At 72.4% G+C, this 55,797-nt stretch carries 53 protein-coding genes (1 of these 53 only partly in view); 23 read left to right on the top strand and 30 right to left on the bottom strand.

Annotated features, from left to right (window positions below; translation table 11 throughout):
- Positions 1-194: the end of a cytidine deaminase gene (locus BIV25_RS00275; RefSeq protein WP_071370008.1), read on the top strand. The gene continues 211 nt to the left of window position 1, outside the view; only the last 194 of its 405 coding nucleotides appear in the window; its start codon lies beyond the left edge, outside the window; the stop codon is at positions 192-194.
- 76 nt (positions 195-270) lie between these two features.
- On the top strand, positions 271-1,554 hold the full coding sequence (locus BIV25_RS00270; RefSeq protein ID WP_071370007.1) for a thymidine phosphorylase: 1,284 nt from the start codon (positions 271-273) through the stop codon (positions 1,552-1,554).
- 73 nt (positions 1,555-1,627) lie between these two features.
- Here the strand turns inward: BIV25_RS00270 and BIV25_RS00265 are convergent, their stop codons facing one another.
- Positions 1,628-2,548: an AEC family transporter gene (locus BIV25_RS00265; protein ID WP_071370006.1), complete on the bottom strand. Its 921-nt coding sequence runs from the start codon at positions 2,546-2,548 to the stop codon at positions 1,628-1,630.
- A gap of 68 nt (positions 2,549-2,616) precedes the next feature.
- On the opposite strand from BIV25_RS00265, the gene BIV25_RS46170 reads away from it, so the two are divergent.
- Positions 2,617-3,003 (top strand): STAS domain-containing protein, encoded by a 387-nt coding sequence (locus tag BIV25_RS46170; RefSeq protein ID WP_143076559.1) that lies wholly within the window; start codon positions 2,617-2,619, stop codon positions 3,001-3,003.
- On the opposite strand, the gene BIV25_RS00260 is transcribed toward BIV25_RS46170, so the two are convergent.
- The 3 genes from BIV25_RS00260 to BIV25_RS00250 all read right to left on the bottom strand — a co-directional run bounded on the left by BIV25_RS00260 (position 2,887) and on the right by BIV25_RS00250 (position 6,573).
- The gene (locus tag BIV25_RS00260; protein ID WP_071370005.1) at positions 2,887-3,900 is read right to left on the bottom strand and encodes a sigma-70 family RNA polymerase sigma factor; all 1,014 of its coding nucleotides are present in this window, start codon (positions 3,898-3,900) and stop codon (positions 2,887-2,889) included. The genes BIV25_RS46170 and BIV25_RS00260 overlap by 117 nt on opposite strands.
- A gap of 109 nt (positions 3,901-4,009) precedes the next feature.
- The gene (dnaN, locus tag BIV25_RS00255; RefSeq protein ID WP_071370004.1) at positions 4,010-5,137 is read right to left on the bottom strand and encodes a DNA polymerase III subunit beta; all 1,128 of its coding nucleotides are present in this window, start codon (positions 5,135-5,137) and stop codon (positions 4,010-4,012) included.
- Positions 5,138-5,265: 128 nt separating this feature from the next.
- Complete coding sequence (locus BIV25_RS00250; RefSeq protein WP_071370003.1) at positions 5,266-6,573, bottom strand: MFS transporter; 1,308 nt, start codon at positions 6,571-6,573, stop codon at positions 5,266-5,268.
- Positions 6,574-6,636: 63 nt separating this feature from the next.
- Between BIV25_RS00250 and BIV25_RS00245 the strand changes: the two genes are divergently transcribed.
- Positions 6,637-7,596 (top strand): LysR family transcriptional regulator, encoded by a 960-nt coding sequence (locus BIV25_RS00245; RefSeq protein WP_071370002.1) that lies wholly within the window; start codon positions 6,637-6,639, stop codon positions 7,594-7,596.
- Between the two features lie 5 nt (positions 7,597-7,601).
- On the opposite strand, the gene BIV25_RS00240 is transcribed toward BIV25_RS00245, so the two are convergent.
- Positions 7,602-8,363, bottom strand: coding sequence for an alpha/beta hydrolase (locus BIV25_RS00240; RefSeq protein WP_107485804.1), 762 nt, complete (start codon positions 8,361-8,363; stop codon positions 7,602-7,604).
- A gap of 145 nt (positions 8,364-8,508) precedes the next feature.
- Here BIV25_RS00240 and BIV25_RS00235 point away from each other — a divergent pair, with 145 nt between their 5' ends.
- Positions 8,509-9,672, top strand: a complete 1,164-nt coding sequence (locus BIV25_RS00235; RefSeq protein ID WP_071370000.1) for an adenosine deaminase — start codon at positions 8,509-8,511, stop codon at positions 9,670-9,672.
- 150 nt (positions 9,673-9,822) lie between these two features.
- Positions 9,823-10,167 carry an ATP-binding protein gene (locus tag BIV25_RS00230; RefSeq protein WP_071369999.1) on the top strand — a complete coding sequence of 115 codons (345 nt, stop codon included), beginning with the start codon at positions 9,823-9,825 and terminating at the stop codon, positions 10,165-10,167.
- A gap of 87 nt (positions 10,168-10,254) precedes the next feature.
- Here the strand turns inward: BIV25_RS00230 and BIV25_RS00225 are convergent, their stop codons facing one another.
- The 5 genes from BIV25_RS00225 to afsQ1 form a co-directional block, all read right to left on the bottom strand.
- Entirely contained in the window at positions 10,255-10,455 is a 201-nt protein-coding gene (locus BIV25_RS00225) for a PspC domain-containing protein (protein WP_071369998.1), read from the bottom strand.
- 111 nt (positions 10,456-10,566) lie between these two features.
- Positions 10,567-11,154, bottom strand: a complete 588-nt coding sequence (locus BIV25_RS00220) for a VanZ family protein (RefSeq protein WP_071369997.1) — start codon at positions 11,152-11,154, stop codon at positions 10,567-10,569.
- 87 nt (positions 11,155-11,241) lie between these two features.
- Positions 11,242-11,874: a hypothetical protein gene (locus BIV25_RS00215; protein ID WP_071369996.1), complete on the bottom strand. Its 633-nt coding sequence runs from the start codon at positions 11,872-11,874 to the stop codon at positions 11,242-11,244.
- Positions 11,871-13,496 (bottom strand): ATP-binding protein, encoded by a 1,626-nt coding sequence (locus tag BIV25_RS00210; RefSeq protein WP_371272967.1) that lies wholly within the window; start codon positions 13,494-13,496, stop codon positions 11,871-11,873. The genes BIV25_RS00215 and BIV25_RS00210 overlap by 4 nt, the downstream gene beginning before the upstream one ends.
- Positions 13,493-14,170 carry a two-component system response regulator AfsQ1 gene (afsQ1, locus tag BIV25_RS00205; protein WP_177235107.1) on the bottom strand — a complete coding sequence of 226 codons (678 nt, stop codon included), beginning with the start codon at positions 14,168-14,170 and terminating at the stop codon, positions 13,493-13,495. The genes BIV25_RS00210 and afsQ1 overlap by 4 nt, the downstream gene beginning before the upstream one ends.
- A gap of 250 nt (positions 14,171-14,420) precedes the next feature.
- On the opposite strand from afsQ1, the gene BIV25_RS00200 reads away from it, so the two are divergent.
- Positions 14,421-15,143, top strand: a complete 723-nt coding sequence (locus tag BIV25_RS00200) for a SigE family RNA polymerase sigma factor (protein WP_071369994.1) — start codon at positions 14,421-14,423, stop codon at positions 15,141-15,143.
- Between the two features lie 185 nt (positions 15,144-15,328).
- Here the strand turns inward: BIV25_RS00200 and BIV25_RS00195 are convergent, their stop codons facing one another.
- On the bottom strand, positions 15,329-15,964 hold the full coding sequence (locus BIV25_RS00195; protein WP_371272966.1) for a uridine kinase: 636 nt from the start codon (positions 15,962-15,964) through the stop codon (positions 15,329-15,331).
- 127 nt (positions 15,965-16,091) lie between these two features.
- On the opposite strand from BIV25_RS00195, the gene BIV25_RS00190 reads away from it, so the two are divergent.
- Complete coding sequence (locus BIV25_RS00190; RefSeq protein ID WP_071369992.1) at positions 16,092-16,496, top strand: hypothetical protein; 405 nt, start codon at positions 16,092-16,094, stop codon at positions 16,494-16,496.
- 74 nt (positions 16,497-16,570) lie between these two features.
- Here BIV25_RS00190 and BIV25_RS00185 read toward each other — a convergent pair whose 3' ends face one another.
- Genes BIV25_RS00185 through deoC form a run of 3 tightly spaced genes read right to left on the bottom strand, consistent with a single transcriptional unit; the run spans position 16,571 to position 19,888 of the window.
- Entirely contained in the window at positions 16,571-17,467 is an 897-nt protein-coding gene (locus BIV25_RS00185) for an aldehyde dehydrogenase family protein (protein ID WP_071369991.1), read from the bottom strand.
- Complete coding sequence (locus tag BIV25_RS00180; RefSeq protein ID WP_071369990.1) at positions 17,460-18,923, bottom strand: aldehyde dehydrogenase family protein; 1,464 nt, start codon at positions 18,921-18,923, stop codon at positions 17,460-17,462. Before BIV25_RS00180 ends, BIV25_RS00185 begins: the two co-directional genes overlap by 8 nt.
- A 5-nt stretch (positions 18,924-18,928) precedes the next feature.
- Positions 18,929-19,888, bottom strand: coding sequence for a deoxyribose-phosphate aldolase (deoC, locus tag BIV25_RS00175; RefSeq protein WP_071369989.1), 960 nt, complete (start codon positions 19,886-19,888; stop codon positions 18,929-18,931).
- A 147-nt stretch (positions 19,889-20,035) separates the two neighbouring features.
- Here deoC and BIV25_RS00170 point away from each other — a divergent pair, with 147 nt between their 5' ends.
- Positions 20,036-20,725 carry a PH domain-containing protein gene (locus tag BIV25_RS00170; RefSeq protein WP_071369988.1) on the top strand — a complete coding sequence of 230 codons (690 nt, stop codon included), beginning with the start codon at positions 20,036-20,038 and terminating at the stop codon, positions 20,723-20,725.
- Between the two features lie 140 nt (positions 20,726-20,865).
- Here the strand turns inward: BIV25_RS00170 and BIV25_RS00165 are convergent, their stop codons facing one another.
- The 3 genes from BIV25_RS00165 to BIV25_RS00155 all read right to left on the bottom strand — a co-directional run bounded on the left by BIV25_RS00165 (position 20,866) and on the right by BIV25_RS00155 (position 23,992).
- Positions 20,866-22,497, bottom strand: coding sequence for a phospho-sugar mutase (locus tag BIV25_RS00165; protein WP_071369987.1), 1,632 nt, complete (start codon positions 22,495-22,497; stop codon positions 20,866-20,868).
- 121 nt (positions 22,498-22,618) lie between these two features.
- The gene (locus BIV25_RS00160; protein WP_071369986.1) at positions 22,619-23,443 is read right to left on the bottom strand and encodes a purine-nucleoside phosphorylase; all 825 of its coding nucleotides are present in this window, start codon (positions 23,441-23,443) and stop codon (positions 22,619-22,621) included.
- 111 nt (positions 23,444-23,554) lie between these two features.
- Positions 23,555-23,992, bottom strand: a complete 438-nt coding sequence (locus tag BIV25_RS00155) for a gamma-glutamylcyclotransferase (RefSeq protein WP_071369985.1) — start codon at positions 23,990-23,992, stop codon at positions 23,555-23,557.
- Positions 23,993-24,108: 116 nt separating this feature from the next.
- On the opposite strand from BIV25_RS00155, the gene BIV25_RS00150 reads away from it, so the two are divergent.
- The gene (locus tag BIV25_RS00150) at positions 24,109-25,557 is read left to right on the top strand and encodes an NAD(P)H-quinone dehydrogenase (RefSeq protein WP_071369984.1); all 1,449 of its coding nucleotides are present in this window, start codon (positions 24,109-24,111) and stop codon (positions 25,555-25,557) included.
- Between the two features lie 166 nt (positions 25,558-25,723).
- The gene (locus tag BIV25_RS00145; protein ID WP_079176340.1) at positions 25,724-26,656 is read left to right on the top strand and encodes a DeoR/GlpR family DNA-binding transcription regulator; all 933 of its coding nucleotides are present in this window, start codon (positions 25,724-25,726) and stop codon (positions 26,654-26,656) included.
- A 262-nt stretch (positions 26,657-26,918) separates the two neighbouring features.
- Here the strand turns inward: BIV25_RS00145 and BIV25_RS00140 are convergent, their stop codons facing one another.
- Positions 26,919-28,691 (bottom strand): biotin carboxylase N-terminal domain-containing protein, encoded by a 1,773-nt coding sequence (locus BIV25_RS00140; RefSeq protein WP_071369982.1) that lies wholly within the window; start codon positions 28,689-28,691, stop codon positions 26,919-26,921.
- A gap of 365 nt (positions 28,692-29,056) precedes the next feature.
- Between BIV25_RS00140 and BIV25_RS50700 the strand changes: the two genes are divergently transcribed.
- On the top strand, positions 29,057-29,656 hold the full coding sequence (locus BIV25_RS50700) for a hypothetical protein (protein ID WP_256255486.1): 600 nt from the start codon (positions 29,057-29,059) through the stop codon (positions 29,654-29,656).
- On the opposite strand, the gene BIV25_RS00130 is transcribed toward BIV25_RS50700, so the two are convergent.
- From BIV25_RS00130 to BIV25_RS00120, 4 genes are all read right to left on the bottom strand, one after another.
- Complete coding sequence (locus BIV25_RS00130) at positions 29,628-30,245, bottom strand: nucleoside triphosphate pyrophosphatase (RefSeq protein ID WP_071369981.1); 618 nt, start codon at positions 30,243-30,245, stop codon at positions 29,628-29,630. The two genes, BIV25_RS50700 and BIV25_RS00130, sit on opposite strands and share 29 nt — an antisense overlap.
- Positions 30,246-30,258: 13 nt before the next feature.
- Positions 30,259-30,387 carry a morphogenic membrane protein MmpB gene (gene mmpB, locus BIV25_RS52265; protein ID WP_256255485.1) on the bottom strand — a complete coding sequence of 43 codons (129 nt, stop codon included), beginning with the start codon at positions 30,385-30,387 and terminating at the stop codon, positions 30,259-30,261.
- Between the two features lie 81 nt (positions 30,388-30,468).
- Positions 30,469-30,678 carry an acyl-CoA carboxylase epsilon subunit gene (locus BIV25_RS00125; RefSeq protein ID WP_071369980.1) on the bottom strand — a complete coding sequence of 70 codons (210 nt, stop codon included), beginning with the start codon at positions 30,676-30,678 and terminating at the stop codon, positions 30,469-30,471.
- Between the two features lie 60 nt (positions 30,679-30,738).
- The gene (locus BIV25_RS00120) at positions 30,739-32,343 is read right to left on the bottom strand and encodes an acyl-CoA carboxylase subunit beta (protein WP_071369979.1); all 1,605 of its coding nucleotides are present in this window, start codon (positions 32,341-32,343) and stop codon (positions 30,739-30,741) included.
- 111 nt (positions 32,344-32,454) lie between these two features.
- Here BIV25_RS00120 and BIV25_RS00115 point away from each other — a divergent pair, with 111 nt between their 5' ends.
- Together BIV25_RS00115 and BIV25_RS00110 are read left to right on the top strand one after the other, a co-directional pair.
- The gene (locus tag BIV25_RS00115; protein WP_071369978.1) at positions 32,455-33,321 is read left to right on the top strand and encodes a biotin--[acetyl-CoA-carboxylase] ligase; all 867 of its coding nucleotides are present in this window, start codon (positions 32,455-32,457) and stop codon (positions 33,319-33,321) included.
- Positions 33,322-33,451: 130 nt separating this feature from the next.
- Positions 33,452-34,555, top strand: a complete 1,104-nt coding sequence (locus BIV25_RS00110) for an adenylate/guanylate cyclase domain-containing protein (protein WP_071369977.1) — start codon at positions 33,452-33,454, stop codon at positions 34,553-34,555.
- On the opposite strand, the gene BIV25_RS00105 is transcribed toward BIV25_RS00110, so the two are convergent.
- The gene (locus BIV25_RS00105) at positions 34,552-35,157 is read right to left on the bottom strand and encodes a hypothetical protein (protein ID WP_256255483.1); all 606 of its coding nucleotides are present in this window, start codon (positions 35,155-35,157) and stop codon (positions 34,552-34,554) included. The two genes, BIV25_RS00110 and BIV25_RS00105, sit on opposite strands and share 4 nt — an antisense overlap.
- A gap of 197 nt (positions 35,158-35,354) precedes the next feature.
- Between BIV25_RS00105 and BIV25_RS00100 the strand changes: the two genes are divergently transcribed.
- From BIV25_RS00100 to hutH, 3 genes are all read left to right on the top strand, one after another.
- Positions 35,355-36,149, top strand: coding sequence for an enoyl-CoA hydratase/isomerase family protein (locus tag BIV25_RS00100; RefSeq protein ID WP_071369976.1), 795 nt, complete (start codon positions 35,355-35,357; stop codon positions 36,147-36,149).
- A gap of 62 nt (positions 36,150-36,211) precedes the next feature.
- Entirely contained in the window at positions 36,212-37,357 is a 1,146-nt protein-coding gene (locus BIV25_RS00095) for a GGDEF domain-containing protein (protein WP_071369975.1), read from the top strand.
- A 131-nt stretch (positions 37,358-37,488) separates the two neighbouring features.
- Entirely contained in the window at positions 37,489-39,027 is a 1,539-nt protein-coding gene (hutH, locus tag BIV25_RS00090; protein WP_071369974.1) for a histidine ammonia-lyase, read from the top strand.
- A gap of 64 nt (positions 39,028-39,091) precedes the next feature.
- On the opposite strand, the gene BIV25_RS00085 is transcribed toward hutH, so the two are convergent.
- Positions 39,092-39,439 (bottom strand): LAETG motif-containing sortase-dependent surface protein, encoded by a 348-nt coding sequence (locus tag BIV25_RS00085; protein ID WP_071369973.1) that lies wholly within the window; start codon positions 39,437-39,439, stop codon positions 39,092-39,094.
- A gap of 110 nt (positions 39,440-39,549) precedes the next feature.
- Here BIV25_RS00085 and BIV25_RS00080 point away from each other — a divergent pair, with 110 nt between their 5' ends.
- From BIV25_RS00080 to BIV25_RS00060, 5 genes are all read left to right on the top strand, one after another.
- Positions 39,550-39,897, top strand: coding sequence for a hypothetical protein (locus BIV25_RS00080; RefSeq protein ID WP_177235106.1), 348 nt, complete (start codon positions 39,550-39,552; stop codon positions 39,895-39,897).
- Between the two features lie 226 nt (positions 39,898-40,123).
- Complete coding sequence (locus BIV25_RS00075; protein WP_177235105.1) at positions 40,124-41,368, top strand: Ig-like domain-containing protein; 1,245 nt, start codon at positions 40,124-40,126, stop codon at positions 41,366-41,368.
- A gap of 138 nt (positions 41,369-41,506) precedes the next feature.
- Positions 41,507-42,991 (top strand): ABC transporter permease, encoded by a 1,485-nt coding sequence (locus BIV25_RS00070; protein ID WP_071369971.1) that lies wholly within the window; start codon positions 41,507-41,509, stop codon positions 42,989-42,991.
- Positions 42,992-43,041: 50 nt separating this feature from the next.
- Positions 43,042-43,725: an ABC transporter ATP-binding protein gene (locus BIV25_RS00065; protein WP_071369970.1), complete on the top strand. Its 684-nt coding sequence runs from the start codon at positions 43,042-43,044 to the stop codon at positions 43,723-43,725.
- 241 nt (positions 43,726-43,966) lie between these two features.
- Positions 43,967-47,299, top strand: coding sequence for a S8 family peptidase (locus BIV25_RS00060; RefSeq protein ID WP_256255482.1), 3,333 nt, complete (start codon positions 43,967-43,969; stop codon positions 47,297-47,299).
- Between the two features lie 476 nt (positions 47,300-47,775).
- Here BIV25_RS00060 and BIV25_RS00055 read toward each other — a convergent pair whose 3' ends face one another.
- Positions 47,776-48,684 carry a helix-turn-helix transcriptional regulator gene (locus BIV25_RS00055; RefSeq protein ID WP_071369969.1) on the bottom strand — a complete coding sequence of 303 codons (909 nt, stop codon included), beginning with the start codon at positions 48,682-48,684 and terminating at the stop codon, positions 47,776-47,778.
- A 168-nt stretch (positions 48,685-48,852) separates the two neighbouring features.
- On the opposite strand from BIV25_RS00055, the gene BIV25_RS00050 reads away from it, so the two are divergent.
- A complete protein-coding gene (locus BIV25_RS00050; RefSeq protein ID WP_071369968.1) occupies positions 48,853-49,896 on the top strand; it encodes an NAD(P)-dependent alcohol dehydrogenase in 1,044 nt (347 codons plus the stop codon).
- A gap of 39 nt (positions 49,897-49,935) precedes the next feature.
- On the opposite strand, the gene BIV25_RS54145 is transcribed toward BIV25_RS00050, so the two are convergent.
- Genes BIV25_RS54145 through BIV25_RS00025 form a run of 5 tightly spaced genes read right to left on the bottom strand, consistent with a single transcriptional unit; the run spans position 49,936 to position 55,712 of the window.
- The gene (locus tag BIV25_RS54145; RefSeq protein WP_071369967.1) at positions 49,936-50,151 is read right to left on the bottom strand and encodes an iron chelate uptake ABC transporter family permease subunit; all 216 of its coding nucleotides are present in this window, start codon (positions 50,149-50,151) and stop codon (positions 49,936-49,938) included.
- On the bottom strand, positions 50,109-51,167 hold the full coding sequence (locus BIV25_RS00040) for an iron chelate uptake ABC transporter family permease subunit (protein ID WP_071369966.1): 1,059 nt from the start codon (positions 51,165-51,167) through the stop codon (positions 50,109-50,111). The genes BIV25_RS54145 and BIV25_RS00040 overlap by 43 nt, the downstream gene beginning before the upstream one ends.
- Positions 51,164-52,180: an iron ABC transporter permease gene (locus tag BIV25_RS00035; protein ID WP_071369965.1), complete on the bottom strand. Its 1,017-nt coding sequence runs from the start codon at positions 52,178-52,180 to the stop codon at positions 51,164-51,166. Before BIV25_RS00035 ends, BIV25_RS00040 begins: the two co-directional genes overlap by 4 nt.
- Positions 52,181-53,236, bottom strand: a complete 1,056-nt coding sequence (locus tag BIV25_RS00030; RefSeq protein WP_071369964.1) for an iron-siderophore ABC transporter substrate-binding protein — start codon at positions 53,234-53,236, stop codon at positions 52,181-52,183.
- A gap of 34 nt (positions 53,237-53,270) precedes the next feature.
- Positions 53,271-55,712 carry a SpoIIE family protein phosphatase gene (locus tag BIV25_RS00025; protein ID WP_071369963.1) on the bottom strand — a complete coding sequence of 814 codons (2,442 nt, stop codon included), beginning with the start codon at positions 55,710-55,712 and terminating at the stop codon, positions 53,271-53,273.
- Positions 55,713-55,797 lie beyond the last annotated feature (85 nt).

Below are 55,797 nucleotides of genomic sequence, written 5' to 3'. Positions count from 1 at the left end.
GCTCGGGCGGCGGCCGGCTGACGCACTTCACCTGCGTGGACGGCGAGGGCGCCCTGCTGGTCCCCTGCGGCCGCTGCCGCCAGCTCCTCTACGAGTTCGGCGGGCCGGGCCTCCTCCTGGACACCCCGGAGGGCGTCCTGTCCCTCTCCGAGATGCTGCCCCAGGCCTTCGGCCCGGCCCATCTCACCAAGTAACTCCCGTGTACGGCCCCCCTGATCCGCATCCGCGCAGGGGGGCCGCACACTTCGCACTTCTTTTGAAGGGAACGCCATGGCCATGGACGCCATCTCCGTTATCCGCACCAAGCGGGACCGGGGCGAGCTGACCGACGAGCAGATCGACTGGGTCATCGACGCGTACACGCGGGGCGAGGTCGCCGACGAGCAGATGTCCTCGCTGGCGATGGCGATCCTGCTCAACGGCATGGACCGCCGCGAGATCGCCCGCTGGACGGCGGCGATGATCGCGTCGGGCGAGCGCATGGACTTCTCGTCGCTGTCCCGCCCGACGGCGGACAAGCACTCCACGGGCGGTGTCGGCGACAAGATCACGCTGCCGCTGGCCCCGCTGGTCGCGGCCTGCGGCGCGGCGGTCCCGCAGCTCTCCGGCCGCGGTCTCGGCCACACGGGCGGCACCCTGGACAAACTGGAGTCGATCCCCGGCTGGCGCGCGCTGCTCTCGAACGAGGAGATGCTGTCCGTGCTGAACGGCGTGGGCGCGGTGATCTGCGCGGCGGGCGACGGCCTGGCCCCGGCGGACAAGAAGCTCTACGCACTGCGCGACGTCACCGGCACGGTGGAGGCGATCCCCCTGATCGCGTCCTCCATCATGTCGAAGAAGATCGCCGAGGGCACGGGCTCGCTGGTCCTGGACGTGAAGGTGGGCTCGGGTGCCTTCATGAAGACGCTCGCGGACGCCCGCGAGCTGGCCTCGACGATGGTCGGCCTCGGCACCGACCACGGCGTGCGGACGGTCGCGCTCCTGACGGACATGTCGACCCCGCTGGGCCTGACGGCGGGCAACGCCCTGGAGGTCCGCGAGTCGGTCGAGGTCCTGGCGGGCGGCGGCCCGGCGGACGTCGTGGAGCTGACGCTGGCCCTGGCCCGCGAGATGCTCGACGCGGCCGGCATCAAGGACGCCGACCCGGCGAAGGCCCTGGCCGACGGCTCGGCGATGGACGTCTGGCGCCGCATGATCGCGGCCCAGGGCGGCGACCCGGACGCCACGCTGCCCACGTCGAAGGAACAGCACGTCGTCAAGGCGCCGTCCTCGGGTGTCCTGACCCGCCTCGACGCCTACGACATCGGCGTCGCGGCCTGGCGCCTCGGTGCCGGCCGCGCCCGCAAGGAGGACCCGGTGCAGGCGGGCGCGGGCGTCGAGATGCACGCCAAGCCCGGCGACAAGATCCAGGAGGGCCAGCCCCTGCTGACCCTCCACACGGACACCCCCGAGCGCTTCGAGTACGCACTCCAGGCGGTGGCGGGCTCGTACGACATCGCCCCGGCCGGCACGGACTTCACGGCGTCGCCGGTGGTGCTGGAGCGTATCGCCTGACCTGGGGAATTCCCGTTCGGGGGAAGGGGATCGGCGGACCTGTGCCGGTCCCCTTCGGCGTGTGGCGCGCTCGTCACCCCAACACCGCTGCCACCCCCACCAGCACCGGCACCGACACGACCGTCGAGAGCAGGATCGACTCCCGGGCCAGGGATTCGGCCACCCGGTAGCGGCTGGCGTAGGTGAAGAGGTTCTGGGCGGCGGGGAGGGCCGACGTCACCACCACGTCCAGCAGCGGCGCCCCGTGCAGACCGAAGACGCCCCTCGCCAGTGCCCACGCCACGGCCGGTTGGCCCAGGGACTTCAACGCGACCGACAGCAGGACCAGTTGGCGGTCCCGGCCCCGGCCGGGGGCCGCGCCGCCGTGCAGTGACATGCCGAAGGTCAGCAGTGCGGCCGGGACGGACATGTTGCCGATCAGGGTGAGGGGGTCCAGGACCGGGCCGGGGACGCGCAGGCCTGCCGCCGACACCACCACGCCTGACAGGGAGCCGAGCGCTATCGGGTTGCGCAGCGGGGTCAGCAGGCGCTGCCACGGACTTCCCTTCTCGCCCGTGCCCGACAGGTCCAGGATCGTCAGGGCGATCGGGGTCACCAGGACCACCTGGAAGAGCAGCACCGGCGCCACCAGCGACGCGTCGCCCAGGACGTACGCCGCGATCGGGATGCCGAGGTTGCCCGAGTTGACGTAGCCGGAGCACAGGGCGCCGATCGTCGTGCGGCCCGCGCCCCACCGGCGCAGCACGCCGATCGCAGTGAACGTCCCGGCCACCGCCGCCGTGCTCAGCGCCGTCACCAGCAGACGGGAGGAGAAGAGGACCGACAGGTCGGCCTTCGCCAGCGTCGTGAAGAGGAGCGCGGGGCCCGCCACCGTGAAGGCCAGTCTCGTCAGGACGTCGATGCCCTGCTCACCGAGGGTGCCGCGGCGGCCGAGGCCGTAGCCCACCGCGATGACGATCGCGATCACCGCGAACCCGCTCAGTACCCCCTCCACAGGGCTAACCCTCAGGGGAAGAAGGTGCCCCGGTCAATGTGATCCACATCGACCTCCCGCCGTGCGCGATGATTTGCGACCACCCCGGCGGTCTACCGGTCGTGAATGCCAAGACACCCGCTGTGCTCGTGCTGTCCGGTGCCGTCAGCCGTGATCAGGTGCCGGGGTTGTGCGACGACCTGCGGGCGCTGCTGGCGGCGGCCGGTGTGCGGGTGGTCGTGTGTGATGTGGGCGGGCTCGGGGCCTCGGGGCTGGGTGCCGTCGATCTCCTGGCGCGGCTGGAGCTGACCGCCCGCCGGGCCGGCGGGCGGATACGGCTGCGGGATCCCGCCCCGGCGCTACTCGCCCTCCTCGATGTCGTCGGACTCCGCTTCCAGGTGGAGGGGCAGGCCGAAGAGGGGGAACCACCGCTGGGTGTCGAGGAAGCAGTGGAAACCGGTGATCCGGCCCTCTGAGATCTCCAGGATCTGCACCGCCCAGGGGCTGAACCCGCCCTTCTCCTCGTCCGGCTTGTAGTGCGCGAAGCCCGGCAGGCCGTTGGCCATGACCGGTCGCAGACGCGAGCCCGCGCAGGAGGCGCCGAGGGTGGTCATGAAGCCGGTGATGTCCGCCGTACCGCGCAGCCACAGGTCGAACGGCGGCATCGTCATGACGGCGTCCTCATGGAGCAGCGCGGTGAGCGCCGCCATGTCGTAGCCCTCGAAGGCCTTGACGTACCGTTCCAGGAGCTTTTGCTGCTCCTCGTCCAGCGGGTCGGACACCGCGCCCTCGGGGCCGGCGTCGGCGCGCTCCGCGAGCGTCGCCCGGGCCCGCTGGAGCGCGCTGTTGACCGAGGCGACCGAGGTGCCCAGCAGCTCGGCGACCTCGCTCGCCTTCCAGGCCAGCACCTCGCGCAGGATGAGCACCGCCCGCTGCTTGGGCGGCAGTTGCTGGAGCGCCGCCATGAACGCGAGCCGGATGGACTCCTTGGCGAGGGCCGCCTCCGCCGGATCCTGCACCTGCGGCAGCACCCGTGCGTCCGGCATCGGCTCCAGCCAGGTGTTCTCCGGGCGGGGGGAGAGCGCCGCCTGCGCCAGTGGGGTCGACTCCGTCAGGTCCATCGGCCTCGCCCGCTTGTTGCCCGCCGTCAGCATGTCCAGGCACACGTTCGTCGCGATCCGGTACAGCCACGAGCGCAGGGAGGAGCGGCCCTCGAACTTCTCGTAGCTACGCCAGGCCCGCACCAGGGTGTCCTGCACGGCGTCCTCGGCCTCGAAGGAGGAGCCGAGCATGCGGTAGCAGTATCCGGTCAGCTCGGTCCGGTGTTTCTCCAGTGCGACGTCCAGGTCCACCGTCGCCGTGCTGTCACCCATCGTCCACCCACCCCTGTGGCCGTCCCTGTTCGCGCGCCATCGCGCCCCAGCACTTCGGAAGCTACCGCAGCCCACTGACAATGGCCCCCGGAGTCCGAAAAAGCCCAGCTCAGACCAGTTGCTTCACGGACATGAGCAGATGGCGGTGCGCGGACCCGGTCCCGCCCGCGCCGAGCAGCACCCGCTGGCCCGCCCCCAGCATCTCCAGCCGCAGCCCGGGGCCCTCGAAGGAGTTGAGCGCGTCGAGCAGGTACGACGGGTTGAAGGCCACCGCGACCTCCTCGGCGCCGTTCAGGGCGACCGGCAGCCGCTGCGCCGCCACGTCGTCCCCGTATCCCGCCCGCACCAGCAGCGAGCCCTCGGCCGCCGAGAACTCCAGCCGCACCGGGCTGGTGCCGTCCGCCACCACGGCCACCCGGCGCACCGCCTCCGCGAGCGCCGCGCACTCCGCCTCGGCCACGGCCGCCCCCGCCACGTCGAACAGTGCCCCGTACCCCGGCAGCCGCCCCTCCAGCCGCCGCAGCACCGCGCGCGTGTCCCCGCCCTCGAAACCGACGGCCGCCGTGCCCTGCGCCGTGGCCGGGTCCAGCAGGATCCGCAGCGTGCCGCACTTCCCCAGCGCCCGCGCCACCTCCAGCAGTCGCCGCGCGGGCAGCAGCACCTCCACGGCCGCCGCGTCCGCGTCGGCCGGCCGCCAGGGCAGCGCGCGCACCGCGTACCGGTACCGGTCGGACGCCGACAGTGTCATCTCCCCGCCGTCGAGCCGCAGTTGGACCCCGGTGAGCACCGGCAGCGTGTCGTCGCGGCCCGCCGCCACCGCGACCTGGCCGGCGGCCGTCGCGAACGCGGCCGCGTCCACCTCGCCGTACGGCGCGGGCGCCGCCGACGGCGCCGGGTACTCCTCGTACGGCAGTGTCGACAGCCCGAAGCGGGTGCCGCCCGCCTCCACCGTGAACCGGTCGCCCTCCAGCGCGCAGCTCACCGGGCCGTCCGGCAGCACCCGGCAGATGTCCAGCAGCCGCCGCCCGAGGACCAGCACCCGGCCCGGCACCGCCACCTCGGCGTCGGCCCCGGCCCGTGCCGCCGTCTCGAAGTCGGACCCCGACACGGTGAGCCGCCCCGGCTCCGCGCTCAGCACCAGCCCGCCCAGCACCGGCACCGTCGTCCGCGCGGGCAGCGCCCGCCCCGCCCAGGCGACCGCCTCGGCCAGCTCCCCGCGCGCGATCCGGAATTCCATACGACAAACCCCCTGCTCAGTAGGCCGGTTGACCGAGGGCGGACGATATCCGCGCCCACTGACAACCGCCCCTGAGCAGGGGGTTCGGCGCATGCGACGTACGCGTCGCAGGAGGCGTACGAGGGGGCTCAGTGTGCGGCGGGCGCCGTCCGGGCCGCGACCCGGGCCGCCCGCGAGCCGGCGACGGTGATCGCGACGACACCGACGACCGCGAGGAGGCCCACCGTGACCGTGCCGCCCCAGCCGTCCGCGTGGAAGGCCGTCGCACCGACCGTGCTGCCGACGCTGGAGCCGATGTAGTACATCGACTGGTACAGGGCCGAGGCCTGCGCACGGCCCTGGGCGGCCGTCTTGCTGACCGCCGAGGACGCCACCGCGTGCCCCGCGAAGAAGCCCGCCGTGATCAGCACCAGACCCAGCAGCACCAGCGGCAGCGAGGGCGCGAGCGACAGCAGCAGACCGGCCGTCGTCGTACCGCCCGCCAGGTACAGCGCGCCCCGGCGGCCGAGGCGGCCCACCAGCCGGCCCGCCGTCGACGCGGACACCGTGCCCACCAGGTAGACCAGGAAGATCGAGCCGATGATGCCCTGCGGCAGCCCGAACGGCGCCTCCGTCAGGCGGTAGCCGATCACCGTGTAGACGCCGCCGAACACCGTCATGAACAGCGCGCCGATCGCGTACAGCCGGCGCAGCAGCGGGTTGGCGAGGTGGTCGCGGACCGTGCCGAGCAGGATCCGGGGCCGCAGCGAGCCCGCCGTGAAGTGCTTCGGGGCCGGCAGCAGCAGCCGGAAGGCGATCGCGCAGCCGACCGCGATCACGCCGATCACCGCGACGGCGACCCGCCAGCCCCACGCCTGGGCCACCCAGCCGGTGATGATCCGGCCGCTCATCCCGCCGACGCTGTTGCCCGCGACGAACAGGCCGATCGCCGTGACCAGCGCCTTCGGCCGGACCTCCTCGGCCAGATAGGCCTGCGCCGAGGCGGGCAGACCGGCCAGCGCCGCGCCCTGCACCGCCCGCAGCACGACCAGCACGCCGAGCGACGGCGCGAACGGCACCAGCAGACCGACGGCGACCGCGACGGCCAGCGAGCCCGTCATCACCGCGCGGCGCCCGAAGCGCTCCGACAGGGCGCTCATCGGCAGCACGAACAGCGCCAGTCCGCCGGTCGCGGCCGCCACCGTCCAGCTCGCGTCGCTCGCCGCGACCCCGAACTCGCCGGAGATCAGGGGCAGCAGGGCCTGTGTGGAGTACAGGAGCGCGAAGGTCGCGACACCGGCGAGGAAGAGGGCGAAGCTCATCCGGCGGTATCCGGGGCCGCCCGGGGTCAGCCGGGTGTCGACGGCGTAGTCGGAGGTGTCGAGGCGGGTGTCGGCGACGGGGACGGGCGAGGTGGCGACCACGGTGGTGGACGCCCCGGTACTGGCGGGAGACATACCCAGACCGTAGGGACGGCCCGCCTCATGCGTCCAATGCATGGAATCGTCATAATCGTTCCCATGGTGCATCAGCAGAGCTCACAGGGCCGCCTGTCACCGAACAGTGACACAGAAGACATGTCCGAGATGTCGAAGGTGCTCGCCCCCCGCCTCGCCTACTTCGCCGGCGTGGCCCGCACCGAGCACGTGACCCGGGCGGCGCACGAGATGAACGTCCCCCAGTCCACCCTCTCCCGCGCGATGGTCCGCCTGGAGCAGGACCTGGGCGTCGACCTCTTCGCCCGCCACGGCCGTACGGTCTCCCTCACCCCCGCCGGCCGCACCTTCCTGGCCTCGGTCGAACGCGCCCTCGCCGAGGTCGAGCGGGCCGCCGAGGAGGTCCGCGCCGACGCCGACCCGGCCACCGGCAAGGTCGCCTTCGGCTTTCTGCACACCATGGGCGCCGAGACCGTACCGGGCCTCCTGCACGCCTTCCGCGCCGACCACCCGCGCATCCGCTTCAGCCTGGTCCAGAACTACGGCGAGGCCATGCTGGAGCGGCTGCGCGCGGGTGAGCTGGACCTGTGCCTGACCTCCCCGGTCCCCGACGCCCCCGACCTGGTCGCCCGCCGCCTCGACGAGCAGAAACTCCGCCTGGTCGTCCCCGCCGACCACGCCCTGGCCACGCGCAGGCGCATCCGGCTGGCCGAGGCCGCCGAGGAGACCTTCGTCACCCTGGAACCCGGCTACGGCCTGCGCCGCATCACCGACGCCCTGTGCCGCGAGGCGGGTTTCCGGCCGAGGGTCGCCTTCGAGGGCGAGGAGGCGGAGACCCTGCGGGGCCTGGTGGCGGCCGGGCTGGGCGTCGCCCTCCTGCCCCCGCCGACCGTCCCGAGGCCGGGCGTCGTGGAACTGACGGTCACGGCCCCGAGGGCGGCGCGGGAGATCGGCGTGGCCTGGCTGGCGGACCGCCCGGACACCCCGCCGGTGGCCGCCTTCAAGAAGTTCCTGCTGTCGAGGAGGGGCAACCTGCTCCCCTGACGGGCCTACCGCTTCAACGACCTGCCGAACCCCGCCGCCAGCGGCATCCGCAACCCGATCGGCGGCGGCGCGGCCAGCGCGTCCTCGACGGGCCGGGACAGATGGTGTCCGTACAGCGCGCCCAGCATGAAGTCGACGGCGAGCCATCCGACCTCGTCCCGGTGCCCGGTCAACCCGTGGCCGTCGGAGTGCACTTCGAACCGGCACACCTGACGGTTCACCTTCTTCGCGCGCGCCGCGTACCGGAACGACAGCTCGGGATCGGTGCGTTGGTCGTTCGTGCCGTGCACGATCAGCACCCGCCGCCCCACGAGCTGCTTCACCGGCTCGGCGGGCGCCGCCACGTCGTCCTCCGGGAGCCAAGGTGCCATCGCCACCACGGAGTTGACCGCCTCGTGGCCGCCCGCCCGCAGTGCCGCACGGCCGCCCATGTCGACCCCGACCAGGCACACGGGAACGTCCCCGTAGCGCCGTACGACCTCGTCGACGGCCCACCGCGCGTCCGCCGCCAGATGTGCCTCGCTGCCGTTCCAGCCCCGGTAGCGGTACCGCACGCTGTGCACGGCCAGCCCCTCGGTCCGCCCCGCGCGCACGAACCGGCGGCCCAGCGAGCGCAGCGCGAGCGCCGCCCGCACGGGGGACGGCCGGCGGGCGGACACCTCCTCCCCGCCGGGGAGCAGCAGCACCGCTCCGCTCACCGCCGTCGGCTCCGGGCCGACTGCCTTTCCCAGCCCGGCCGTTCGGACCGGAGTCGCTTGCTGTCCCATGACAGAACAGTGTCAGAAGGGGTGGTGTACCAAACCCGTACGTGCGGTCACTGTTGCGTATCGGCGGGAAAGCGCCGGAAAAGTGCGGGGAAGGAGCCGTCGCGTTCACCCGGCCCTCTACGCGCGTAGGCGTTAGAGTGCGGAAATGACGAGCCAGACTGCACCGATCGGGGCCGTTCCGACGCCGGACCAGATCCGCCGGGCGCCCAAGGTTCTGCTGCACGATCATCTCGACGGCGGGCTCCGCCCCGGCACCGTCGTCGCCCTCGCCCAGGAGACCGGGTACGCGGAGCTCCCCGAGACCGACCCGGACAAGCTGGGCATCTGGTTCCACGAGGCCGCCGACTCCGGCTCGCTGGAACGGTATCTGGAGACGTTCCGGCACACCGTCGGCGTGATGCAGACCCGGGACGCGCTGGTCCGGGTCGCGCGGGAGTGCGCCGAGGACCTCGCCGAGGACGGGGTCGTCTACGCCGAGGTGCGGTACGCCCCCGAGCAGCACCTGGAGGCCGGTCTGACCCTCGAAGAGGTCGTCGAGGCGGTCAACGAGGGCTTCCGGCAGGGCGAACGGCTCGCCCGCCGGGGCGGCCGGCGGATCCGGGTCGGCGCGCTGCTGACCGCCATGCGGCACGCGGCCCGCTCCCTGGAGATCGCCGAACTCGCCAACCGCCACCGGGACTCCGGCGTCGTCGGCTTCGACATCGCCGGCGCGGAGGCGGGCCATCCGCCCACCCGGCACCTGGACGCCTTCGAGTACCTCAAGCGCGAGAACAACCACTTCACCATCCACGCCGGCGAGGCCTTCGGGCTGCCGTCCATCTGGCAGGCGCTCCAGTGGTGCGGCGCCGACCGGCTCGGGCACGGGGTGCGGATCATCGACGACATCGAGGTACGCGAGGACGGCTCGGTGCGGCTCGGCCGGCTGGCGTCGTACGTCCGGGACAAGCGGATCCCGCTGGAGCTGTGCCCGAGTTCCAACCTCCAGACCGGGGCCGCGTCGTCGTACGCCGAGCATCCGATCGGGCTGCTGCGCCGGCTGCACTTCCGGGCCACGGTGAACACGGACAACCGGCTGATGTCGCACACCAGCATGAGCCGGGAATTCGAGCATCTCGTCGAGGCATTCGGTTACACGCTCGACGATCTCCAGTGGTTCTCCGTCAATGCGATGAAATCCGCGTTCATTCCTTTCGATGAACGACTTGCGATGATCAATGACGTCGTCAAGCCCGGATATGCAGAACTGAAGTCCGAATGGCTGTTCCAGCAGACGGCTTCCACCAGGGGCTCTGCTCACTCGGAGGAGTGAGTGCGCCCGGCTTCCGGCATGAAATGCGGACGCGCTTTCACATAGTGTCCGCATTTCGGTGTTTGCGGCGTGCGGTTCGGCGTGTTTACGGTCGAGGACCGCTGGGATCTATTCCGATCTCCCGTCTCCGCATTCAAGGATGCATTCACGATGAAGCAGTCTGCTGCCAAGACTCTCGGTGTCGCCGCCCTCGGTGCCGCCTTCGCCGCCGTCGGTGCGGGCGCGGCCAACGCGGCCCCGGCCCTCCCGGAAACCGGCCAGGCCCAGCAGGCCGTCGGCTCCGTCACCCAGTCGCTGCCGGGTGCCGCCGCCGCGGCGCTGAGCCGGGGGCAGGGTGCCGTGGGCAACGCGGCGGCCGCCGCGCAGCCGGCCGCCCAGAACGCGCTCGCCAAGAGCCCGACCGCCCCGGCCGCCGGGCTGCTCGGCGGACTGCCGACGGCCCACACGGGCCTGCCCACGCGCGGGCTGCCGGTGAACGGCCTCCCGGTCACCTGACCCGACCCGATCCGGCCGACGGCCGGCACCACGCCGCTGGGGCGCCCCGGAGGACAACTCCGGGGCGCCCCAGCGGCGTTCGCGCGTCTACCAGGCGGTGCGGGACTTCTCCTCGGAGGGCAGCAGGATCCACAGGGCTATGTAGAGCAGGAACTGCGGGCCCGGGAGCAGACAGGAGAGCAGGAAGATCACCCGCATCGTCGTCGCGGAGGTGCCGAAGCGCCGGGCCAGTCCGGCGCACACGCCGCCGATCACGCGGCCGTGGGTGGGGCGGGCAAGGGCGGTCATCGCGGCTCCTCCGGGTCGTCGGCCCGCTGCCGGGCCGGTGGCCGGGGCCGCCCCGGTGGCGTCCCTCGACCTTCTTCCACGGTAGGGAGACGAAGGGGGCGAAGCGTCGCTCTACGGGGCGATCCCGACCCTGGGAATCGTCGGGGTGCGCCCCTGAGACAGCTCCTCCTGGAGCGTGCGGGGCCGCCGGGCCCCGGACTCGGCGCCCTCGCGCGCGTCCCGTGCGTCCCGCGCCGCACGGCGGCGCAGCCAGGCGCGGCCCGCCGGTACGACGGCCAGGTGGGCGAGGACGACGCCCGCGGTGTTCAGCAGCAGCGCGTCGACGTCCGCGACCCGGCCGGGCACCCCGGTCTGCAGCAGCGTGATGCCCAGGGAGATCAGGGCGCCCGCCGCCACCGTACGGACCAGGGAGGCGAGCGGGGAGACGGTCAGCCGGCCGTGCACCGCCGGCAGCAGCACGCCCAATGGGGCGAGCAGGGCGAGGCCCTCGCCGAGCCGCCGGGCCGCCTCCCGGCCGCCGAGCGCCAGGTCGGCGCGGATGCCGGCCAGCGGATGCACATTGGGGGGTGTCACCCAGGGGACGTCCAGCGGGCGCAGCGTCAGCCAGGCGACGAGAGCGAGGTGGGCGACGAGGAGGACACCTCCTGTCACCCTGATGCGGAACGCGGCGCTGCCGCCGAACGAGCCTTGACGCTGCACGACCCCCTAGACGCAGCCCCGGGCACGATCGGTTCCGCATCGGTTTCCCCGACGTGTCACCCGGAGCCGCTCCGCACCCCGGCGGCCCTAGTTCTCGGGCACCGCGCTCGACGGCGGCTGCGCGTTTCCCGGGCGGTTGCGGACGTCGTCCGTGCAGGCGTAGCGGCGGGGGGCGTCGGGGACCGGGCCGGCCAGGATGACCGAGCCGTCGCCCTCCGTCGCCGCCGAGTCGGACAGGGTGCAGACGACCTGGGCCAGGGCGTACGACGTCAGGTGCGCCGGAGGCGTGCTCAGCCGGAGCATGTCCTCGGGGTCTTTCGGGCCGGGGCCCGACACGCTCAGGCCGCCCGGGACGTACGTCGTGTAGCCCGCGGAGCGTTCGGCGGTGGAGGGTGACGCCGCCAGCTGGTCCAGCAGCCCCTGGGCCACGATCACCCGGCGCCGGGCGTCCGGGGTGCCGTCGGGCACGTCGACCGTCCGGTCGACCGTCACCAGGGACGCCCCGCAGAGCAGGAAGACCTGCACGGGCACACCCTGCGAGGACTGCGCGGACAGGTCCGGCCCGGCCAGCGAGCACGGCACCCGGGACGGCGCCGCCCCGAAGTCGGTCGGCACCTCCGTGGCCCGGATGCCGCAGCCGGAGAGCGCCAGACCCAGGAGGGGCAGCGCCAGCAGGCGGCGTGCGGCCCGGCTCTGTGCGGTCGCGCGTCGTACGGTCATGACCCCTCCCTTCCTGATCCCGGACTGTTCTTGTCGTTCTTGTCGTTCTCGTCGTTCCTGCCGGTCCCGGTGTCCTTCCCGCCCTCGTCGTCCGGCTCCTCCGTCAGCCGTGAGACGTCCCGTGGCAGCCGCAGGGTGAACACCGCCCCGCCGTCGGGCGAGTTGGCGGCCGTGATCCCGCCGCCGTGGATGTGGGCGTTCTCCATGGCGATGGACAGACCCAGCCCGCTGCCCTCGGACCGCGGACGCGAGGCGCTCGCCTTGTAGAAGCGGTCGAAGACGTGGGGCAGGACGTCCTCCGGGATGCCCGGACCGTGGTCACGCACCGCGATGACCACCTCGTCGTCCGCCGCCCGCACCGACACCCGCACCGGCGACCCGCCGTGCTTGAGCGCGTTGCCGATCAGGTTGGCGAGGATGACGTCCAGCCGGCGCGGGTCCAGCAGGGCGTGGATGCCGCGCTCCGCGTCCAGTTCGACGGCGTCCAGCCAGGCGCGGGCGTCGATGCAGGCGGTGATCTGGTCGGCGACGTCGACGTCGTCGAGGACCAGCCGGGCGGTGCCCGCGTCGAAGCGGGTGACCTCCATCAGGTTCTCGACCAGGTCGTTCAGGCGCCGCGTCTCGCTGACCACCAGCCGCACCGCCGGCTCGATCATCGGATCGATGCTCCCGGACTCGAACTCCAGCTCCTCCTCCAGCACCTCCGTGACGGCGGTGATGGCGGTCAGCGGTGTCCGCAGCTCATGGCTCATGTCGGCGACGAACCGGCGCGAGGACTCGTCCCGGGCGGCCATCTCCGCGACCCGCTGCTCCAGCGCCTCGGCCGCGTTGTTGAACGTCCGGGAGAGATCGGCGAGTTCGTCGGTGCCGGAGACCCGCAGCCGGGTGTCCAGCCTGCCCTCGCCCAGGCGCCGGGCGGCGACCCCGAGCCGGTGCACCGGCTTCAGCACGGTCGTCGCGGCGGCCTGCGCGAGCAGCGCGGCGCCGATCAGCGCGAGGCCCGTGGCGATGCCGAGCGACCAGGCCAGCGAGTTGAGGTCCTTGGCCTCCGGCTCCAGGGACTTCGCCATGTAGCCGGTCGGACCGCCGCCGATCACCCGCGTGCCGGCCACCAGGAACGGCGTGCCGTGCTGCACGACCCGCTGCCAGTACAGGTGGTACGGCTCCTTGTTGGCGTCCGACACCTTCTGCTGCTTGTTCACGGCGGCGCGCAGCGGCTTCGGCACGTCCTCCAGCGAGAAGCCGTTGATCCCGCCCGAGTTGCCGTACACCGTCCTGCCGCTCGCGTCCTGGCCGACCAGCAGCACGCTGAAGCTCTGGCTGCTGGTCGCCATCTGCCCGGCGGTGCGCTGGAGTTGGTCCTGCGAGGGGTGCGCCGGCAGCGCGCCCGCGCGGTTCTGCATCTCCTGGCGGAAGTCGCGCAGCACCGCGTCCTGGGCGCGGGTGAGCACCGCCTCCCGGTTCAGCCAGTACGCGATGCCGGACGCCGAGACGGCGGCCGTCAGGGCCACCAGCGCGAACACGACGACCAGCCGCAGCCGCAGACTGGTGAACCTGAGCCGCGCCAGACTCCTCGCCCGCCCCGCGGTCCAGCCGCGCAGCCCTCCTTGCCTGTCGGTCACTGAGGCGTGTCCAGGCGGTAGCCGACACCACGGACGGTACGGATCAGCGTCGGGGACGAGGGCACGTCCTCGACCTTGGCGCGCAGCCGCTGCACACAGGCGTCCACCAGGCGCGAGTCACCGAGGTAGTCGTGCTCCCACACCAGCCGCAGCAGCTGCTGGCGGGACAGCGCCTGACCGGGCCGCCGGCTCAGCTCCAGCAGCAGCCGCAGCTCGGTCGGGGTCAGCTGGAGGTCCTCGCCGTTCTTCGTCACGGTCATCGCCGAGCGGTCGATGATCAGGTTGCCGAAGGTCGCCGAGTCGCTGGACTCGCGCTCCCCGCGCCGCAGCACGGCCCGGATGCGGGCGTCCAGCACCCGGCCCTGTACGGGCTTGACGACATAGTCGTCGGCGCCGGACTCCAGCCCGACCACCACGTCGATGTCGTCGCTGCGCGCGGTCAGCAGGATGATCGGCAACTGGTCGGTGCGCCGGATCCGACGGCACACCTCGAAGCCGTCGATCCCGGGCAGCATCACATCCAGCACGATCAGGTCGGGCCGCTGCTCGCGCAACAGCTTCAGACCGTCCTCACCGCTGGCAGCGGTCGCCACCCGGTGGCCCTGGCGCGTCAGGGAGAGCTCCAGGGCCGTACGGATGGCGTCGTCGTCCTCGATCAGCAACAGGGAAGCCACGGGCTCATTCTGGCCCATGGACCCGCCGTCCTCCCACCTGCCCGCACCAGCCCTTCCCTACCGCCACGACATGTGCACTTCCTGTGACATCCCTGAGCAGGACCCCTGTGACAGGTCTGTGACAGTCGGCGGACACGGCCATGAAGTGCCCCCGGCAGAGTTTTCGTCACGGGCCAGGCGGCCGACCGGATCGGTCGCGAGCCGGCCCCGCAAGACCGAACCACCGGACGTCCACGACGGGGAGCGCGAGATGAACACGCTGCACAGCATGAGCACCAGCGCAGTGGTCACGCGTCTGCACGACGTGCATACGCACCGGTCCGGTTCCGAGAAGTCCGGTGCCGTGAGCGGGCGGGGGTGCGCTCGCGGCACCGGACGTCAGCACCCGGCGTACATGTCGGTGGTGGACACGCACACGGGGGACGGCTCGGGGGAGCGGCGTCGCTCGCTGACGGAGGCGGAGTTCACGGCCTACGTCCAGGAGCGCCGCGCCTCCCTGTACGCCACCGCCTACCACCTGACCGGCGACCGCTTCGAGGCCGAGGACCTGCTCCAGAGCGCGCTGTTCTCGACGTACAGGGCGTGGGACCGGATCAGCGACAAGGCGGCCGTCGGCGGCTATCTGCGCCGCACCATGACCAACCTGCACATCAGTGCCTGGCGGCGCCGCAAGCTCAACGAGTACCCGACCGAGGAACTGCCGGAGACGCCCTCTGACACGGACGCGATGCGCGGCACCGAACTGCGCGCGGTCCTGTGGCAGGCGCTCGCCCGGCTGCCCGAACTCCAGCGCACCATGCTGGTCCTGCGCTACTACGAGGGCCGCACGGACCCGGAGATCGCGGACATCCTCAACATCAGTGTCGGCACGGTGAAGTCCAGCATCTGGCGCTCGCTGCGCCGGCTGCGCGAGGACGAGGTCCTCAGCTTCGGCCGTGACGAGGAGAACGCCTTCGGCGAACTGGTCGCCTGAAGGCCGGGGTCACCGGGGGGTGGCCCGAGGGGGGGCAACGGGGGCCCCGTGGGACCACTGGGGGGTGGGCCCACGGGGGAGACAGGGAGGGGAAACGGGGGACACGGGGGAGTACGAGAAGCGGGACTGGAGGGCCGGGGGGCCTGTCCAGTCCCGCTTTCTTCGTCTCTGCTTCCGTACGGCGGTCAGGCCGCCGTCTGCTGCCGTACCTGCCGCCCCGCCGCGGCAGCGGTCAGCCGCCCCAGCGCCTCGTCACGGTCGCAGGCGTGTGCGCCCAGGGACACCTGGCGGGCGACGATCGAGCGCTCCGCGCGCATCAGCCGCCAGCCCCGGCGCAGCAGGAACGGCACCGACTTGCGGCCCTCCTTCAGATCGCGCAGGAAGCGTCGCCGGAAGGTGGTGAACGGGCCGCGGCTCAGGCACAGCGCGTCCGCGAGCACCCCCAGCTCCCGGCAGCGCTCGACGACCTCCGCCGCGAAGATGCCCTCGGCGATGAAGAGCGGGGTGCGGCCGATGCGCAGGGTTTCCTCGCCGGTACGGGCGCTGCGCGCGATGTCGTACACCGGCACCGGTGTCGAGCCCGTGGCGCACAGCCGGGTGATGGCCTCGACGGCGACGTCCGCGTCCCAGGACTGCGGGTGGTCCCAGTCGATGTCCGAACTCCCCTGCACCAGGGGCAGAGTCGGGTCGTCACCCTCCTTGTAGAAGTCGTCCAGGCGCAGCACGGGGAGCCCGGAACGGGCGGCGACGAGTGACTTGCCCGAGCCCGAGGGGCCGCACAGCAGCACGACACGGGCGGGGACCGGAGGATGAATGCTCACGGAACACCAGTTTGACGCATGGTGGGCCGCCTGCCGACCCCGCGGGTCGGCTTTTGAGCGTGACTCCCGCCTCAACTACCCTTCGTGTCGACACCATTACCCTGCGCACCGGAAGGTGGCACCAGCGATGGCCCGACAGAACTCCCCCCGACCGCCCGCCGCACCGCGTGCCCTGATCGCCCTCGCGGCCGCAGGGGCGGCCCTGGGCGCCGGCGCCGTCACGGCGCACGCGGAGTCGGCCGCGCCACTCGTGCAGGTGCCGTCGCACCCGACCTCCTTCGGCGACGCCGACCCCCAGGCGGGCCTCGCGGCGCTCGCGGCCACCGTCCCCTACGTCACGGGCCCGGTGGCCGGCCTCAAGCCCAACCCCCTGGCGGGCACGGGCGTCGATCCCCTGGACAACGCCGTGAGCACGCAGTTCGCCGACTTCCAGCCGGTCGGTACGCAGATGCTGACGGGGCCGGTGGCCGAGGCCCCGTCCCTCGGCAGCCTGCCGGGGGCGGGCCGGGTCCTGGCCGCGCCGGGTTTCTGAAAGCGCCGCGAAGAAGGGCGCGGTGCTGTGGCGATGTGTGACTCCGCCGCAGACCCGCGCCCCTCTTGGGTGACTCAGTAGGACGACCCCGACGCGCCGAGCGAGCCCGTCGGATGCCACACCGTCTTCGTCTCCAGGAACGCCGTCATCCGCTCGGTCCCCGGCATCTCGGCGTAATCCACAGCCTGTGGACGCAGGACCCGCTTCAGGTTGTCGGCCGCGGAGATCTCCAGCTCCTTGGCCAGTTCCCCGTCCGCACCGGCCAGGTCGATCGCGTTGACGTCCTGGTGCGCGGCCAGCGGGGCCGCGATCTCCGCCGTACGGCCGGACAGGACGTTGACCACGCCGCCCGGGACGTCGGAGGTGGCCAGGACCTCGCCCAGGGAGAGGGCGGGGAGCGGGGACTTCTCGCTCGCGATCACGACCGCGGTGTTGCCGGTGGCGATCACGGGGGCGAGGACCGACACCAGGCCCAGGAACGACGACTCCTGCGGGGCCAGGACGGCGACCACGCCGGTCGGCTCCGGGGAGGAGAGGTTGAAGAACGGGCCCGCGACCGGGTTGCTGCCGCCGATCACCTGGGCGATCTTGTCGGTCCAGCCCGCGTACCAGACCCAGCGGTCGATCGTGGCGTCCACGACCGCCGCCGCCTTCGACTTCGACAGGCCCTCGGCGTCGGCGACCTCGCGCACGAACTGCTCGCGGCGGCCCTCCAGCATCTCCGCGACGCGGTAGAGGACCTGGCCGCGGTTGTACGCCGTCGCGCCGGACCAGCCGCCGAACGCCTTGCGGGCGGCGACGACCGCGTCCCGGGCGTCCTTGCGGCTGGACTGCGGAGCGTTGGCCAGCCAGTTGCCCTTCGAGTCCGTCACCTCGTACACCCGGCCGCTCTCGGAACGCGGGAACTTCCCGCCGACGTACAGCTTGTAGGTCTTGAAGACGCTCAGACGCTCATTGGTGCGGTCAGACATCGAGGTAAGCCTCCAGGCCGTGGCGACCGCCCTCGCGGCCGAAGCCCGATTCCTTGTAACCGCCGAACGGCGAGGTCGGGTCGAACTTGTTGAACGTGTTGGACCAGATCACGCCCGCGCGGAGCTTGCCCGCCACCGCCAGGATCCGCGAGCCCTTCTCCGTCCAGATGCCCGCGGACAGGCCGTACTGGGTGTTGTTGGCCTTGGCGACGGCCTCGTCCGGGGTGCGGAAGGTGAGGACGGACAGCACCGGGCCGAAGATCTCGTCGCGGGCGATGGTGTGTGCCTGGGTGACGTTCGTGAAGAGCGTCGGGGCGAACCAGTAGCCGGAGGCGGGCAGTTCGCAGGCCGGGGACCAGCGCTCGGCGCCCTCCGCCTCGCCCTGCTCGGCCAGCGCGGTGATCCGGGCCAGCTGCTCGGCGGAGTTGATCGCGCCGATGTCGGTGTTCTTGTCCAGCGGGTCGCCGAGGCGGAGGGTCGACAGGCGGCGCTTCAGGGACTCCAGCAGCTCGTCCTGGACCGACTCCTGGACGAGGAGGCGGCTGCCCGCGCAGCAGACCTGGCCCTGGTTGAAGAAGATGCCGGTGACGATGCCCTCGACGGCCTGGTCGACCGGGGCGTCGTCGAAGACGATGTTGGCGCCCTTGCCGCCCAGTTCGAGGGTGAGCTTCTTCGACGTACCGGCGACGGTCCGCGCGATCTCCTTGCCGACGGCCGTCGAGCCGGTGAAGGCGACCTTGTCCACGCCCGGGTGCGCGACGAGGGCGGCCCCCGCGTCGCCGTAGCCGGGAAGGATGTTGACGACACCCTTCGGCAGGCCCGCCTGGCGGCAGATGTCCGCGAAGAACAGGGCCGAGAGGGGAGTGGTCTCCGCCGGCTTCAGGACGACCGTGTTGCCGGTCGCGAGGGCCGGGGCGATCTTCCACGCCAGCATCAGGAGGGGGAAGTTCCACGGGATGACCTGGCCCGCGACGCCGAGCGGCCGCGGGCTCGCGCCGCTGGGCCCATTTGTCGTCCTCCGGCCGAACCCGGCGTGGTCGAGCTTGTCGGCCCAGCCCGCGTAGTAGAAGAAGTGCGCGGCGACCAGCGGGAGGTCCGCGTCACGGGTCTCCTTGATCGGCTTGCCGTTGTCCAGCGTCTCCAGGACGGCCAGCTCGCGGCTGCGCTCCTGGATGATCCGGGCGATGCGGAACAGGTACTTGGCGCGCTCGGAGCCGGGCAGCGCCGACCACTTCTCGAACGCCTTGCGGGCGGCCTGCACGGCGCGGTCGACGTCCGCCTCGCCCGCCTGGGCGACCTCGGAGAGGACCTCTTCCGTCGACGGGCTGACCGTCTTGAAGACCTTGCCGTCGGCCGCCTCGGTGAACTCGCCGTCGATGAAGAGCCCGTAGGAAGGGGCGATGTCGACGACGGAGCGGGACTCGGGCGCCGGTGCGTACTCGAATACGGAAGCCATGTCGATCAGTCCACCGTCACGTAGTCGGGGCCGGAGTAGCGGCCGGTGGCCAGCTTCTGGCGCTGCATCAGCAGGTCGTTCAGGAGCGAGGAGGCGCCGAAGCGGAACCAGTGGTTGTCCAGCCAGTCCTCGCCCGCGGTCTCGTTGACCAGGACCAGGAACTTGACGGCGTCCTTGGTGGTGCGGATGCCGCCGGCCGGCTTCACGCCGACCTGGACGCCGGTCTGCGCACGGAAGTCCCGTACGGCCTCCAGCATCAGCAGGGTGTTGGCGGGGGTCGCGTTGACCGCCACCTTGCCCGTCGAGGTCTTGATGAAGTCGGCGCCGGCGAGCATGCCGAGCCAGGAGGCGCGGCGGATGTTGTCGTACGTCGACAGCTCGCCGGTCTCGAAGATGACCTTCAGCCGGGCGCTCGTGCCGCAGGCCTGCTTCACGGCGACGATCTCGTCGTACACCTTCAGGTACTTGCCGGCGAGGAACGCGCCCCGGTCGATGACCATGTCGATCTCGTCCGCGCCCGCGGCGACGGCGTCGCGCACGTCGGCCAGCTTCACGTCGAGCGCGGCGCGGCCGGCCGGGAAGGCGGTGGCGACCGAGGCGACCTTCACGGCGGAGCCGGCGACGGCCTCCTTGGCGACGGCCACCATGTCGGGGTAGACGCAGACGGCCGCCGTGGTCGGGGTCGTCCGGTCCGTCGGGTCGGGATGGACCGCCTTGGCGCCGAGCGCCCGGACCTTGCCCGGGGTGTCCGCGCCTTCCAGCGTCGTCAGGTCGACCATCGAGATGGCGAGGTCGATGGCGTACGCCTTCGCGGTGGTCTTGATGGAACGGGTGCCGAGAGACGCGGCCCGCGCCTCCAGGCCGACCGCGTCGACGCCGGGCAGCCCGTGCAGGAAGCGGCGCAGCGTGCTGTCGGACGCGGTGACGTCGGCGAGCGCGTGTGCTGGGGGAGCAGTAGTGGGCATGGTCACCAGACGAGCATATCTACGCGCGTAGCGGATGTATACCCCCGGGAGGCCCTGTGCTGCTCATCTCTCGTTCGGAGGTCACGGATGAGCGCCGGTGCCGGGGTGCGTGGGCCCCTGCCGGGGATGTCGTGCAGAATCGGGGCCATGACGACCCCGGACCACCAGCCACCCGCGTCCCTCGCCGTGAAGGACCGGGTCTACCGCTCGCCGATGGCGCTCGTGGGCGGCGTGCTGCTGCTCGCCGTCATCCTCTGGCTGGGCTTCGACGCCCTGTTCCAGGGACACGGCCGCGCGCCGTGGCTGGCGCTCGCCGGGATGATCCTGGTCGTGCCGCTGGTGGTCGCGTTCACGCTGCGCCCGGCCGTCTACGCCGGCGAGGACCGGATGCGGATCCGCAACCCCTTCCGCGTGATCAGCCTGCCCTGGGGCGAGATCGCCTCCCTGCGCTCCGGCTACTCCAACGAGGTCGTCGTGAAGGCGGGCGGCAAGTACCAGCTGTGGGCGCTGCCCGTCTCGCTGCGGGGCCGCAAGAAGGCGGAGATGCGCAAGGCGCGGGCGGCGGCGGACGCGGCCCGCGGCGACGAGCCCGGGCGGCGCGGCCTCGGCGGACTGGGCGGCTTCGGCGGCTTCGGTGCCGTCGGCGGCGGCGCCACCCCGGCCGGCCCGGCCCGCGCGGAGTCCGACCAGGCCATGGACGAGCTGCGCGAACTGCTGGACCGGCGCGGCGCGGCGGAGTCGGCGCAGGGCGAGATCACCGTGCGCTGGGCCTACGAGGTGGCCGCGCCTGCGGTGGCGGGCGCGATCCTGCTGGCGATCCTGCTGGCGACGGGCTGAGGCGGCGTCTTGCGGGGCGGCGCGCTGCGGTGCGGCGCGACGAGGTGACGAGGTGACGTGACGAGGTGGGGTGCCCGGCCTGGCGCACCCCACCTCGTCACGTCGGCACACCGGTGCCGTACCGGCGTCTGCCGTACGGCTCAGATACCCGCCGCCGCCGACAGGTCCCGCTTGATCGCCGCGAGGAGGTCCGTCGCGCGGGTGTGGGCGGCCGGGAGGGCGGCGTGGTCCGGGGCCGGGACCACGACCTCCAGGTAGCACTTCAGCTTCGGTTCGGTGCCGCTCGGGCGGACGATCACGCGGGCGCCGTCGAGCGTGTAGCGCAGGCCGTCGGTGGGGGGCAGCTCGGCCGTGCCGCGGGTCAGGTCCTCGGCCTCGGTGATGGCCAGGCCCGCCAGCTCGGTAGGCGGCTGTTCGCGCAGCCGGCGCATGGCGTCGGCGATCAGGGAGAGGTCCTGGACGCGGACCGAGAGCTGGTCGGTGGCGTGCAGGCCGTGCTCGACGGCGAGGTCGTCGAGGAGGTCGAGGAGGGTGCGGCCGTCCTCCTTGAGGACCGAGGCCAGCTCCGTGATCAGGAGGGCCGCCGTGATGCCGTCCTTGTCGCGCACGCCCTCGGGGTCCACGCAGTAGCCGAGGGCCTCCTCGTAGCCGTAGCGCAGGCCGTCGACGCGGGCGATCCACTTGAAGCCGGTCAGGGTCTCCACGTAGGGCAGGCCCGCCTTCTCGGCGATGCGGCCGAGCAGGGAGGAGGAGACGATCGACTCGGCGAACACGCCGGTCGCGCCCCGGCGGACCAGGTGCGCGGCGAGCAGCGCGCCGACCTCGTCGCCGCGCAGCATCCGCCAGTCGGCGCCGTCCCGCACGGCGACGGCACAGCGGTCGGCGTCGGGGTCGTTGGCGATGATCAGGTCCGGGCGGGTGGCGCGGGCCTGCGCGAACGACAGGTCCATCGCGCCCGGCTCCTCCGGGTTGGGGAACGCGACCGTCGGGAAGTCGGGGTCGGGCTCGGCCTGCTCGGCGACCAGCACCGGCTCGGGGAAGCCGGCGCGGGCGAACGCGGCCAGCAGGACGTCCTTGCCGACGCCGTGCATCGCCGTGTAGACGGTGCGGGCGGTGCGGGGGGAGCCGGGGGCCAGCACGGCGTCCGTACGGGCCAGGTACGCCTCCAGGACCGACTCGTCCAGGGTCTGCCATCCGGACTCCGGGCGCGGTACGTCGTCGAGGCGCGCGATCGCGTCGATCTCGGCGGCGATCTCCGCGTCGGCGGGCGGCACGATCTGGGAGCCGTCGCCGAGGTACACCTTGTAGCCGTTGTCCCGGGGCGGGTTGTGGCTGGCGGTGACCTCCACGCCCGCGACCGCGCCGAGGTGCCGTATCGCGAAGGCGAGCACGGGGGTGGGCAGCGGGCGGGGGAGCACGGCGGCGCGCAGGCCGGCGCCGGTCATCACGGCGGCGGTGTCGCGCGCGAAGTCGGCGGACTTGTGGCGGGCGTCGTAGCCGACGACGACCAGACCCCCGGTCCCGCCGTTCTTCGTCAGGTACGCGGCGAGGCCGGCGGCGGCCCGGATGACGACGCTGCGGTTCATGCGCATCGGACCGGCGCCGAGTTCGCCGCGCAGACCTGCGGTGCCGAACTGGAGGGTGCCGGAGAACCGGGCCGACAGTTCCGTGACATCACCGGCGTCGATCAGCTTGGCGAGTTCGTCGCGGGTCTCCTGGTCCGGGTCCTCGGCGAGCCATGCGCTGGCCTTGGCGATGAGATCGTCGTGCACCTTGGGATCAACCTCTCCTGTGTTTACCTGGGCCACTGGGGGCTCCGCCCCCAGACCCCCGTTTCCCACCGGCCCACCCGACTCGGTCGGCTGGAAAGCGAGCGGACGGGCTCGGCGGCGCTTACAGCTTGCCCAGTACCTGGCCCAGCAGCTGGCCCATCCGCGCGGCGGAGTCGCGGCCCGCCTGGAGGACCTCCTCGTGGTTGAGGGGCTCGCCGGTCATGCCCGCGGCCAGGTTGGTGACCAGGGAGATACCCAGCACCTCGGCGCCGGCCTCGCGGGCGGCGATGGCCTCCAGGACCGTGGACATGCCGACCAGGTCCGCGCCGATGACGCGGGCCATGCGGATCTCGGCCGGGGTCTCGTAGTGCGGGCCGGGGAACTGCGCGTAGACGCCCTCCTCCAGAGAGGGGTCGATCTCCTTGCACAGGGCGCGCAGCCGCGGGGAGTAGAGGTCCGTCAGGTCGACGAAGTTGGCGCCGACGATCGGGGAGGTGGCCGTGAGGTTGATGTGGTCGCTGATCAGGACCGGCTGGCCGGGGCGCATGCCCTCGCGCAGGCCGCCGCAGCCGTTGGTGAGGACGATGGTCTTGCAGCCGGCGGCCACCGCGGTGCGGACGCCGTGGGCGACGGCGGCGACGCCACGGCCCTCGTAGTAGTGCGTGCGGCCCAGGAAGACCAGCGCGCGCTTGTCACCGAAGGAGTACGAGCGGATCTTGCCGCCGTGCCCCTGGACGGCCGGCGGCGGGAAGCCGGGCAGCTCGGTGACCTGGAACTCGGCGTCGGGTGCGCCCAGGGCGTCGACGGCCGGAGCCCAGCCGGAGCCCATCACGAGGGCGACGTCGTGGGTCTCGGCGCCGGTGAGTTCGCGCAGGCGCGCGGCGGCGGCGTCGGCGGCGGCGTACGGGTCGCCCTGGATGTCGTCCGGAAGGAGAGATGCGTTCACGTCGTCGAGGGTAGCCGCTCTTCGCCTACGCGCGTAGATGACAGACCTCACGGGATCGCGATCGTTGCCTTGTCGTTTCCGACGAAGCGGGACCCGAGGCGCTCCCGGTGCTCAGCAGGGGCGCTTGCGCAGCTCCATCACATAGTCATGCGGGGCGCCCGCCGACTCCGCCGCGTCGGCGATCTCGCCCAGGTAGCGCGCCGAGGGGAGTCCGCCCTCGTAGCCGTCGAGGACGTACGTCCAGGCCGGTTCCTCGCCGTCCAGGGTGTGCACGCGCACGCGCGCGCGGCGGTAGATGCCGAGACCCACGCCCACCCAGCGGTCGAGGGACTCCTCGTCCAGGGGGGCGATGTCGTAGAGGCCGACGAAGACCTGCGCCAGCGGGTCCTCGACGATCGTCGCCAGTGCGCCCTCCCAGCCCAGCTGCTCGCCGCCGAACGTCAGCCGCCAGCCGTTCAGCCAGCCGGTGGCGCGCAGCGGGGAGTGCGGTGCGCGGCGCGACATCAGCCGAGCGTCGAGGTTGCCGGCGTACGCGGCATAGAGCGACATGGAGAGAGGGTACGGCAGCCCCCGGCGCGCGGACCTCCCTTCGCTCCTGTCCCGGAAGGCCTGCCGCGGCACTCACGTCCGCCCCCGGGCAATAGCACCTTGAAGCGTGCGGGACAATGGGGTACGTGACTCGGATCGTGATCATCGGTGGCGGACCCGGCGGATACGAAGCGGCGCTGGTGGCCGCTCAGCTCGGCGCGGAGGTGACCGTCGTCGACTGCGACGGTCTGGGCGGAGCGTCGGTGCTGACCGACTGCGTGCCGTCGAAGACTCTCATCGCGACGGCGGAGGTCATGACGACCTTCGACTCGTCGTACGAAGAGCTCGGCATCATCGTCGCCGACGACACCCCGCCGCTGGAGCAGGCCGCCCGGGTGGTCGGCGTGGACCTCGGGAAGGTCAACCGCCGGGTGAAGCGGCTGGCCCTCGCCCAGTCGCACGACATCACCGCCTCCGTCACGCGGGCCGGCGCCCGGGTGCTGCGCGGGCGCGGCCGGCTGGAGGGCATGCAGAACCTCGACGGGTCCCGCAAGGTCGTCGTCACCGCCGCCGACGGCACCGAGGAGACCCTGACCGCCGACGCCGTCCTCATCGCGACCGGCGGTCATCCGCGCGAGCTGCCCGACGCCCAGCCCGACGGCGAGCGCATCCTCAACTGGACCCAGGTGTACGACCTGACCGAGCTGCCCGAGGAGCTCATCGTGGTCGGCTCCGGTGTGACCGGCGCCGAGTTCGCCGGCGCGTACCAGGCGCTGGGGTCCAAGGTCACGCTCGTGTCGTCCCGCGACCGCGTGCTGCCGGGTGAGGACCCGGACGCCGCCGCCGTGCTGGAGGACGTCTTCCGGCGCCGTGGCATGAACGTCATGGCCCGTTCCCGCGCGCAGTCCGCCAAGCGCGTCGGCGACCGGGTCGAGGTGACGCTCGCCGACGGGCGCGTCATCAGCGGCACGCACTGCCTGATGGCGGTCGGCGCCATTCCGAACAGCGCCGGGCTGGGGCTGGAGGAGGCGGGCGTCAAGCTGCGCGAGTCCGGTCACATCTGGACCGACAAGGTCTCGCGTACGACCGCTCCGGGCGTCTACGCGGCCGGTGACGTGACGGGCATCTTCGCGCTCGCGTCCGTCGCCGCCATGCAGGGACGTATCGCCATGTACCACTTCCTCGGCGACGCGGTGACCCCGCTGAACCTGAAGACGGTCTCCTCCAACGTCTTCACCGACCCCGAGATCGCGACCGTCGGCTACTCGCAGGCGGACGTGGACGCGGGCAAGATCGACGCCCGGGTGGTGAAGCTGCCGCTGCTGCGCAACCCGCGCGCGAAGATGCAGGGCATCCGGGACGGCTTCGTCAAGATCTTCTGCCGGCCGGGCACGGGCATCGTCGTGGGCGGTGTGGTCGTGGCGCCCCGCGCCTCGGAACTGATCCACCCCATCTCGATCGCCGTCGACAACAATCTGACGGTCGAACAGATCGCGAACGCGTTCACCGTGTACCCCTCCCTTTCGGGGTCGATCGCGGAGGTGGCGCGGCAGCTCCACGGCCGCAAGGCGAGCGCCGAGGCCTGACGGCGGACCCGGACTCCCCGCTGGTCACGGGGAGTTGCCGCGAGTGCGCACGGCATAGTCGGGGCGGATAGGTGCTATACCACTTCCCGCCCCACCATGCGAACAACTTCTGTTATTCGGCGCAAACTGCTGAAAGCAGACGGTCGCTGGGGTTACTGTCAGTTTCGTGTTCGCTGCTGAACGTCGCCAATTGATTCTCGAAATGGTGCGAGCGAACGGTGCCGTGTCGCTCCGTGAGCTCGCCCGCGTCGTCCAGACCTCCGAAGTGACCGTACGGCGGGACGTGCGGGCACTGGAGGCAGAAGGACTCCTCGACCGCCGGCACGGCGGTGCGGTACTGCCGGGTGGGTTCACACGCGAGTCGGGCTTCCCCCAGAAGTCCCATCTCGCGACCGCCGAGAAGACGGCCATCGCCGATCTCGCCGCGGGCCTCGTCGAAGAAGGCGAGGCCATCGTCGTCGGGGCCGGTACGACCACACAGGAGCTGGCCCGCCGGCTCGCCCGGGTACCGGGGCTGACCGTGGTCACCAACTCCCTGTTGGTCGCCCAGGCGTTGGCCCATGCCAACCGGGTGGAGGTCGTGATGACCGGCGGAACCCTGCGCGGCTCCAACTACGCCCTCGTCGGCTCCGGCGCCGAACAGTCCCTCCAGGGGCTGCGGGTGTCCAAGGCCTTCCTCTCCGGAAGCGGTCTGACCGCCGAACGCGGCCTGTCCACCTCCAACATGCTCTCGGCGTCCGTCGACCGGGCGCTCGTCCAGGCCGCCGCCGAGGTCGTGGTCCTCGCCGACCACACCAAGCTCGGCACGGACACCATGTTCCAGACCGTGCCGACGGACCTCATCACCCGCCTGGTCACCGACGAGCCCCCACCCCACGACGACCGCGCATCGACCGAGTTGCAGGCCCTTGCCGACCAAGGGGTGCAGATCGCCGTGGCCGGGGCGAGTGGAAACCCGGGGGGTGAACAGGTCCCGGCGACCCGCCGCGCTCCCCTGCCGGGGCCGCGCAGGGGGCACATGCCGCTCCGCTCGGGCGCGGGAATGGGGGAACCGACGGGCGCCGAGCGGGGGCGCGTCGCGGACATGAGGCGGCGTTAGGGGGTGTCGTTCGGATCATGCCAGCGTCGCGGGGTCTGGCACGCACTCCCCCAGAGGGGGCACCCCCAGCGGCGTTGTCGTCACTCGCCGACTCCCCCACGACCCCGCTCGGGTCGGCCAGGAAGCGCCGTTCCTCACGGCCGGCCTGATCCAAACGACACCCCCTAGCCTCTCGGCTAGGCCGGGTTCTCCGCCCAGCTGAAACGAAACGCCCGGCGGACCCGCCGAAGCGGGGCCGCCGGGCGTCTCGTCGACGGTGCGGTCAGTCCTTGATCTCGCAGATCGCCGCGCCCGAGGTGACCGAGGCGCCGACCTCGGCGGCGAGGCCCTTGACGGTGCCCGCCTTGTGGGCGTTCAGGGGCTGCTCCATCTTCATGGCTTCCAGGACGACGATCAGGTCGCCCTCCTGGACCTCCTGGCCCTCCTCGACCGCGATCTTGACGATCGTGCCCTGCATCGGGGACGCGAGGGTGTCGCCGGAGGCCACCGGGCCGGACTTCTTGGCCGCGCGGCGCTTGGGCTTGGCGCCCGCCGCGAGGCCGGTACGGGCCAGGGACATGCCGAGCGACGAGGGGAGGGAGACCTCCAGGCGCTTGCCGCCCACCTCGACGACGACCGTCTCACGGCCGGACTCCTCCTCCGCCTCGGCGTCGGCCGGGGCGGCGAAGGGCTTGATCTCGTTGACGAACTCGGTCTCGATCCAGCGGGTGTGGACCCTGAACGGGTCTGCGGAGCCGGTGAGTTCGGGGGCGAAGGCAGGGTCCTTGACCACCGCGCGGTGGAAGGGGATCGCCGTCGCCATGCCCTCGATCTGGAACTCGGCCAGGGCGCGGGCGGCCCGCTCAAGGGCCTCCTCGCGGGTACGGCCCGTCACGATCAGCTTGGCCAGCAGGGAGTCCCACGCCGGGCCGATGACCGAGCCGGCCTCGACGCCCGCGTCCAGGCGGACACCGGGGCCGGACGGCGCGTCGAACCTCGTCACCGTGCCGGGGGCCGGGAGGAAGCCCCGGCCCGGGTCCTCGCCGTTGATGCGGAACTCGAAGGAGTGGCCGCGCAGGGCCGGGTCGTCGTACCCCAGCTCCTCGCCGTCGGCGATGCGGAACATCTCGCGGACCAGGTCGATGCCGGCGACCTCCTCGGTCACCGGGTGCTCCACCTGGAGCCGGGTGTTGACCTCCAGGAAGGAGATCGTGCCGTCCTGGCCGACCAGGAACTCGCAGGTGCCCGCGCCCTCGTAGCTGGCCTCCTTCAGGATGGCCTTCGAGGCGCGGTACAGCTCGGCGACCTGCTCGTCGCTCAGGAACGGCGCCGGGGCCTCCTCGACCAGCTTCTGGTGCCGGCGCTGGAGCGAGCAGTCACGCGTCGAGACGACGACCACGTTGCCGTGCTTGTCCGCCAGGCACTGGGTCTCCACGTGGCGGGGGCGGTCCAGGTAACGCTCGACGAAGCACTCGCCGCGGCCGAAGGCGGCGACCGCCTCGCGCACCGCCGACTCGTACAGCTCCGGGACCTCTTCCAGGGTCCGGGCGACCTTCAGACCGCGGCCGCCGCCACCGAAGGCCGCCTTGATCGCGATCGGCAGGCCGTGCTCCTCGGCGAAGGCCACGACCTCCTCGGCGCCCGAGACGGGGTCCGGGGTGCCGGCCACCAAGGGCGCGCCGGCGCGCTGGGCGATGTGGCGGGCCGCCACCTTGTCGCCCAGGTCGCGGATGGCCTGCGGCGGCGGGCCGATCCAGGTCAGGCCCGCGTCCAGCACCGCCTGGGCGAACTCGGCGTTCTCCGAGAGAAAGCCGTAGCCGGGGTGGATGGCGTCGGCGCCGGACTCGCGCGCCGCGTTCAGGACCTTCTGGATGTCCAGGTAGCTGGTGGCCGGGGTGTCACCGCCCAGGGCGAACGCCTCATCCGCGGCGCGGACATGCAGAGCGTCCCGGTCCGGGTCGGCGTAGACGGCCACGCTCGCGATTCCGGCGTCCTGGCAGGCCCGGGCCACGCGGACAGCGATTTCGCCACGGTTGGCGATGAGCACCTTGCGCACGATTGAGGCTCCCTCCTTGAAACAAGCCGAGTTTAGGGACTGCCGACACGGCACTTCGACCCGTCCCCAATGGTGAGCTTGCCCACACGGAGCGTGATTCGAGGCCCGCTCGACCGCGAAACCCCTTGTCGCGCCACAGCACGCAGGGCTCCTCCCGGAAACCCTAGCCCTGTCATGTGGTCAAGGTCTCTGTGAGAGCGTGCTGCGCCCCACTCCGTTTCTTTGTCGAGTCCCTACGAATGGCCCAATGATTCTTTGCTGGCGCGCGAACCCTTGTCCCCCGGTTTACCCGTTAGTAGCGTTCGCGATGTACCGAACGTACCTGGGGTAACTGGAACGCTGGCACGAGAGTGGGTGGATCCGCGGTGGTGCGCAGGCCTGTGGCGTGGGTCGTGGCGGTCGTCCTTCTGGCGGAGGCGGTCTTCATCGCGGCGCTGAACTGGTTCCTGGGAATCGTCGTCGACCGGCAGGACATGTCCCTGGCCGGTCTCGACCCGTCGACGATGGCGACGTCCTCGAAGGTCGGCGGCGTCGTCTTCGGCCTCTACTTCGCGTTGTGCGCCCTGGTGGCCGTCCTGGTGGCGATACGCGACCGCGCGCCCGCGGGATTCGGCCGGGTCGTGCTCGTCAGCGCCGCGGTCGTGCACGGCCTGCTGGGGGCGTTCGCCTGGGGCCTGGTCGGCTGGACGGCGTTCCTGTTCATGGTGGTCGTGCTCGGACTCATCGTCCTGCTGCTGATGACGTACGACCGTGACGGCGGGGTGCAGCCGGGCGCCTCCGGCGGCGGGGCGGGTGCGGGCGGGGAGCCCGCGGCCGCCGGTGCGCCGGGCGCGGCCGCGGCCCCGGGAGCGGCGGCCGTCCCGGCTCCGCGCACGCCCCCCGGCGAACCCCAGGACGGGGACGGGGACCCGCAGGACTCCGTGCCCGCTCAGCTCGTCATCCGGCCGGTGCCCACAACTCCGTGATGCCGACGCCCAGTTCGGCCAGCAGCTTGCGCACCAGGGGCAGGCTGATGCCGATCACGTTGCCGTGGTCGCCGTCGATGCCCTCGATGAACGGCGCCGAACGGCCGTCCAGGGTGAAGGCCCCGGCGACGTGGAGGGGCTCGCCGGAGGCGACGTACGCGGCGATCTCGTCGTCCGAGGGCTCGCCGAAGCGCACGACGGTGGAGGCGACCGCGGCGGCGTACCGGTTGGCCTCCGTGTCCCAGACGCAGTGTCCGGTCTGCAGGGTGCCGGCCCGGCCGCGCATCGCCTTCCAGCGGGCGGTGGCCTCCTCGGCGTCGGCGGGCTTGCCGAGGGCCTGGCCGTCCAGCTCCAGCACCGAGTCGCAGCCGATCACCAGGGCGCCGTGCACCTCCGGCTTCGCCGCCACGACCGAGGCCTTCGCCTCGGCGAGGGCGAGGGCCAGCTCGGCCGGGGTGGGGGCGGTGACGGCGTCCTCGTCGACCCCGCTGACGATCACCTCGGGTTCGAGGCCGGCCTGACGCAGGAGGCCCAGGCGGGCGGGGGACTTCGACGCGAGGATGAGTCGCCTGCGGCGCGTTGCGGTCATGGGGCCAGATTACTCACCTCAGGCCGATCACCAGCATCGCGAGGATCATCGCCACGGCCATGAAGAGACCGAGCCGCCGGAGCATGTCCTGCGCTTCGCGCAGCTCCTCCGGCGGCTCGTCTTCAGGGTCTGACCAGAGCACTCGTCCAGCGTGCGGTGCGGTACGGGCCGGGCGCCTGAGTACGGCTACTCAAGTTGGCGCCCGGTGTCGTCCGCCGGCAGGTCAGGCCGGCCAGTACGTGCGCGTCCAGCTCGCCGGGCCCGGGTCCGGGACGCGCCGGACCGCGATCCGGCCCGGGTCGGACCACGCGTCCCTCGGGCCGCTCGCGCCGGGCGGCGTTGTCGCTGCCACCGCGGCGCGGGCGCGGACCACCGCCAGGGCGGCGGCCAGCTCCTCCGGGGTCGGGTTGCCTCGTACGACCTTGATGTTCATGACCGCTCCCAGGGGCAGCACGGCTTGGCGGGGACCAAGGGGACTTGGGGGGACCAGGGACTAGAGGGGGATGTTGCCGTGCTTCTTCGGAGGCAGGGATTCCCGCTTCGTACGCAGCTGACGCAGGCCGCGGACGATGTGGGCGCGGGTGTCGGACGGCCTGATCACCGCGTCGATGTAGCCGCGCTCGGCCGCCACGTAGGGGTTGAGGAGGGTGTCCTCGTACTCCTGGATCAGACGGGCGCGGACGGCTTCGAGGTCCTCGCCGTTCGCCTCCGCCTCGGCGATGGTCCTGCGGTGCAGGATGTTGACCGCGCCCTGGGCGCCCATGACGGCGATCTGGGCGGTCGGCCAGGCCAGGTTGAGGTCGGCGCCGAGGTGCTTGGAGCCCATGACGTCGTAGGCGCCGCCGAAGGCCTTGCGGGTGATGACCGTGATGAGGGGGACGGTGGCCTCCGCGTAGGCGTAGATCAGCTTCGCGCCGCGGCGGATGATGCCCTCGTGCTCCTGGCCGACGCCCGGCAGGAAGCCGGGGACGTCCACGAAGGTCAGCACCGGGATGTTGAAGGCGTCGCAGGTGCGCACGAAGCGGGCGGCCTTCTCGGACGCGTCGATGTCCAGGCAGCCGGCGAACTGCATCGGCTGGTTGGCGACGACTCCGACCGGGTGGCCCTCGACCCGGCCGAAGCCGGTGACCATGTTCGGCGCGAACAGGGCCTGGGTCTCGAAGAACTCGGCGTCGTCCAGGACGTGTTCGACCACCGTGCGGATGTCGTACGGCTGGTTCGCGCTGTCCGGGACGAGCGTGTCGAGTTCCCGGTCCTCGTCGTTGACGGCGAGGTCCGCCTCCTCCGGGAAGACCGGGGCCTCGGAGAGGTTGTTGGACGGCAGGTACGACAGCAGCTGCTTGACGTACTCGATCGCGTCCTTCTCGTCGCCCGCCATGTGATGGGCCACGCCGGAGGTGGCGTTGTGCGTGCGGGCGCCGCCCAGTTCCTCGAAGCCGACGTCCTCGCCGGTGACCGTCTTGATGACGTCCGGGCCGGTGATGAACATGTGGGACGTCCGGTCGACCATGACCGTGAAGTCCGTGATCGCCGGGGAGTAGACCGCGCCGCCGGCGCACGGGCCCACGACCAGGCTGATCTGCGGGATCACGCCGGAGGCATGGGTGTTGCGGCGGAAGATCTCGCCGTACGCGCCGAGGGAGGCGACGCCTTCCTGGATGCGGGCGCCGCCGGAGTCGTTGATGCCGATGACCGGGCAGCCGGTCTTCAGCGCGAAGTCCATGACCTTGACGATCTTCTGGCCGTAGACCTCGCCGAGGGCGCCGCCGAAGACCGTGAAGTCCTGGGAGAAGACGGCGACCGGGCGGCCGTCGACGGTGCCGTAGCCGGTGACGACGCCGTCGCCGTACGGACGGTTCTGCTCCAGGCCGAAGTTGGTGGAGCGGTGGCGGGCGAACTCGTCCAGTTCGACGAAGGAGTCCTCGTCGAGGAGGAGGGTGATCCGCTCACGGGCCGTCAGCTTGCCCTTGGAATGCTGCTTTTCGACCGCACGTGCCGAGCCGGCGTGCGTCGCCTCGTGAATACGGCGCTCGAGATCCGCGAGCTTGCCCGCGGTCGTATGGATGTCGATCTCTGTGCGCTCTGCCGGCTCGGACATCGGGATCGCGGCTCCCTGCCTGCTCAAAAGGGGGGACGATTACTCATCCGTAGCGTAGTGGCGTGCCTACGGATCAGCAGTGCGGCGTTTCCCACACCTAGGGTGGCTTGCATGACGCCCCGAGATGCAGCAGACGACAACGGCAGCCGCTGGTCCGACCTGGACCGTCCCCCTCTCAACGCCGGTGCGCTGCGGCGCGCCCTGGTGCGGGACGGGGGCCTGTGGTCCGAGGTGGAGGTGGTGCAGCGCACCGGGTCCACCAACAACGACCTCGTGGCGCGGGCCGCCGCGGGGGACGTGGCGGAGGGGGTGGTGCTGGTGGCGGAGGAGCAGACCGCCGCGCGGGGGCGGCTGGACCGGCGGTGGACGGCGCCGCCGCGGTCGGGGCTGTTCTTCTCCGTCCTGCTGCGGCCCGCCGAGGTGCCGGTGGCCCGGTGGGGGTGGCTGCCGCTGCTCACCGGCGTCGCCGTGGCGACCGGGCTGTCCCGGACGGCGGGTGTCGACACGGCGCTGAAGTGGCCGAACGACCTGCTGGTCACGGTCGGCGGTGAGGAGCGCAAGGCCGGCGGCATCCTCGCGGAACGGGCGGGCGAGGACGGTGTGGTCATCGGCGTCGGCATCAACGTCTCGCTGCGGGCGGAGGAACTGCCCGTGCCGCAGGCGGGATCGCTGGCGCTGGCCGGGGCGGTGGGGACGGACCGGGATCCGCTGCTGCGAGCCGTGCTGCGGGCGTTGGAGGAGTGGTACGGGCGGTGGCGGGGGGCCGGCGGCGATCCGGCCGCCTGCGGGCTCCAGGAGGTGTACGCCGCGGGGTGCGCGACGCTGGGGCGCGGCGTGCGGGCGCTGCTGCCGGGGGACCGGGCGGTGGTGGGGGAGGCCGTCGCGGTGGACGGGGACGGGCGGTTGGTCATCGCCACGGCGGAGGGGGTGCAGGAGCCCGTGGGCGCGGGGGACATCGTGCATCTGCGGCCTGCGTGACGCGGCCGGCGGCGGAACGCAGGGTGCGACGGTCCTCCCCGCCGAACCCGACGGAGTGAGCTGGCGCACACCTGCCGTAGAGTTGAGGCCGGTCGATATCTGACCGTGACAGATCGGAAGGGCAGCAGGCGTGACCGTCGACGACACGGGCTCCGGAGCGGATCCGCAGGCCGCCGACTCCGGCGAGGACCCGCTCGCGCTGCGTCTCGAACACCTCATCCTGGGTGCGGAGCGCCGTTACACCCCCTTCCAGGCTGCCCGTAGCGCCGGTGTCTCCATGGAGCTGGCGTCGCGGTTCTGGCGGGCCATGGGGTTCGCGGACATCGGGCAGGCCAAGGCGCTCACCGAGGCCGATGTGCTGGCCCTGCGGCGCCTTGCCGGTCTCGTGGAGGCGGGGCTGCTCAGCGAGGCCATGGCCGTCCAGGTGGCGCGGTCCACGGGACAGACCACCGCCCGATTGGCCGAATGGCAGATGGATTCCTTCCTGGAGGGGCTGACCGAGCCTCCGGAGCCGGGGATGACCCGCACCGAGGTGACGTACCCGATCGTCGAGCTGCTCCTGCCCGAGCTGGAGGAGTTCCTGGTCTACGTGTGGCGGCGGCAGCTCGCCGCGTCCGCCGGGCGGGTGGTGCAGACCGCCGACGACGAGGAGATGGTCGACCGGCGCCTCGCCGTGGGGTTCGCCGACCTCGTGGGCTTCACGCGGCTGACCCGGCGGATGGAGGAGGAGGAGCTGGGGGAGCTGGTCGAGGCGTTCGAGACCACCGCCGCCGACCTGGTGGCCGCGCGGGGCGGGCGGCTGATCAAGACCCTCGGTGACGAAGTGCTGTACGCGGCCGACGACGCCGGTACGGCCGCGGACATCGCGCTGCGGCTGGTCGAGACGATGGCCCACGACGAGACGATGCCGGAGCTGCGCGTCGGGATGGCGTTCGGCACGGTCACCACCCGGATGGGTGATGTGTTCGGTACGACCGTGAACCTGGCCTCCCGGCTGACCTCGATAGCGCCGCGCGACGCCGTGCTGGTGGACAGCGCCTTCGCCGAGGAGCTGATCCGCACCGGTGAGGCGCCCGCCTCGGAGACGGAGGCGGCCGAGGCCGCGGCGGCCGCCGAGAAGGAGGGCGAGGAGCCGCCGGCGTACCGCTTCGGGCTCCAGCCGATGTGGCAGCGGCCGGTGCGCGGGCTCGGTGTGGTCGAGCCCTGGCTGCTGGCCCGGCGCGACACCCCCTAGGGACCGTCCGGCCCGCCCAGGCTGTCGACGCAGAGGCCTATCACCGGTACGCACAGTCCGCCCGGGCCCGGGTCCTTGCCGCTCCGGCTGGGAGCGGGAGCAGGAGCGGGAGTGGTGGGGGCGGGGTGCGCGGCGGTGGGGGCCGCGGGCGAAGGTGCCGTGTGTGTCGTGTGTGCCGTGGGCGGTGGGGTGGCCGACGGGGTGGGGTGCGGCGCGGCGACCGTCGGTGGGGCCGGCCGGGCCGCGGTCGGGTGAGTGTGTGCCGGGGCCGCGCTTCTGCCGCCCATGACGGCCGTTGCCGAGGGCAGTGCGGTGGGGGAGCCGGTGACCGTGGCGGCTGTGTTCGCCGCGTGGTCGGTCGTGCCGGCGGCGCGGGGGTCGGCCTCCGCCGTGGCCGGTGCGTCCACCCCCGCGTCGGAGGCCACGCGGACCAGGCTCAGCGCGCCGGCGGCCAGGGCCAGGCCGCCGGCCGCGAGGAGCATCTTCCGGGGGCGGGGCTTGCGGTGCCGGCCGCGTCGTACGCCGCTGGGCGCAGTGGCCTCGTCCGGTTCCGCTTCCGTGGTGGAGACGGCCGTACGGAACTGGGCACGTATCGGTGTCATGGCTTCCCTCCCCGCCGTGCGCCCCGGGTGTGCCGTGGCGGACGCACGCTATGCGGTCCTGTGGGTGATGTGCGGGGAGTCGGGCGGGATGTCACTCGAACGGGCGTAGCCCCCTGGGGTTTTCCGGGGCCGGTACGGCTGCGATGATCGGGCCGACAGGGAGTTAACCCGCGTTAACACGTGAGCCGGAGGGTGTCATGAGCGAGGAGCGGTTCGGGGAGTTCGTGCTGGTGCGACGGCACGGGCGGGTCGCGGAGCTGGTGCTCGACCGACCCAAGGCCATGAACGCCGTCTCCACGGAGATGGCCCGGTCGCTCGTGAACGCGTGTACGGCGCTGGCGGCCGACCGTGACGCGCGCGTGGTGGTGCTGACCTCCTCGCACGAGCGGGCGTTCTGCGTCGGGGCGGATCTGAAGGAGCGGAACTCGTTCAGTGACGCGGACCTGCTGCGCCAGCGGCCGGTGACGCGCGGGGCGTACACCGGGGTGCTGGAGCTGCCCATGCCGACGGTGGCGGCGGTGCACGGGTTCGCGCTGGGCGGCGGTTTCGAACTGGCCCTGTCCTGCGACCTGATCGTGGCCGACCGTACGGCGGTGGTGGGGTTGCCCGAGGTGTCCGTGGGCGTCATTCCGGGCGGGGGCGGTACGCAGTTGCTGCCGCGGCGGGTCGGGGCGGCGCGCGCGGCCGAGCTGATCTTCTCGGCCCGGCGGGTGGCGGCGGCGGAGGCGGCCGAGCTGGGGCTGGTGGACCGGCTGGTGGACGAGGGGCGGGACCGGGAGGAGGCGCTGGCGCTGGGCGAGCGGATCGCCGGGAACTCCCCGGTCGGGCTGCGGGCCGCCAAGCGGGCGCTGCGGCTGGGGCACGGGCTCGATCTGCGGGCCGGGCTGGAGGTGGAGGACGCGGCGTGGCGCTCGGTGGCGTTCTCCGGGGACCGGGCGGAGGGCGTGGCGGCCTTCAACGAGAAGCGCAAGCCGGAGTGGCCCGGGGAGTGAAGCGGCGCTGCGCAGGGCAGATCAATGTCCCTATTGCCCCAAATCCTCCCTAACCTGGAGTAATGGGTGAGGACAAGCGGCTCGCGGCCGTCGTCGCGCTGGCGCAGGGCATGGCGGCGGCGCGTACCCCACCGGAGTCGTGGCGGGCCGCCGCGCTCGGGGCCTGCCGGGCGCTGGACGGCGGTTTCGCCGCGCTGTCCGTGTGGGAGCGCGGGATGGGGCGGCTCAGGGTCCTGGTGAACGTGGGGGACCGGCGGCCGGACGAGGAGGAGTTCCCCGAGGCCGAGACCTATCCGGTGCACCAGTTCCCGGAGATCACCGAGTTCCTGCACGAGCGGTGGGCGGGCGGGGGCGGGGCCAACGCCTGGGTGGAGACCGCCGAGGGGACGGCCGCGGGCACGCCGGGCTACTTCCATCACCGGGCCGCCGCCCTGCGCCGGCGGGGGCGCGGGTGCTGCGTCGTCGCCCCCGTCGTGCTGCACGGGCGGGCCTGGGGCGAGTTGTACGTCGCCCGCGGGGTGCGGGCTCCTGTGTTCGGTCCCGGCGACGCCGGGTTCGCGACCGTCCTCGCCGCCGTGGTGGCCGCCGGGCTCGCGCAGAGCGAGCGGCTGGAGGAGGCCCGCCGGCTCGCGTTCACCGACGCCCTCACCGGGCTCGCCAACCGCCGCGCCGTGGATGTCCACTTGGAGGAGGCCGTCGAACGGCACCGCGCCGAGGGCGTGATCGTCAGCCTGGTGGTCTGTGATCTCAACGGGCTCAAGCACGTCAACGACACCCTCGGGCACGCCGTCGGCGACCGGCTGCTGGAGCGCTTCGGCTCGGTGCTGTCGCTGTGCGGGGCGATGGTGCCGGGCGCGCTGGCCGCGCGGCTCGGCGGTGACGAGTTCTGTCTGCTGGCCGTCGGGCCGCCTGTCGACGACGTCGTCGAGGCCGCCGGTGAACTGTGCCGCAGGGCAGGGGAGTTGGAGCCGGGGGAGGGGGTGGCGTGCGGGGTCGCCTCGACCGCGGACGCCATCGGGGAGGTGGGTGACGCCCGTCGGCTGTTCCGGCTCGCCGACGCGGCCCAGTACCGGGCGAAGGCCCTGCGTGCCGACCGGCCGGTGGTGGCGGGGCGGGAGGGGCCCGGGGATCCCGTCGTACGGCTGGCGGACGAGCCGCCGCATCTCGCGCCCGCCGAGCGACGGCGGTTCCGCGGACGCCGGCCGTGAGGCGGAGGGTGTGAGGCGGGCGGCGTGAGGCGGAGGGCGTACGGTTCGGTAAGGGGCGCTCCCGATCCCCACTCGTGACATCCACCCTAGTGACATCACTGCATTCAGTGCGTACGCTCCTGAATATGGATATGCACACTGTGGTGGTGGGGACGTCCGGCGTGACGGCGTCCGACGTTCTCGCCGTGGCGCGCGGCGGCGCCCGCGTCGAGCTGTCGGCACAGGCGGTGGCGGCCCTGGCCGCGGCCCGGGAGATCGTGGACGCGCTGGCGGCCAAGCCGGAGCCGGTCTACGGCGTCTCCACCGGCTTCGGGGCCCTGGCGACCCGGCACATCAGCCCGGAACTGCGCGCCCAGCTGCAGCGCAACATCGTCCGCTCGCACGCCGCCGGCATGGGGCCGCGGGTCGAGCGGGAAGTCGTACGGGCCCTGATGTTCCTGCGGCTCAAGACCGTCTGCTCCGGGCACACCGGTGTGCGGCCCGAGGTCGCGCAGACCATGGCCGACGTCCTGAACGCCGGGATCACGCCGGTCGTCCACGAGTACGGCTCCCTCGGCTGCTCCGGCGACCTCGCCCCGCTGTCCCACTGCGCGCTCACGCTCATGGGGGAGGGCGACGCCGAAGGGCCCGACGGCCAGGTGCGGCCCGCCGGTGAGCTGCTCGCCGCGCACGGGATCGCGCCGGTCGAGCTGCGCGAGAAGGAGGGCCTGGCCCTCCTCAACGGCACCGACGGCATGCTCGGCATGCTGGTCATGGCCCTCGCCGACCTCGACACCCTCTACAAGTCCGCCGACGTCACCGCCGCCCTCAGCCTGGAGGCGCTGCTCGGCACCGACAAGGTGCTCGCGCCCGAGCTGCATGCCGTCCGGCCCCACCCGGGCCAGGGCGCCGCCGCCGCCAACATGCTGGCCGTGCTCAAGGGTTCCCAGCTCACCGGGCACCACCAGGACGACGCCCCGCGCGTCCAGGACGCCTACTCGGTGCGCTGTGCCCCGCAGGTCGCCGGCGCCGGCCGGGACACCATGGCGCACGCCCGGCTCGTCGCCGAGCGGGAACTCGCCTCCGCGGTCGACAACCCCGTGGTGCTGCCCGACGGCCGGGTCGAGTCCAACGGCAACTTCCACGGCGCGCCCGTCGCGTACGTCCTGGACTTCCTTGCCATCGCCGCCGCCGACCTCGGCTCCATCGCCGAGCGCCGCACCGACCGGCTGCTCGACAAGAACCGCAGCCACGGGCTGCCGCCGTTCCTCGCGGACGACGCCGGTGTCGACTCCGGGCTGATGATCGCCCAGTACACGCAGGCCGCGCTCGTGAGCGAGCTGAAGCGGCTCGCCGTACCCGCGTCCGCGGACTCCATCCCCTCCTCCGCGATGCAGGAGGACCACGTGTCCATGGGCTGGTCGGCCGCGCGCAAACTGCGCACCGCCGTCGACAACCTCACCCGGGTCATCGCGGTCGAGCTGTACGCGGCCACCCGCGCCATAGAGCTGCGCGAGGGCCTGACCCCGGCCCCCGCCTCGCAGGCCGCCATCGAGGCCGCGCGCGGCGCCGGGGTGCGCGGCCCGGGCCCGGACCGGTTCCTCGCGCCCGACCTCGCCGCGGCCGACGCCTTCGTGCGCGGCGGCCACCTGGTCGCGGCGGTCGAGTCGGTCACCGGCCCGCTGCAGTAGGCGACGGCAGCACAACGGGGCCCCCGCCGGTGCGGGGGCCCCGTTGTCACGTCATGTCGTCGGTTCAGAAACCCAGTCGCTCGCGGCGCACCGAATACACCACGAATCCGGCGCCCACGGCGAGGAAGAGGGTGCCGCCGACGACGTACGGCGTCGTGTCGGGGCTTCCGGTGTCGGCGAGTTCGGTGGCGTCGGCGGCGTCCTGCGCGGTCGCCGAGGTCGCCCGCGAGACCGCTCGGGCCTGCCGGGCGACCTCCTTCGAGGAGTACGACGAGTACTCGGACACGGCCGCTCTGGCCCTGGTGTCCACCGGGGAGTCCTGCGAGGCGTTCGCGGACGGGACGAACCACAGCGCGCACAGCAGAGTGCCCGCGGCGGTGGCGGTCAGCAGCGGACGGCGAGCGGATGGCACGGAATATCGATCCCCCTTGTGACGCTGGCGAATTGGCCGTGTGAGGCGATGTTAGTGAAAGGCGCGGGTCACAGGAAAGTCACGAGAGGTTTCGGTCGTACGCTCGCGCCATGAGCGACGAAGAGACATCACGTTTTGTGCGGCTTCGGGTGGAGTTGGTCCTCGAAGTGCACGGCGAGGACGAGATCGCCAAGGCCGCGCTGGACCGGCTCGCGCGGGACCCGGAGCTGCCGGCGGCCGAGCGGGCCCACGCCGAGAGCGCTGTGACGGAAGACACCGCGGAGGCCCTCGCCTATCTCGTCGATCCGTTCGACCTGGTCAGCGAGGTGCCCGGGGTGGAGCTCCAGCAGGCGTCCTGGTCCAGCGAACGGATCGCCTACGACCCTGATTCGCCCGACTGGGACCTGGACGAGGATGATGGGGAGGACGTCGACGAGGAAGTGGACGGCATGGTCTGAGCGTCCCGGGGGCAGTGTTGGCCCCGGACGGCAACCGCCGTCCGGGGTTTCGTCGTCTCAGACAGCGCACGAGCCGCCTCCCGCACCCGCCGCACCGTCGCGGACGTGGTGTGCCCCACAGATCCACTGGATCCGGAACGGGACGACGTGGCCGTAGCGTTGAAGGTTAAAGGTCTTACGGGGACTCTCGGGGATTCGCGACTCGGCAACGATGGAGAAGCTTGTGATGACGGACAGTAAGCGGCGCAGGAGCCTGATGGCCGCGTCCGCTCTGCTCGGCAGTGTGCTGATGCTCTCGGCGTGTTCCGGCGGCGGCAAGGCCTCCGCCGGCGGCGGCGACAGTTCACAGGCCAAGGCCGACGCGGCCGCTGCGAAGAAGTCGTCCGAGGCGCAGATCACGATCACGCCGAAGGACGGCTCCGACAACGCCTCCATCAACAACTCCGCCGCCGTCACGGTCACCAAGGGCACCCTCACGGGCGTGCAGATGACCACCCAGGACGGCAAGGCCGTCACCGGGCAGCTCTCCGCCGACAAGCACAGCTGGAAGCCGACCGCCCAGCTGGACCGCTCCACCACGTACAAGGTCGCCGCCGAGGCCACGGACTCCGAGGGCCGCGTGGCGCACGAGAACGCGTCCTTCACCACGGTCTCCCCGGCCAACAGCTTCATAGGCACCTACACCCCGGACGCCAGCTCCACCGTGGGCGTCGGCATGCCCGTGTCGGTCAACTTCGACAAGGCGATCACCAACAAGGCGGCCGTCCAGAAGGGCATCACGGTCACCTCCAGCAGCGGCCAGGAGGTCGTCGGCCACTGGTTCGGCGCCAACCGCCTGGACTTCCGGCCCGAGCAGTACTGGAAGGAAGGCTCCACCGTCACCCTCAAGCTGGCGCTCGACGGTGTCGAGGGCGCCAGCGGCGTCTACGGCGTCCAGCAGAAGACGGTCACCTTCCACATCGGCCGCAACCAGGTCTCCTACGTCGACGCGAAGACCAAGCAGATGAAGGTCACGCAGGACGGCAAGGTCGTCAAGACCATCCCGATCTCCGCCGGTTCGCCCGAGCACACCACCTACGAGGGTCAGATGGTGATCTCGGAGAAGTTCACCCAGACCCGGATGAACGGCGCGACGGTCGGCTTCACCGACTCCGACGGCAAGGGCGAGTACGACATCAAGGACGTGCCCCACGCCATGCGCCTGACCAGCTCCGGCACCTTCATCCACGGCAACTACTGGGGCGCCCCGTCCGTCTTCGGCAGCGTCAACACCAGCCACGGCTGCGTCGGCCTCCAGGACGTCAAGGGTGCCGGCGACAAGAACATGCCGGCCGCGTGGTTCTACAACAACTCGCTGGTCGGTGACGTCGTGGTCATCCAGAACACCGGTGACAAGACGGTCCAGCCGGACAACGGCCTCAACGGCTGGAACATGAACTGGACGCAGTGGAAGGCCGGTTCGGCCGTCTGACCCGTCCGTCGCAGCAGCTGTCTCCGATGCCGCCCCCAGGGGCGGCATCGGTGTTTCCGGGCACGGGGACACAGCCTTCTCATGTTTCTTTTATGCCGGCCTCAAGGTGCCATCACGGACCGTGCCTAGCTTGCGGCCATGTTCTTCACCTACCTGAGGCGCGAACTGCGCCGCCGCAGAAAGGCGGCCCTCGTCGTCGCCTCCGGACTTGCGCTGGGCATCGCGCTGGTCATCGTGGTCAACTCCGTGTCGAGTGGCATGGGCCAGGCCCAGAACAAGGTGCTCCAGTCGCTGTACGGCCTGGGCACGGACATGACGGTGACCAAGGCGGCGAGCGCCGACACCGGGAACGCGCAGCGGCCGCGCTTCCAGTTCGGCGCCAAGGCCGACGGCGACAGCTCGACGCAGAGCAGCGACCGCGTCATGGTGCAGGGCTTCACCACCCTCGCCTCCTCGACGGTCACCAAGGTCGGCGACCAGCAGGGCGTCTCGTCCGCCGTGGGCGGGCTGAGCCTGCGGGTGCTCAAGGTCAGCGGCCAGTTCACCCGCGGCCAGTTCCAGCAGAACGGCAACGGCGCAGGTGCCGGCGGCGGCTTCCGCCGGGGCGGCGAGTCCGGCCAGCCGCAGGGCGAGGTCAAGGGCGGCGGCGCCAACTTCGACGTCAACCAGTACTCGGTCTTCGGCACCGACGTGGCCAAGCCGGACCTCGGCCCGCTGACCTCCTCGAAGATCACGAGTGGCCGTACGTTCACCACGTCCGAGACGGACGCGAAGGTCGCCGTCGCCGACGCCTCGTACGCCAAGGAGAAGGGCCTCAAGGTCGGCTCCACGGTGACCATCAAGAACGTGAAGTACTCGGTCATCGGCATCGCGACGGCCACCAGCGGCGACGCGGCGGCCAACCTGTACATCCCGCTCAAGCAGGCCCAGGCCCTGAGCGACAACGCGGACAAGGTCACCACGATCTACGTCAAGGCGACCGACTCCCAGCAGATCGACGCCGTCAAGGGCACGATCCAGAAGAACGTCTCGGGTACGACGGTCACCACCTCCGCCGACCTGGCGAAGACGGTCTCGGGCTCGCTGTCCACCGCCTCCTCCCTCGCCACCAACGTCGGCCGGTGGCTGTCCATCGCGGTGCTGGTGGCCGCGTTCCTGGTCGCGGGCCTGCTCACCTCGTCCGCGGTCTCCCGCCGCGTCCGTGAGTTCGGCACGCTGAAGGCGCTGGGCTGGAGGTCGGGCCGGGTGACCCGGCAGGTGGTCGGCGAGGCCGTGGTCAACGGACTGGTCGGTGGCGCCCTCGGCATCGCGCTCGGCCTGGCCGGCGCCTACGCCGTCACGGCCATCAGCCCGACGCTCCAGGCGCAGCTGGGCGGTGGCGGCGGCACGGGCGGCGGCGGGTTCGGCGGCGGTGGCGGGTTCGGCGGCGGTGGCGGCGGCTTCGGCGGCCCGGGCCGGCAGGCCGCGAAGACCCTGGAAGTCGCCCTCACGGCCCCCGTCAGCGTCACGACGATCGTCCTCGCGGTGGGCCTCGCGGTGGCGGGCGGCCTCGTCGCCGGGGCGTTCGGCGGGTGGCGTGCGTCGCGGCTGCGGCCGGCGGACGCGCTGAGGCGGGTGGAGTAGCGGCCGCTCGTCCGTCAGCACGCCCTTCCGACCCCTCCCCAGGAGCGACCATGTACGAACTCAGAAACGTGACCAAGCGCTACACCCGGGCCAAGGACACCGTCCACGCCCTCGACGGCGTCGACCTCACCATCGGCGACGGGGACCGGCTCGTCATCCAGGGCCCCACCGGCGGCGGAAAGTCCACCCTCCTGCAGATGCTCGGCGGCCTGGACCGGCCGACCTCCGGCGAGGTGATCCTGGACGGCACCGACCTGGCCAAGCTCAGCGAGGCCCGGCTGACCAGGGTCCGCAGCGAGAACATCGGCTTCGTCTTCCAGTCCTTCAACCTCATCCCCACCCTCACCGCCCAGGAGAACGTGGAGACCGCCCTCGTCCCCCTCGGCATCAAGACCAAGGAGCGCCGCGAGCTCGCCGCCGAGGCCCTGCACTCCGTCGGCCTCGGCGAGCGCCTCGGACATCTGCCGGGCGAGATGTCCGGCGGGCAGCAGCAGCGCGTGGCCATCGCCCGCGCCCTGGTGAAGAAGCCCAAGGTGCTGCTCGCCGACGAGCCGACCGGCAACCTCGACGAGGGCATGCGGGACGAGATCATGGACGTGCTCGAACGTCTGTGGAAGGAGCACGGGCTGACCTTCGTCATGGTCACCCACGACTCCGCCATCGCGAGGAAGGCGCCGCGGCTGGCCACCATCCGCAAGGGAAAGATCACGGTAAGGGAGAACGCCGGCGCCTGACTCGTATCCGACACTGATACAACACGGCTTTCCCATAGGGAACTTCGCGGTCGTGTAACGACGGCCCGCCCGCCGGGTTACAGTTTCCCGGCCTTTTTCTTACTGTCCTCACATTTGTTGAGGCGTTTGAACACCCCCCGGCATACTGCGTGATCCGGGGGGTGCCCTTCAGGTGCACACGACCACCCTCGGCCGGGTGAACGGGGAATCTCGCCCGGTACTCCATCCCCAGGGGGAGAACGTGCGCAGACAACTGAAAGGCGCTGCCGCGGCCGGTGCTGCCGCTGCCGCGGCCGTCGCCCTCGCAGCGGGTCTGACCAGCCCGGCGTCGGCGCGGCCGGTGCCGGGCCCCCCGGCCACCGCCTTCGGTACCCCGGCCACCGGCTCCGCGCTCACCGCCAAGTCCCACGTCACCCTCATCACCGGCGACCGGGTCGACCTCGACGCCAGGGGGCGGGTCATCGGCCTGGAGCGGGCCGAGGGCCGTGCGCACATACCTTTCCAGGTCCGCAGGACCGCGGGGCACCTGCTGGTCGTCCCCGCCGACGCGGCCCGCCTGGTGGCCTCCGGCACGCTGGACCAGCGGCTGTTCGACGTCACCGAGCTGAACAAGGCCGCCACCCGCAAGGCCCAGAAGGACGGCCTGAAGGTGATCGTCGGCTACCGCGGCGACGCCGCGGCCGCCAAAGCCGTCGTCCGGGACGCGGGCCGGCTGCGGCGCACCCTGACCGCGCTCGACGCCGACGCCGTGCAGACCCCGGTACGGGACACCGCCGCCCTGTGGCGCGCCGTCACCGACGGCGACGGCGCGGCCCCCGGCATCGCGCACGTCTGGCTGGACGGCGTCCGCAAGGCCTCCCTCGACACGTCCGTGCCGCAGACCGGCGCCCCGGCCGCCTGGCGGGCCGGCTTCACCGGCAAGGGCGTGAAGGTCGCCGTCCTGGACACGGGCGTGGACACCGGCCACCCGGACCTCAAGGGCCAGGTGATCGCGTCCAGGAACTTCACCTCGGCCGCCGACGCCACCGACCACTCCGGGCACGGCACGCACGTCGCCTCCATCCTGGCCGGAACCGGCGCCGCGTCCGCAGGCACGTACAAGGGTGTCGCACCGGGTGCCGAGATCCTCAACGGCAAGGTGCTCGACGACACCGGCTCCGGTGACGACTCCGGCATCCTGGCCGGCATGGAGTGGGCGGCCGTGCAGGGCGCCGACGTCGTCAACCTCAGCCTCGGCGGCTACGACAGCCCCGGCGTCGACCCCCTTGAGGCCGAGGTGAACAAGCTGTCCAGGGCCAAGGGCATCCTGTTCGCGATCGCGGCGGGCAACGACGGTCCGAACTCGCTCGGTTCGCCGGGCAGTGCGGACGCCGCGCTCACCGTCGGCGCCGTCGACGGCAGGGACCGGCTCGCCGACTTCTCCTCCACCGGCCCGCGCGCCGGCGACGGCGCGATCAAGCCGGACGTCACCGCGCCCGGTGTGGACATCACCGCCGCCGCGGCGGGGGGCAGCGCCCTCGACAAGGAGGTCGGCGAGAAGCCCGCGGGCTACCTGACCCTCTCCGGCACCTCGATGGCCACCCCGCACGTCGCGGGCGCCGCCGCGATCCTCAAGCAGGAGCACCCGGACTGGGGCTACGCCGAGCTGAAGGGCGCGCTGACCGGCTCCGCCGACGGCGGCCACTACACGCCGTTCCAGCAGGGCTCGGGCCGCGTCGCACTCGACAGGGCCCTCACGCAGTCGGTGATCGCCGACCCGGTCTCGGTCGACTTCGGTGTCCAGCAGTGGCCGCACACCGACGACAAGCCGCTCACCAGGAGGGTGACGTACCGCAACCTCGGGGACAAGGCCGTCACCCTCGTCCTGAGCAGCACCGCCACCGACCCCAGGGGGAAGGCGGCCCCGGCCGGCCTCTTCACGCTCGGCGCGAGCAAGGTGACGGTCCCGGCGCACGGCACGGCCTCCGTCGGCCTCACGGCCGACACCAGGCTGGGCGGCACCCTCGACGGCGCCTACGCGGCCTACGTGACCGCGACCGGCGCCGGCCAGCGCGTGCGTACGGCCGCGGCGGTGACGCGCGAGGCGGAGTCGTACGACGTCACGCTGAAGGTCATCGGCCGCGACGGCAAGCCCGCGAAGTACTACGACACCGGCCTCGACGGTGTCGCCGGTCTCGCGGCCGGCGCGCAGCTGAGCCCGTACGACCCGTCCGGCACCGTGGCGGTGCGCCTGCGCAAGGGCACGTACGTCCTCAACTCCTCCGTCTACGCGGACAAGGAGGGCGCGAAGGGCACCGACTGGATCTCCCAGCCCAAGCTGACCGTGTCCGGGAAGCAGACGGTCACGATCGACGCGCGCAAGGCCAGGCCGGTGGACATCACCGTCCCGGCCGAGGGCGTCACCTCGCGGTTCGCCTATCCGGGATACGCCCTCACGCTCGGGAGCGGCGAGTACGACTACGGCATGTTCCTGGACTCGTACCGCAACTTCCGCAGCGCCCACCTGGGCCCGCGGCTGCCCGCCGGGTCGCTGTTCCAGCAGTGGGACGGCCACTGGACCAAGGGCGCGAGCGAGCAGTACGACATCACGACCGGCGGCCCGGTCAGAGAGCTCGCCACCGGCTACACCAAGCACTTCAAGGCGGGCGAGCTGGCCACGGTCAAGGCCCGGCTCGGTGCTGCGGCGAGCGGCAAGACCGGCACGCTGAACGCCGTCGGCTGGCTGCCCGGAGCGAATGGCGCCACCTCGCTCAGCTTCCCGCAGAAGCTGCCCGGCACCCGGACCCTGCACCTGTCCGCCATCGGCGGGGTGAACTGGCAGCTGGAGTTCGCCCAGAACGACGGGACCGGGCAGCAGGCCGTCGCCGACGCGGGCTACGAGCTCGGCGAGTTCACGTTCAAGGCCGGCCGCACGTACACCAAGACGGTCAACACCGCGGTCTTCGGCCCGCACGTCGGGGCCGGGCTCGGCCTGTTCCGCGACGGCGACAAGATCTACGGTTCGCTGCCGCTGTTCGCCGACTCGGGCAGGCACGCCGGGTACTCCGACTTCACCTCGGTGCGCACGACCCTGTACCGCGACGGAACCAAGGTCGGCTCGAACCGCGACGCGCTGTTCGGCGAGCCGTTCACGGTGCCGGCCGGTGACGCCGCCTACCGGCTGACCACCTCGGTCAGGCGCTCGGCGAAGATCGCGCAGGCCTCCTCGCGGATCGACGCGTCCTGGACCTTCCGCTCGAAGGAACGCGGCGAGTTCACCGTGCTGCCGGCCTCCGTGCTGCACTACGGCATCCGGACCGGCCCGGACAGCCGCGTCGCCGCCGGCCGGACCGTCACCTTCCCGGTCACCGTCGAGGGCCCGGCCGCGGGCCGGAACCTCACGTCCCTTACGGTCTACGCCTCCTACGACGGCAGGACCTTCCAGAAGGTCACCGTCAAGGGCGGCAGGATCACCCTGAACAACCCGGCGGAGGGCCGGTCCGTCTCCCTCCGCTCCGTGATCACCGACAAGCAGGGCAACACGTCGGACATCACGATCTGGGACGCGTACTTCGGCGGGTGGCCCTCGGCATAGGGTCCCAGCCGTGACCGCATCCCTCACCGCCATGATCACCGCCGTCGTCGGCGTCCTCGGCACGCTCCTCGCGCCCTGCTCGGCCAGCGGCACTCCGGCCGGCAGCACGCGCGGGAGTCGCAACAGGCCGCGGCCAGGCGGGAGTTCGAGGGCCGGGGGGCGGCGTACACGGGAATGAACCGGGCGTCGACCGCGAGCGGCTGGAGGAGGTCCGCAGGGAGTACCGGGACCGGTACCCCGAGGCGCAGATGGTCGTGCCGGAGCGGATCCTCGACGCCTCCCGCGCGGTCAACCGGGTGCTCGCCGATGCCGACGCCTCCGTCAAGCGAATCGACCGGGGGCGGGCCCGGGAGGGGGAGAGCGCCGATCGGGTCCTGCTGACGCTGAAGGAGGCCGAGCCGCTGCTCACCGCCATGCGGCGGGCGATGCGGGCCGGCCTCGGGATCGAGGACCGAGACGGCCGTACGCCGTACGCGCTATGCGGCGGAGCCCGCCCGGCTGGCGTCCGTGCCCCAGCTGGCCAGCAGGCGCAGGGAGTCGGCGGACCGGGAGTCCGGCTCGGCGTGGTAGGTGATGAGGGACTGGTCCGCGTCGTCGGCCAGGCGGAACGACTCGAAGTGCAGGGACAGCTCGCCGACCAGCGGATGGTGCAGCCGCTTGACGCCGTGGTTCTTCTCCTTGACGTCATGGGTGGCCCACAGCCGCCGGAACTCCTCGCTCTTGACGGAGAGTTCACCCACCAGGGCCGACAGCCGCGGGTCGTCCGGGTAGCAGCCGGCGTCCATGCGCAGCGCGCACACGATGTCGATCGCCTTCTGCTGCCAGTCGACGAACAGATCACGGTAGTCGGGCCGCAGGAACACCAGCCGCGCCCAGTTCCGCTCGGCCGGCGCCAGCTCCGCCCAGTCGCCGAAGACCGCCGCCGCCATCCGGTTCCACGCCAGGATCTCCGAGCGCCGGCCGACGATGTACGCCGGTACGCCGTCCATCGTGTCCAGCAGCTGCCGCAGCGCCGGGCGCACCTGCTGCTGCCGCGCCGCCGGCTTCTTCTTGTGCGACTTCGGCTTCGCCAGGTGGGTGAGGTGCGCGTGCTCGGCGTCCGTCAGCCGCAGCGCGCGGGCGATCGCGTCCAGCACCTCCGCCGAGACGTTGCGGCCGTTGCCCTGCTCCAGGCGCGTGTAGTACGCCACCGACACCCCGGCCAGCTGCGCCAGCTCCTCACGGCGCAACCCCGGCACCCGCCGGTGCCGGCCGAAGTCCGGCAGCCCCACGTCCTCCGGCTTCAGCCGGGCCCGCCGGCTGCGCAGGAACTCGCTCAGCTCGGCGCGCCGGTCCAGGGGGTGCCCCGCGGTGGCTGCTCCGGGCTGTGTGTCGCTGCGTTCCATACGCCCAGTATTCCTGGTCGTACGTACCGCATCCTGACCCCGCCAGTGGTAGGCACAGCAGTCGTACGCAAGGCCGTGACCTGGGTGAACCATGGGGGATGAGGCAGTCTGGAAACGTGCCCGGCGGAACGCAGCCGGGCGCGACCACCCCTCTAGGAGATCCCCGGCATGACCACTGTTGCTGCGTACGCCGCGCCCGCCCCGAAGGCTCCGCTGGAGCGGACGACCATCGAGCGGCGCGCGGTCGGCGAGTTCGACGTCCTGATCGACATCAAGTTCGCCGGTATCTGCCACTCCGACATCCACCAGGTCCGCGACGGCTGGCGGCCCGGCACCTTCCCGATGGTGCCCGGCCACGAGATCGCGGGCGTCGTCACCGAGGTCGGCACCGGTGTGCGGAAGTTCGCCGTCGGTGACCGGGTGGGCGTCGGCTGCATGGTCGACTCCTGCCGCGAGTGCGACAACTGCACGGCGGGCCTGGAGCAGTACTGCCTGAACGGCGGCCCGACCTGGACCTACAACGACACCGGCAAGGACGGGCAGCCGACCTACGGCGGCTACGCGCAGAAGATCGTCGTCGACGAGAACTACGTCGTCCGCATCCCGGACGGCCTGTCCCTGGACGTGGCCGCCCCGCTGCTCTGCGCCGGCATCACCACCTACTCGCCGCTGCGGCACTGGAACGCCGGCCCCGGCAAGAAGGTCGCCGTCGTCGGCCTCGGCGGTCTCGGCCACGTCGCCGTGAAGCTCGCGCACGCCCTCGGCGCCGAGGTCACCGTCCTGTCGCAGTCCCTGCGCAAGAAGGACGACGGACTCAGGCTCGGCGCGGACCACTACCACGCCACCGGCGACCCGAAGACCTTCGAGGAGCTGGCCGGCACGTTCGACCTGATCCTGAACACGGTCTCGGCCCCGCTGGACTTCGCCGCCTACCTGTCCCTGCTGCGCACCGACGGCACCATGGTCAACGTGGGCCTGCCGGAGGAGCCGGTCCAGATCGTCCTGCAGTCGCTGTCCGGCCAGCGCCGCAGCCTGAGCACCTCCGGCATCGGCGGCATCCCCGAGACCCAGGAGATGCTGGACTTCTGCGCGGCGCACGGCGTCGGCGCCGAGATCGAGCTGATCGGCGCGCAGGAGATCAACGAGGCCTACGAGCGGGTTCTGTCGAGCGACGTCCGCTACCGCTTCGTGATCGACACGGCCACGATCTGACCCGACCCGGCGGGCCTGCTGCCGGTGTGCGGCGTGCGGCTATCGGGCCGTCGCGGTCCGGCCGCGGCGGCCCAGCAGCCACAGCAGGTACGGTCCGCCGACCAGCGCGGTCAGCGCGCCGACCGGCACCTCCAGCGGCGGCAGCACGGTGCGCGCGGCCAGGTCGGCGGCGACCAGGCCGGGCGGGCCTGCTGCCGGTGTGCGGCGTGCGGCTATCGGGCCGTCGCGGTCCGGCCGCGGCGGCCCAGCAGCCACAGCAGGTACGGTCCGCCGACCAGCGCGGTCAGCGCGCCGACCGGCACCTCCAGCGGCGGCAGCACGGTGCGCGCGGCCAGGTCGGCGGCGACCAGCACCACCGCGCCCGTCAGTGCCGAGCAAAGCAGCGGCAGGTGCGGGGTACGGGTGAGGCGGCGGGCCAGCTGGGGTGCGGTGAGCGCGACGAACCCGATGGGTCCGGCCGCGCCGGTCGCCGCGGCGGCGAGGACGACACCGAGCACGGTCAGTCCGAGCCGCGTCCGGTTCACCCGCACCCCGAGCCCGGCCGCCGTCTCGTCCCCGAGCGCGAGCGGCCGGGCCGCCCATCCGGCCCACACGAGCCCGGGCAGGCATCCGGCCATGACGACGGCCAGGGGTACGGCCTGCTGCCGGCCCCGCCCGTTCAGGGAGCCGGTCAGCCACAGCTTGACCTGCTCGGCCGCGTCCAGCTGGGCGTCCGCGAGATACAGCTGGACGACCGCCGACAGCGCGAGACCGATCCCGACGCCGGTGAGCACGAACCGGCCGGCCTGCATGCCGTGCCGCCAGGCCAGGACGTGGACGAGCGCGGCGGCCGCGAGTCCGCCCGCGACGGACACGGCGGGCAGGGCGCTCGGGGAGCTCGCCGTCCCGCTGGCGAGCGCAAGCACGGTAGCGGCCGCGGCGCCGTGCCCGACACCGATCACGTCCGGGCCGGCCAGCGGATTCCGGGTCACCGTCTGCACCAGCGCGCCCGCGCAGCCGAGCGCGGCCCCGACGAGCGCCCCGAGCACGATGCGGGGCACCCGCAGCTCCGTGACGACCAGGTCGTACGGGGTGCCGCCGTGGCGCAGGGCACGCCAGACCTCGGCCGGCGGGACGAAGGTCTGCCCGGCACAGGCCGAGGCGACCATGGTCCCGGCGAGGAGCACGAGCAGGAGGAGGGCGGTGAGGGCGGACCTGCGGCGCAGGACGACGGTGTGGCGGCGGAACCGGAGCCTGGCCGTCGCCCCACGGGTACGCGTGGCACCTTTCACGTCACGGCTCCCTTTCGCCGCACCAGCACCACCAGCACCGGCACCCCCACCAACGCCGTCATCACCCCGGCCGGCACCTCCGCGGGCGCCCGCACCACCCGCCCCGCCACATCCGCGCCCAGCAGCAGCGCCGCTCCCAGCGCCGCGGACAACGGCAGCACCATCCGGTACCCCGCCCCGCGCACCACCCGCCGCACGGCATGCGGCACCGCGAGGCCCACGAACGCGATCGGCCCCGCCGCGGCCACCGCCGAGGCGACGAGCAGCGTCGCCCCGAGCGCCGCCGAGGCCCGCACCAGGTGCACCCGGTGCCCCAGCCCCCGCGCGGTCTCGTCGCCGAGGGCCAGCGCGTCCAGCCCTCGCGCACACGCCAGCACCAGCACACTCCCGGCCACGAGGAACGGCAGCATCCGTACGACCGTCCCCGCGTCCCGTCCGGCGAGCGTGCCGACCTGCCAGAACCGGAACTGGTCCAGTGTCGCCGAACTCGACGTCAGCACCACGGTCGTGGCACCGGCGGCCATCGCCGACAGCGCCGTACCGGCGAGCGCGAGCTTCACCGGCGTGGCACCGCCGCGCCCGCGCGACGCGATGCCGTACACCAGGCACGCGGCGACGACGGTCCCGGCGAAGGCGTACCAGACGGTCCCCGCGAAGCCGTATCCGGCGCCGAGGGCGAGCGCGAACACCACGCCCGCCGCCGCGCCCTGGCTCAGCCCGAGCACGCCGGGGTCGGCGAGCGGATTGCGGGTGACGGCCTGCAGCGCCGCCCCGGCCAGCCCGAGCGCGGCCCCCGCGGTGAGTCCGACCAGGGTGCGCGGCAGCCGCAGCGAGCGCACGACGAGCGCGTCCGGCGAACTCCCGCCGTGCAGCAGGGCGTCGAGCGCGGTGTGCGGCGCCACCGGCCGGGTGCCGACGGCGAGGCTGAGCAGGACGGCGAGGGCCAGCAGGGCGGCGGCGGCCGGCCAGGCGAGCAGCCGGGCGGACGCTCGGCCGGGCGGAGGGGTGCGCACTTACCGCAGGTGCTCGGCGAGCTGTCGTACGACGAGGCGGGCGGCGGTGGGACCGGCGTTGAGGTACCACGGGTCGTCGTCCACCCGCACCGCGTGCCCGGCCCTGACGGCCTTCATCGACGTCCACAGCGGCCCGGCCAGCGTGCTGCCCGCGTCCGTCTTCGCCGGGTCGCCCTGCACGGAGTAGAAGATCCAGTCGCCGTCGGCGGAGTCGATCCGCTCGGCGCTGATGTCCTGCGAAATCGCCTTGAACTGCTGGGACTTGGGCCGGTCGAGCCCCATGTCGACGGCGAGGGAACCGGTGAAGGAGGAAACGCCGAACATCCGGGTGCGGCCGGGGGTGAACCGGAGCATGGACACGCTGGTGGAGCCGCCGACCGCCTTGCCGCTCTCCGCCGCGCCTTCCGCGATGTCGTCGAGGAGCCGCCGGGCCCGCTCGCCCTTGCCGACGGCGTCGCCGACGAGCAGCAGGTCCCGCTTCCAGTTGATGCCGTGGCCCGCGGTGACGACGGTGGGGGCGATCTTCGACAGCTTGGGGTAGAGGTCGCCGAGGGAGTCGTTGACCAGGATCAGATCGGGCCTGGCGGCGGCCAGGGACTCCAGGCTGGGCGCCTGCCGGGTGCCCGCGTCGGTCATCGCGGCGAGCCTCTTCTTGTCGCGCGGGAAGGCGTCGGCGAGGTAGCCCGGCACGAGCCCGGCGTTGTCGGCGCGGGTGGCCGCCGTCGGTACGACTCCGAGGGAGAGCAGGTCGTCGAGCTGTCCGGTGCTGAGTACGGCGATCCGCTGCGGCGCCGACGTGATCGTCGTACGCCCCTCGAAATGCGTGACGGTGCGCGGGAAGACGCCGTCGGTGCCGGTGTCGGACCCCATGCCGGAGGCGAGCGCGCTGGGTGCGGCGGAGGGACCGGTACTGGCACCGATGACGCTGTTGCGCCCGCTGCCGTCCCCCTTCCCGGAACCGCCCCCGGCCCCGTCCCCGGCGCCCGAGCCGCAGCCGGCCAGCAGACCTCCGACGACGGACACGGCCAGGACGGCCGTCAACCTGAACGCACGCACGACTCGCACTCCCGATCACTGAGTAAGGTGAGGCTCACCTTACCTCGCGTGGCAGTGGCTGCTCCGTCCAGACGGTCTTGCCGTCGTGCGTGTAGCGGGTGCCCCACCGCTCCGTGAGCTGCGCGACCAGGAAGAGTCCGCGTCCGCCCTCGTCCGTGCTGAGGGCCCGCCGCAGGTGGGGGGAGGTGTGGCTGGTGTCGGACACCTCGCAGATCAGGCAGTGCGTACGGATGAGGCGCAGGGTCACCGGGCCGGCCGCGTACCGGTACGCGTTGGTGACGAGCTCGCTGGCGACCAGCTCGGTGGTGAAGGCCAGTTCGGTCAGCCCCCACTCGGTCAGTTTCGCCGTGGCCAGCTCCCTGGCACGGGCGGCGGCGGTCGCTTCCAGGGGCAGCTGCCACGAGGCGACGTCCTCGGGCGGCAGCACCCGGGTGCGGGCGATGAGCAGCGCGATGTCGTCGATGGGGAGGTGGTCCTTGGGCAGCAGCGCTTCGACCACGGTGCGGCAGGTGTGGTCCAGGGGTTCGGTGGCGTGGGTGAGGCATGCGCGCAGGTTCTCCAGCGCGGCGTCGACGTCGCCGTCGCGCGCCTCCAGGAGGCCGTTGGTGTAGAGCGCGAGCAGGCTGCCCTCGGGAAGGTGCAGGTCGTACGTCTCGAAGGGCAGTCCGCCCAGGCCCAGCGGCGGACCCGCGGGCAGGTCGAGCACGGTCACCTCGCCGTCCGGGGTGGCCACCACCGGTGCCGGGTGGCCGGCGCGGGCCAGGGAGCAGCGCTGCGACACCGGATCGTAGGTGGCGTAGAGGCAGGTGGCCCCGAGCACCTGGTCGATCGCCGACGGGTTGCCGTCGGCGATCGCCTCCCGTTCGGCCGCCAGCAGACTGACCAGGTCGTCCAGCCGCGCCACCACCTCGTCCGGTTCCAGGTCCAGGCTGGCCAGGGTGCGCGCGGCGGCCCGCAGCCGGCCCATCGAGGCCGCGGCGTGGATGCCGTGGCCGACCATGTCGCCCACGACCAGGGCGACCCGGGCTCCCGACAGCGGGATCACGTCGAACCAGTCGCCGCCGATGCCCGGTTCACCGCTGGCCGGGAGGTAGCGGCAGGCCACCTCCACGGCCGGCAGGTCGGACGCCGCGCTCGGCAGCAGACTGCGCTGCAGCGTCAGCGCGGCGCTCTGCTGCTGGGTGAAGCGGCGGGCGTTGTCGATGCAGACGGCCGCGCGTGAGGAGAGCTCCTGGGCCACCGTGGCATCGTCGTCCTCGAACGGCTCCGAACTGCGCGACCGCCACAGGCTCACCACGCCCAGGACCAGGCCGCGCGCGAGCAGGGGTACCGCGATCAGTGAATGAACGCCCAGGCCCAGGGCGATCTCGATGCGCCGCCGGTCCATGGCGTACCACTCGGGGCGCAGCGACAGCAGCCCCTCCAGGATCGGGCGGCGCTCGGCCAGGCACCGTGCCTGCGGAGACTCCGGAAGCAGCGGGACCACGTCGCCCTCCCGGAACGGCAGGCGGTGTTCCGCCGGCGAGAAGGCGGCCCGGAGCAGCTGAACGGCCGTACCGGCAACGGGCTCGTCACCCAGTGTCACGGGCTTGAGGAGGTCCACCGAGCAGTAGTCGGCCAGGCCGTCGACGACCACCTCGGCCAGCTCCCGGGCGGTCTGCGCCACGTCCAGGGAGGTTCCGATCCGGGCGCTCGCCTCGTTCAGCAGGGCGAGCCGGCGCCGTGCCCGGTGGCGGTCGGTCACGTCCTCGATCGTCTCGGCCACGCCGAGGACCCGGCCCGAGGGGTCTTCCATCCGGAACGCCGAGACCGACACGATCCGTTCCCGGCCGGGATCGTGGCGCGCCCGCGCGGACTGTTCCGTGAAGATCAGCGGCTCGCCGGTCTCCAGGACGTGCCGGACCCGTTCGTCCTGCGTACCCGCGTCCTCGTCGACCATGAACTCGCGAGGGCGACGGCCTGCCAGCACCTCGGCCGGGACGCCGCTCGCCTTCTCGACGGCACGGTTGACCCGGATCACCCTCCGGTTCGGGTCGTAGGTGACCAGGCCGACCGGCGACCGGCGGTACAAGCCGTCCAACAGGGCACGGTCCCGCTGCCAGGCGATGACCTCCGCGGCGGGAGCACCGACCAGGAGCCACTCCTGACCGCCCGCCTCCCGGGTGACCGCGCGGGCCCGCAAACCCATCTCCACACGGTGCCCGTCGCGGTGCCGGACGGGCAGGACGCCGAACCACCCTCCCGCTTTCATGGCGTCCACGACGACGGACCGTACGACGGGCAGGTCACGGGGGTCGACCAGGAGGTCCTGCCAGGCTCGCCCGATCACTTCCCCGGCCGGGTATCCGAGCAGCTCCTGGGCACGGGCGCTCCAGCCGACCACGACGCCCTGATCGTCGAGCACGGCCGAGACACCGCGACCGAGGGCGAAGGGATCCTCCGGACTCTCGCTGACATGCATGGACGGCGTCCCCATAGCCACCACCTTGCCTCCATGCCTCCGATGTTCCTCCCGGTGCTCCCGGCCCGCGACTCCCGTGTCCCCGCTTGCGGCTCAACGG

Origin of the sequence: Streptomyces sp. MUSC 14 (genome assembly GCF_001866675.1) — a bacterium.
Lineage (GTDB): Bacteria > Actinomycetota > Actinomycetes > Streptomycetales > Streptomycetaceae > Streptomyces.
This window is presented reverse-complemented; position numbering and strand designations above follow the sequence as displayed.

Excerpts from the sequence above, each read along its gene's own strand:
- BIV25_RS00025 (WP_071369963.1), bottom strand. The coding sequence starts at position 55,712 with ATGGGGACGCCGTCCATGCATGTCAGCGAGAGTCCGGAGGATCCCTTC.
- BIV25_RS00180 (WP_071369990.1), bottom strand. The coding sequence starts at position 18,923 with ATGGCTTCCGTATTCGAGTACGCACCGGCGCCCGAGTCCCGCTCCGTC.
- BIV25_RS00250 (WP_071370003.1), bottom strand. The coding sequence starts at position 6,573 with ATGTCTCCCGCCAGTACCGGGGCGTCCACCACCGTGGTCGCCACCTCG.
- BIV25_RS46170 (WP_143076559.1), top strand. The coding sequence starts at position 2,617 with ATGATTTGCGACCACCCCGGCGGTCTACCGGTCGTGAATGCCAAGACA.
- BIV25_RS00100 (WP_071369976.1), top strand. The coding sequence starts at position 35,355 with ATGAGCGAGGAGCGGTTCGGGGAGTTCGTGCTGGTGCGACGGCACGGG.
- BIV25_RS00270 (WP_071370007.1), top strand. The coding sequence starts at position 271 with ATGGCCATGGACGCCATCTCCGTTATCCGCACCAAGCGGGACCGGGGC.
- BIV25_RS00055 (WP_071369969.1), bottom strand. The coding sequence starts at position 48,684 with ATGGAACGCAGCGACACACAGCCCGGAGCAGCCACCGCGGGGCACCCC.
- BIV25_RS00260 (WP_071370005.1), bottom strand. The coding sequence starts at position 3,900 with ATGGGTGACAGCACGGCGACGGTGGACCTGGACGTCGCACTGGAGAAA.
- BIV25_RS00200 (WP_071369994.1), top strand. The coding sequence starts at position 14,421 with ATGAACACGCTGCACAGCATGAGCACCAGCGCAGTGGTCACGCGTCTG.
- BIV25_RS00230 (WP_071369999.1), top strand. The coding sequence starts at position 9,823 with ATGAAGCAGTCTGCTGCCAAGACTCTCGGTGTCGCCGCCCTCGGTGCC.
- BIV25_RS00115 (WP_071369978.1), top strand. The coding sequence starts at position 32,455 with ATGACGCCCCGAGATGCAGCAGACGACAACGGCAGCCGCTGGTCCGAC.
- BIV25_RS00120 (WP_071369979.1), bottom strand. The coding sequence starts at position 32,343 with ATGTCCGAGCCGGCAGAGCGCACAGAGATCGACATCCATACGACCGCG.
- BIV25_RS00155 (WP_071369985.1), bottom strand. The coding sequence starts at position 23,992 with ATGTCGCTCTATGCCGCGTACGCCGGCAACCTCGACGCTCGGCTGATG.
- BIV25_RS00215 (WP_071369996.1), bottom strand. The coding sequence starts at position 11,874 with ATGACCGTACGACGCGCGACCGCACAGAGCCGGGCCGCACGCCGCCTG.
- BIV25_RS00130 (WP_071369981.1), bottom strand. The coding sequence starts at position 30,245 with ATGACCGCAACGCGCCGCAGGCGACTCATCCTCGCGTCGAAGTCCCCC.
- BIV25_RS00065 (WP_071369970.1), top strand. The coding sequence starts at position 43,042 with ATGTACGAACTCAGAAACGTGACCAAGCGCTACACCCGGGCCAAGGAC.
- BIV25_RS00225 (WP_071369998.1), bottom strand. The coding sequence starts at position 10,455 with ATGACCGCCCTTGCCCGCCCCACCCACGGCCGCGTGATCGGCGGCGTG.
- deoC (WP_071369989.1), bottom strand. The coding sequence starts at position 19,888 with ATGCCCACTACTGCTCCCCCAGCACACGCGCTCGCCGACGTCACCGCG.
- BIV25_RS00070 (WP_071369971.1), top strand. The coding sequence starts at position 41,507 with ATGTTCTTCACCTACCTGAGGCGCGAACTGCGCCGCCGCAGAAAGGCG.
- BIV25_RS00190 (WP_071369992.1), top strand. The coding sequence starts at position 16,092 with ATGGCCCGACAGAACTCCCCCCGACCGCCCGCCGCACCGCGTGCCCTG.
- BIV25_RS00050 (WP_071369968.1), top strand. The coding sequence starts at position 48,853 with ATGACCACTGTTGCTGCGTACGCCGCGCCCGCCCCGAAGGCTCCGCTG.
- BIV25_RS00150 (WP_071369984.1), top strand. The coding sequence starts at position 24,109 with ATGGGGTACGTGACTCGGATCGTGATCATCGGTGGCGGACCCGGCGGA.
- dnaN (WP_071370004.1), bottom strand. The coding sequence starts at position 5,137 with ATGGAATTCCGGATCGCGCGCGGGGAGCTGGCCGAGGCGGTCGCCTGG.
- BIV25_RS00125 (WP_071369980.1), bottom strand. The coding sequence starts at position 30,678 with ATGAACATCAAGGTCGTACGAGGCAACCCGACCCCGGAGGAGCTGGCC.
- BIV25_RS00095 (WP_071369975.1), top strand. The coding sequence starts at position 36,212 with ATGGGTGAGGACAAGCGGCTCGCGGCCGTCGTCGCGCTGGCGCAGGGC.
- BIV25_RS00235 (WP_071370000.1), top strand. The coding sequence starts at position 8,509 with ATGACGAGCCAGACTGCACCGATCGGGGCCGTTCCGACGCCGGACCAG.
- BIV25_RS00075 (WP_177235105.1), top strand. The coding sequence starts at position 40,124 with ATGACGGACAGTAAGCGGCGCAGGAGCCTGATGGCCGCGTCCGCTCTG.
- BIV25_RS00170 (WP_071369988.1), top strand. The coding sequence starts at position 20,036 with ATGACGACCCCGGACCACCAGCCACCCGCGTCCCTCGCCGTGAAGGAC.
- BIV25_RS00240 (WP_107485804.1), bottom strand. The coding sequence starts at position 8,363 with ATGGGACAGCAAGCGACTCCGGTCCGAACGGCCGGGCTGGGAAAGGCA.
- hutH (WP_071369974.1), top strand. The coding sequence starts at position 37,489 with ATGCACACTGTGGTGGTGGGGACGTCCGGCGTGACGGCGTCCGACGTT.
- BIV25_RS00245 (WP_071370002.1), top strand. The coding sequence starts at position 6,637 with ATGGTGCATCAGCAGAGCTCACAGGGCCGCCTGTCACCGAACAGTGAC.
- BIV25_RS00080 (WP_177235106.1), top strand. The coding sequence starts at position 39,550 with ATGAGCGACGAAGAGACATCACGTTTTGTGCGGCTTCGGGTGGAGTTG.
- BIV25_RS00185 (WP_071369991.1), bottom strand. The coding sequence starts at position 17,467 with ATGTCTGACCGCACCAATGAGCGTCTGAGCGTCTTCAAGACCTACAAG.
- BIV25_RS00105 (WP_256255483.1), bottom strand. The coding sequence starts at position 35,157 with ATGACACCGATACGTGCCCAGTTCCGTACGGCCGTCTCCACCACGGAA.